Source organism: Kitasatospora sp. NPDC032150 (assembly GCF_055579945.1).
Window position 1 is genome coordinate 1 of sequence record NZ_JBVIMH010000034.1, and the last position, 56,939, is coordinate 56,939.

Below are 56,939 nucleotides of genomic sequence, written 5' to 3' on the forward strand. Positions count from 1 at the left end.
CTGGCGTTGACTTTTGGCACGCTGTTGAGTTCTCAAGGAACGGACGCTTCCTTCAGGCCGCCTTCCAGCGGACCCTCCGGGCGCTTCGTTCTTTCATGCTTCCAGCTTAGCAGATCTGTTTTCCCGGCGTTGACCAGGTGTTTACCGATCCGACTTGCTCCGTTCACCACTGAAGCGCGGCGACCTGAGCAACGATAGCCCCTTCTGGCGCCAGCGCCTAATCGGGACGCGGGCACTGTCACTCGGTCGGACGCGGGGCGCCCGCCCGAGGCGCCGGTCGCCTCGATCGTCGGGGGCTGCCCGCATGCCGTAGAGTGCGGCGCATCGAGCAAGAGGACTAGACCACTTGAGCTCGCGGGGATCATCGCCGTCTGGGCTGCGGGCCGGTCTCATCGGTGTGGGTGCCCTGCCGGCGGCCGGGCGGGACGCTGATGTTTCCACCCGCGGGACTCTTGCGATATGTCCCAACTTCGCATGATTTACGCTTCAATCGATGTCTCCGTCGCTGCCCGCGGCGGCACGATGTGCTCCGTACTTGGGAGGCTCCACCATGACCACTGTGACCTCGCCGCTGGCCGGTCGCGCTGTCGGGCTGGCCAATGTGCCCGACCCCGTTTTCGCCGGCGCCATGGTGGGTCCCGGCACCGCCGTCGACCCGGTCCGGGAGCCCACTGCGGCGGTGGCGCCGGTGGACGGTCTGGTGGTGTCGATGCACCCGCACGCGTTCGTGGTGATGGATGCGGACGGCCACGGTGTGCTGGTCCATCTCGGGATCGACACCGTGCAGTTGAACGGCGAGGGCTTCGAGCTGCTGGTCAGCAAGGGCGACCAGGTGAAGCGTGGTCAGCCGGTCATCAAGTGGGACCCGGCGGCCGTCGAGGCGGCTGGCAAGTCCCCGATCTCGCCGATCGTCGCGCTGGAGGCGTCCGCCGAGCAGCTCGGTGAGGTTGTCGAGGGCGGTGAGGTCGCCATCGGCGGCGAGCTGTTCACCTGGAACTGATTCCGGGTACACGCGCACCGTGCGCCGTCCCTCCAACTCGTGTGGGACGGCGCACCGCACTATCGGGCCGCGGAGCGGCCACCACCCGTAGTGACCCCAGAGACGGACGAGCCCGGTCCGGTCCCGACGAGTGCCAACAGGAGCGGCGCGTGGCCGGATTGCGGGTGAAAGGAACTCAAGAAGATGGAACAGGCACTGCGCGGCGTAGGTGTCAGCCATGGTGTCGCGATCGGCCAGATCCGGCACATGGGTACTGCGGCTCTCGAACCGCCCACCACTCAGATTCCGACCGAGGACGCGCCGCGTGAGCAGGCTCGTGCGCAGGCGGCCGTTGACGCGGTGGCGGCGGATCTGATCGCTCGTGGCAACCTGGCCGGCGGCGAGGCCCAGGCCGTGCTGGAAGCGCAGGCGCTGATGGCGCAGGACCCCGAGCTGATGGCCGACGTCAGCCGGCGGATCACGGTCGGCAGCAGTGCGGAGCGCGCGGTGTACGACGCCTTCGCCGCGTACCGGGCGCTGTTGTCGGCGGCGGGTGACTACCTGGCCGGGCGGGTCGCCGACCTGGACGACGTCCGCAACCGGATCGTCGCCCGGCTGATGGGTGTGCCGATGCCGGGCGTGCCGGACAGCGACGAGCCGTACGTGTTGTTCGCCCGGGACCTCGCGCCGGCCGACACCGCCTTGATGGACCCGACGCTGGTGCTCGGTTTCGTGACCGAGGAGGGTGGGCCGACCAGCCACAGTGCAATTCTGGCGCGGGCCATGGGAGTTCCGGCCGTCGTCGCGCTGCCGGGTGCGACCGGTCTGGCCGAGGGACGGCTGGTGGCGGTGGACGGCAGCACCGGCGAGGTGCTGGTCGACCCGTCCGAGGAGAAGAAGGCTGAGCTGCGGAAGACCGCGTCCGAGCGGAAGGCCGCCCTGGCGGCCTCGTCCGGTCCGGGGCAGACCTCCGACGGGCACAAGGTGCCGCTGCTCGCCAATGTCGGTGGGCCGGCCGACCTGCCGGCCGCGCTGGAAGCGGGCGCGGAGGGTGTCGGACTGTTCCGCACCGAGTTCCTGTTCCTCGACGACTCGGCGAAGGCGCCGAGCGAGGAGGACCAGGTCGAGGCCTACCGCAAGGTGCTGGAGGCCTTCCCGGAGAGCCGGGTCGTGGTGCGGGTGCTGGATGCCGGCGCGGACAAGCCACTGGACTTCCTGACCCCGGCGGACGAGCCGAACCCGGCGCTGGGTGTGCGCGGCCTGCGTACGTTGCTGGACCACCCCGAGGTGCTGCGAGGCCAACTCCGGGCGCTGGCCAAGGCTGCCGAGGGGCTGCCGGTGCACCTTGAGGTGATGGCGCCGATGGTGGCCGACCGGCTGGACGCCAAGGCGTTCGCCGAGGCCTGCCGGGAGGCCGGGCTGGGGGCCAAGTTCGGTGCGATGGTGGAGATTCCGTCGGCTGCGCTGCGGGCCCGCTCGATCCTGCAGGAGGTCGAGTTCCTGTCGCTTGGGACCAACGACCTTTCGCAGTACACCTTCGCGGCCGACCGTCAGGTGGGTGCGTTGGCGCGGCTGCAGGACCCGTGGCAGCCGGCGCTGCTCGACTTGATCGCCGCCGCCGCGGACGCGGGCCGGGCCACCGGCAAGAGCTGCGGTGTCTGCGGTGAGGCCGCGTCCGACCCGCTGCTGGCCTGTGTGCTGACCGGTCTCGGAGTGACCAGCCTGTCGATGGGTGCGGCGTCGATTCCGTATGTGCGCACCGCACTGGCCAAGTACACGCTGGCACAGTGCCGGCGGGCGGCCGAGGCGGCGCGGGCCGCCGACACCGCCGAGGAGGCGCGGGCCGCGGCGCAGCAGGTGTTGTCCGGCGAATGAGGTGAGCGGTGAGAGGGGCGCCCCTGGTGAGGGACGCCCCTCTCGCGTCGCAAGGTGCGGTCAGGCGCGGCGTTCGCGGCCGAGGGTCTCGAAGAAGCGCAGGTGGTCGAGGTTGTCGACGGAGCCGGGGTTGACCGCCTGGTCGAGGGGGGTGCCGGAGAGCAGCCGCTTGACCGGGACCTCGATCCGCTTGCCGGTGAGGGTGTGCGGGAGGCCCTTGACCGCGATGACCTCGTCGGGGACGTGGCGCGGGGAGAGTTGTTCACGCAGGGAGGTGCGGATGCGGGCGCGGAGGGCGTCGTCGAGTTCGGCGCCGGGGGCGAGGACGACGAAGAGCGGCATCCAGTAGCCGCCGCCGGCTTCCTCCAGGCCGATGACCAGGGATTCGGCGATCTCGGGCAGCCGCTCGACGACCTCGTAGATGTCCGAGGAGCCCATCCGGACTCCCTGGCGGTTGAGGGTGGAGTCGGAGCGGCCGTGGATGACGACGGTGCCCCGGGAGGTGGTGGTGATCCAGTCGCCGTGGCGCCAGACGCCCGGGTACATGTCGAAGTAACTGTCTTGGTAGCGGCGGCCGTCGAGGTCGTTCCAGAAGCCGGTGGGCATGGACGGGAGCGGCTTGGTGACGACCAGTTCGCCGACCTGGTCGGTGTGGGGGTGTCCCTGGACGTCCCAGGACGCGACGGCGGCGCCCAGGCAGGGGGCCTGGATCTCGCCGAGGTACACCGGGAGGGTGGGGACGCCGCCGACGAAGCAACTGCAGACATCGGTGCCACCGCTGACGGAAGCGAGCCAGACGTCCTGCTTGACCTCGTCGTAGATCCACTGGAAGCCGTCGGGCGGAAGCGGGGAGCCGGTGGTGCCGATGCAGCGTACCGCGCCGAGGTCAAGGTCGCGGCCGGGGTGAAGTCCCGCCTTGCGGCTGGCGATCACGTAGGCGGCGGAGGTGCCGAGGACGGTGGCGCGGGTGCGGGCGGCGACGGACCAGAGGGCTTCGGTGTCGGGGTGGCCGGGGCTGCCGTCGTAGGTGACGATCGTGGATCCGACCAGGAGACCGGCGACGAGGAAGTTCCACATCATCCAGCCGGTGGAGGTGTACCAGAGGAAGCGGTCCTCGGGGGTGAGGTCGAGGTGCAGGGCGGCCTGCTTGAGGTGTTCGACGAGGATGCCGCCCTGGCTCTGGACGATGGCCTTGGGGAGGCCGGTGGTGCCGGACGAGTAGAGCACCCAGAGCGGGTGGTCGAAGGGGACCTGTTCGAAGACGGGCGCGGTGTCGGCGCCGACCAGGCCGTCCCAGTGGAGGGCGCCTTCGGGGGCCGGGGCGCCGAGCAGCGGGACGTGTACGACGGCTCGCAGGGTGGGGAGTTCACGGCGGAGTTCAGCGACGACCTCCGTGCGGTCGTGGTCCTTGCCGCCGTAGTGGTAGCCGTCGACGGTGAACAGGACCACCGGCTCGATCTGCTGGAGGCGGTCGAGGACGCTGCGGGCGCCGAAGTCGGGGGCGCAGGAAGTCCAGACGGCGCCGACGGCGGCGGTGGCCAGCAGGGCGACCACGGCCTGCGGGATATTGGGCAGGTAGGCGCCGACGCGGTCGCCGGGGCGGACGCCCTGGGCACGGAGGGCCTCGGCGAGGGAGGCGACCTGGCGGCGCAGCTCGGCCCAGCTGAGTTCGGTGGGCTGCTCGGTGGTCTCGTCGAGGTGGAGGATCGCCGGGCGGTCGGCGTGGGCCGGGTCGTCCGCGTAACGGAGGGCGTGCTCGGCGTAGTTGAGGCGGGCGCCGGGGAACCAGCGGGCGCCGGGCATGGATCGGCCGGCGAGGACGGTGTCGGGTGCGGTGGAGAAGCGGACGTCGAACCACTGGGTGACGGCCGTCCAGAAGCGTTCCAGGTCTTCGGTGGACCAGGTGTGCAGGGCAGCGTAGCGGGCGGCGGCCTGGGCGTCGTCGGTGGTCGGGGCGAGGGGCTCGGCCGGGGCGCCGTGGTGCTCTGCGGCCCAGGTCTGGAAGGCCACCAGCTGGGTGGCGGCGGCGCGAGCGGGGTCGGGCCGCCAGAGGGGCTGGTCCTGGGTGGGGGTGCTCACGGTGGTCTCCCGGCCGGGGGTGGGGACGGGGGTGCTTGTGGCGGATCCCGTCCGACTGGCACTGACGGTGCCGACCATGCCATGTGATCGTCGGCTGCGCCAGGGTCTCCTGGGGCGTAGTAGCGGTGCGGGGGCCGGGACGGGCCGGGTCAGAGGTGGGCGTAAGCGCCCTGGAACCAGGCCGTGGAGACTCGGGTGTGGAAGGGGAAGGCGAGTTGGACGGGGGCGGGTATCAGCTGCCAGCCGTCCGTCTCGTCGGTGGGTTCGGAGGGCGGCAGGCCGGCGAGGTCGCGTGCGGGCAGCAGGCCGAAGAGGCAGAGGAAGCCGCCGGCGCGATCGGAGTCGGTGGCGACCAGGGTGATCTGCTCGGCGTCGGCCACGATGCCGGTCTCCTCTCGGAGTTCGCGTACGCAGGCCTGCTGCCAGCTCTCGCCGTAGTCCACGTAGCCGCCGGGGAGGGCGAGTTTGCCGTAGCCGGGCTCGATGGTGCGGCGGATGACGGTCAGGGCCTGGCCGTCGGCGGTGCTGACGGGGAGCAGGGTGACCACGACGGGCAGCGGGTTGCGGTAGCTGATCTCACCGCAGCCCGGGCAGGTGCGGGGCCAGGCGACGGTGCCGGCCGGGTAGGCCGTGCCGCACCAGTGGCAGTGCGTGCCCGGACCGAAGGGCCGGCGCTCGGCGGGATGGTCGGCCTGCTGAGTGGTCATGGGGTGGATGGTAGTGGCCCGGGGTGGCCCGCGGACCCTGGTGCGGCCGGTTCGCCCTCGCGGGTGGGGCGGAGCAGCGGTGGGTGGAGGTACTGGGCGTCGCCGGACCGGTAGCAGCGGGCCCGGGGGCCGCCGCGGGCTCCGCCGCGATCGGCGGTGATGCCGGTGCCCTCGACGAAACCGGGGACGGAGAGGACCTTGCGGTGGAAGTTGCCCGGGTGGAGCTTCTCGTCCCATACCGCCTCGTAGACGGCGCGCAGCTCGGGGATGGTGAAGTCGTGGCCGAGGAAGGCGGTCGCCAGGGGGCTGTACTCGAGTTTGGCGCGGGCGCGGTCCAGGGCGTCGGAGAGGATGCGGGCGTGGTCGAAGGCGAGGGTGACGGCGGTGCGCTCGGCCGGGTCGGTGCCCTGAGGTGCGGTGGTGTCCTCGCCGGCGGTGGGGCCCTCGGTCGTAGCGGTGCCGTCCGTGGCGGCCCGGGCGGTCGTCGGGGTGGTGGAGCGGGCCCCGACCCGTCCGCCGACGCCACCCCCGTGGGCCTCGGCGGACGGGCCGGAGGCCCGGGTGGCAGCGAGGTCGACCGAGTCGACCCGGTGCCATGCGGCGGCTGCCGCGTCGGTGCCGGCCTGGGGGGCCGGCGGGTCAGGGGCGAAGGCCAGGTACGCGACCGAGACGACGTGCATCCGTGGGTCGCGGCCCGGGTCTCCGTAGGTACCGAGCTGTTCCAGGTGGATCCGGCCCAGTGCGGTGCCCGGGTCGGTGCCGAGCCGTAGGCCCGTCTCCTCGGCGAGTTCGCGGACCGCGGCCTGCTCCAGGCTCTCCTCGCCGGCGCGGAGGAAGCCGCCGGGTAGTGCCCAGCAGCCCTGGAAGGGCGGCTCACCGCGTCGGACGAGCAGGACGTGCAGCCTGCCCTGGCTCAAGGTCAGCGCGACGACGTCGACGGTGACGGCGATCGGCGGGTAGGCGGACGGTTGGTAGGCCGCCAGCCACTGCTGCTCCGTTGCCACCGGTGGTGTTGACATGCCGCGCCTCCCCCCGGGGAACCGGTCGTTCTCCGACTGAGCAGAACCTAGCGCACGGCTCTGACAACCGGCCAACGGTTTTCGTTCCGGGGGATGCCGGCCGGCGGTCGGCGGCGGTGGGAGCGGCCCGGGCGCGGCAGGAACCGGAGGGGCGGCGGGGTGGGCGGAGACGGGGGCGGGGTCCCGGTGGGTGGGCTGGTGGGTGGGCTGGTGGGTGGGCTAGTGGGTGGGGCTGACCTGGGGCGTCCTAGAGTGCAGACAGTTGGCACTGTCAGGAGGTCGCCGTGTCCGCCACTCCCCCCGCCGCCCCCTCGGGCAGCTTCGCCGCCGCGCTCGCGGCCGGTCCGCTGGTGCTCGACGGCGGGCTGTCCAACCAGTTGTCGGACGCCGGGTACGACCTGTCGGACGAACTCTGGGCGGCGCGGCTGCTCGCGGACGATCCGGCGGCCCTCACCGGTGCCCACCTGGGGTACTACCGGGCGGGCGCGAGCGTGGCGATCACGGCCAGCTATCAGGCGAGCTTCGAGGGGTTCGCCCGGCACGGGGTCGGCCGGGCGGCGGCCGGGCGGCTGCTGGCACGGAGCGTCGAACTGGCCCGGGAGGCGGCGCGGCAGGCCGAGGTGGGGCGGCCGCTGTGGGTGGCGGCGTCGGTGGGTCCGTACGGTGCGGTGCTGGCGGACGGTTCGGAGTACCGGGGCAGGTACGGGCTGAGCGTGGCGGAGCTGGCGGCGTTCCACCGGCCGAGGCTGGAGGCGCTGGCCGCAGCCGGCCCCGACGTGCTGGCGGTGGAGACGATCCCGGACACCGACGAGGCCGAGGCGGTGCTGGGTCTGCTCGGCGGGCTCGGGGTGCCCGCGTGGCTGTCGTTCAGTATTGAGGGGGAGCGGACCAGGGCCGGACAGCCGCTGGCGGAGGCGTTCGCGCTGGCCGCCGGGGTGCCCGAGGTACTGGCGGTTGGCGTGAACTGCTGCACCCCGCAGGACGCGGACCGGGTGGTGCGGCTCGCCGCCGAGGTGAGCGGCAAGCCGGTGGTGGTGTACCCGAACAGCGGGGAGCGCTGGGCCGACGGCGGCTGGCGGGGCGAGCCGACCTTCCGTCCGGACCGCGTGGCGGGCTGGGTGGCCGACGGCGCGCGGCTGGTCGGCGGCTGCTGCCGGGTGGGCGAGGCGCAGATCTCGGGGCTCGCGCACGCCGTACGCGCCCTGCGGAGGTGATTGCACACCCGGTGAAGCCGACCGCAACTCCGGGGAAACGTGCGCGCCAGGCCATCGGCCTGGCAGACTCATGGCGATACCACTCGGTCGACAATGTCGACCGCCAGTCAGCGGAGGTGAACATGCCCGGCCCGATCCAGTCGCTCTCCCGGGCCGCCGCGATCATGCGCCTGCTGGCCGGCGGTGAGCGTCGGCTCGGCCTGTCCGAGGTGGCCACGGCGCTCGATCTGGCCAAGGGGACAGCGCACGGCATCCTGCGCACGCTGCAGCAGGAGGGTTTCGTCGAGCAGGATCCGGAGAGCGGCAAGTACCAGCTGGGCGCGGAACTGCTGCGGCTGGGCCAGAGCTATCTGGACGTGCACGAGCTGCGCGCCCGCGCCCTGGTCTGGGCCGACGACCTGGCCCGGGCGGCCGGCGAGACGGTCTATCTCGGCGTGCTGCACCAGCAGGGCGTGCTGATCGTCCATCACGTCTTCCGACCCGACGACACCCGCCAGGTGCTTGAGGTCGGCTCGATGCAGCCGCTGCACAGCACCGCGCTGGGCAAGGTGCTGATGGCCTACGACCCGGTGGCGCGCGGGGAGTTGGGCGAGGGCCCGCTGGAGTCGTACACCCTGCGCACCCTGACCGACCCGGCCGACGTGGACGCGGAGTGCGCGCTGATCCGCGAGCGCGGCTGGGCGGACTCGATCGAGGAGACCTGGGAGGGCGTGGCCTCGATCGGTGCACTGATCCAGGACCGGCGGCGCAATCCGGTCGGCGCGGTGTGCATCAGCGGCGCGGTGGAGCGGGTCTGCGAGGACGGGTTCGTCCGGCCCTCGCTGGTCGCCTCCGTGCGCAGCGCCGCACGGGCGATCTCCCGGGACCTGGGCGCCGGTCGCTTCTGACCCCGCGTCCCCATCACTGCGTGTCGAAGCGCGGACAGGCTGGAGCCTGTCCGCGCTTCGTCGTTCTGTCGGGTTTCCGCGTCATTTGCAGCCCGATTTCCGGGGGGTCGGTCGATCACTGCAAGTGATGGATCACAGGAGTATCACCCCGTCTTGACGTAGGGGCGATGGGAGGTGGAAGCTCTTCCGCATGACGGTCGACATTGTCGAACGGCGTCCGTGAGGACCGGAACGCCACCGTCGGGGTGCGGCCCAAGGACGGGACGCACCCATCCCGTTGCGGACTCCCCCACCGCGACGCGCCCTCCCCCACCTGCTCCGGGCAACACGGACGCCATACGGACAAAGGAGTCTCAGTGTCCGCCTTCTCCAACGGCGACATCTTCGTCGGCGAAACCCTCGGCACAGCCGCCCTGATACTGCTCGGCGGCGGCGTCTGCGCCGCCGTCACGCTGAAGAAGTCCAAGGCCCTCAACGCCGGCTGGCTCGCCATCACCTTCGGCTGGGGCTTCGCGGTCATGATCGCCGCCTATATGGTCGCCCCCAAGTCCGGCGCCCACCTCAACCCGGCCGTCACCCTGGCCCTCGCCGTCGACAGCGGCGACTGGAGCAAGGTGCCGGTCTACCTCGGCTCCCAGCTGCTCGGCGCGATGATCGGTGCCGTGCTGGTGTGGCTCACCTACTTCGGCCAGTTCCAGGCCAACGAGGAGCCCACGCTCGGCATCTTCTCGACCGGTCCCGAGATCCGGAACCCGGTCCAGAACCTGCTCACCGAGATCATCGGCACCCTGGTGCTCTGCATGGCGATCCTCACCCAGGGCCTCACCAAGGGCATCGGCCTCTCCGGCATGGGCGTGCTGATCACCTCGTTCACCGTGGTCGGCATCGGCCTCTCGCTCGGCGGCCCGACCGGCTACGCCATCAACCCGGTCCGCGACCTCGGCCCGCGCATCGTGCACTCGCTGCTGCCGATCCCGAACAAGGGCGGCTCGGACTGGTCGTACGCCTGGATCCCGGTGGTCGGTCCGGTCATCGGCGGTCTGCTCGCCGGTGCGCTCTACCACGCCGCGTTCTGACCTCGCCCCCGAACCACGCCGGGTTTGCCCCGCATCCCCTGACGGGGACTGAGACTGCGTCACCCGCACCCGCCCGTCACCCTCCACCCTTCCGAGGGCGCGCTCAGCGCGGCACCCCTCGGACCACATACTCAGCCGAGGATCCCAATGACTGCCAACTACATCGCCGCGATCGACCAGGGCACCACGTCCAGCCGCTGCATCATCTTCGGCGCCGACGGCCGGATCGTCGCCGTCGACCAGCAGGAGCACAGCCAGATCTTCCCGCAGCCGGGCTGGGTCGAGCACGACGCCACCGAGATCTGGACCCGGGTGCAGTCCGTGGTCCGCGGCGCACTGGAGAAGGCCGGTCTCACCAAGGACGACATCCGCGCGATCGGCATCACCAACCAGCGCGAGACCACCGTCCTGTGGGACAAGCACACCGGCGAGCCCGTGCACAACGCACTGGTGTGGCAGGACACCCGCACCGAAGCGCTCTGCCGCGAGCTGGGCCGCAACGTGGGCCAGGACCGCTTCCGCCGCGAGACCGGCCTGCCGCTGGCCAGCTACTTCGCCGGCCCGAAGATCCGCTGGCTGCTGGACAACGTCGAAGGCCTGCGCGAGCGCGCCGAGCGCGGCGAGATCCTCTTCGGCACCATGGACACCTGGGTCATCTGGAACCTCACCGGTGGTGTCAACGGCGGCAAGCACGTCACGGACGTCACCAACGCCAGCCGCACGATGCTGATGAACCTGCACAACCTGGAGTGGGACGAGAAGATCGCCCAGTCCATGGAGGTGCCGATGACCGTCCTGCCGGAGATCCGCTCCTCCGCCGAGGTCTACGGCCACGCGGTCGGCGACCTGGAGGGCGTGCCGGTCGCCTCGGCGCTCGGTGACCAGCAGGCCGCGCTGTTCGGCCAGACCTGCTTCGACGAGGGCGAGGCCAAGTCGACCTACGGCACCGGCACCTTCCTGCTGCTGAACACCGGCGAGAAGATCGTCAACTCCTACCACGGCCTGCTGACCACGGTCGGCTACCGGATCGGCGACCAGAAGCCGGTCTACGCCCTGGAGGGCTCGATCGCCGTCACCGGTTCGCTGGTGCAGTGGCTGCGCGACCAGCTCGGCATCATCTCGACCGCCGCCGAGATCGAGACCCTCGCCAACACCGTCGAGGACAACGGCGGCGCCTACTTCGTCCCCGCCTTCTCCGGCTTGTTCGCCCCGTACTGGCGCTCCGACGCCCGCGGTGTGATCGCCGGTCTGACCCGGTACGTCACCAAGGGCCACCTCGCCCGGGCCGTCCTGGAGGCCACCGCCTGGCAGACCCGTGAGGTCGTCGACGCGATGGAGAAGGACTCCGGCGTCGAGCTCACCGCCCTCAAGGTCGACGGCGGCATGACCTCCAACAACCTGCTCATGCAGAACATCGCCGACGTCCTGAACGCCCCGGTCGAGCGCCCGTACGTGGCCGAGACCACCGCGCTCGGCGCCGCGTACGCGGCCGGCCTCGCGGTCGGCTTCTGGCCGGACCTGGACACCCTGCGGGCCAACTGGCACCGCGCAGCCGAGTGGACGCCGCGCATGGACGACGCCACCCGCGAGCGTGAGTACAAGAAGTGGCTCAAGGCCGTGGAGCGCACCATGGGTTGGGTGGAGGAAGACGAGCAGGACTGAACCGAAGCCGGTCGGGGCGCCACGCCCCGGCCGGCCATCGGTGCTTCGTCGGAAGCCTCGCCCGGGGCCGCCGACGGAGCTTCATCGCAAGGGAACCGGCCGTGACCAGGGCCGGTCCCCCCGGCCTCCCAGCAGAGGCCGCACCGCACACCGAGAGGAGACACGGCGCCGCCCGCACCGCGCGCCGTACACACACCATGGCAACCATTCCGACCCTGGGCGCCGAGCGCACCGCCGGACGCACCGCCTCCCGCGCCGAGACCCGTGAGCTGCTGGGCAAGGCGACCTACGACCTGCTGGTGATCGGCGGCGGCATCCTCGGCACGGCCGTGGCCTGGACCGCCTCGCAGGCGGGTCTCAAGGTCGCCATGGTGGACGCGGGCGACTTCGCCGGTGCCACCTCCAGTGCCTCCTCCAAGCTGGTCCACGGCGGTCTGCGCTACCTGCAGACCGGTGCGGTCAAGCTGGTCGCCGAGAACCACAAGGAGCGCCGGGCGCTGGCCACCGACGTGGCGCCGCACCTGGTCAACCCGCTGACCTTCTTCGTCCCCGTCTACAAGGGCGGCCCGCACGGCGCCACCAAGCTCGGCGCGGGCGTCTTCCTGTACTCCGCGCTGTCCGCCTTCCGTGACGGCATGGGCCGGGTCTCCACCGCCGCGCACGCCGCCCAGCAGGTGCCCGCGCTGCGCACCGAGGGCCTGCGCTCGGTCGCGGTCTACGGCGACCACCAGATGAACGACTCGCGGGTCGCCGTGATGACGGTCCGCGCCGCCGTGGACGCGGGCGCCGTGGTGCTCAACCACGCCGAGGTGACCGGTCTGCGCTTCACCGGCGGCCGGGTGACCGGTGCCGAGGTCCGCGACCGCCTGGACGGCAGCGAGTTCGGTGTGAACGCCCGCCTGGTGCTGAACGCGACCGGCCCGTGGGTCGACCACCTGCGCAAGATGGAGGACGCGGGCGCCGCGCCCAGCATCCGCCTGTCCAAGGGTGCGCACGTGGTGGTCAAGCGCCGCAGCCCGTGGCGTGCCGCGCTGACCATCCCGATCGACAAGTACCGCGTCTCCTTCGCCATCCCGTGGGAGGATCACGTCCTGCTGGGCACCACGGACGAGGAGTACACCGGCGACCCGCGCGACGTGCGCGCCACCGACGCGGACATCGACCAGATCATGGGCGAGGCCTCGCACGCGATCCGCGACGAGCACCTCGACCGCGACCTGATCACCTACTCCTTCGCCGGTCTGCGTGTGCTCCCCGGTGGCCCGGGCGACACCGCCGCCGCCAAGCGCGAGACGGTCGTCACCGAGGGACGCGGCGGCATGCTGTCGGTCGCCGGCGGCAAGTGGACCACCTACCGGCACATCGGCCGCACCGTGCTGGAGAAGCTGGCGCACGTCTCCGGCACCGGCCTGGCGGACGACATGTCTCCGATCGCCCGCACCGTTCCGCTGCCGGGTGTCGGCACCCCGAACGCCGTCGCGCACCGCCTGCTGATCGACCGCGAGCCGGGCTCGCGGATGGACCCGCTGGTCGCCAAGCACCTGGCCAGCCACTACGGCACGCTCTCCTTCGAGATCGCGCGCCTGATCGCCGAGAACCCCGAACTGGGCGAGCCGATCCACGAGGACGGCCCGGACGTCTGGGCGCAGGTTGCCTACGCCGCCGACAGCGAGTGGGCGTACACCGCCGACGACGTGCTGCGCCGCCGCACCACCATGACGGTGCGCGGCCTGGACACCCCGGAGATCCGGGACCAGGTCGAGGCCTTCCTGTCGAAGCGCCGACAGGGCTGAACTCGGCAGGGCCGTATGCCCAGGGGCTCGGGCCCGGTGCTCTGAGCCACCGGTCGAAGGGCGGGTACCCGGAGGTGGGTACCCGCCCTTCGGCGCGCCCGGGACGTTGTCGGATCGACACACGGTCACATGTCAGATGAGCTGACTGTGCGACGTCGGATGGGCGGATGCTCCGATGTCGGATGAGTGGACCGTCCGACATCGGATCAACTGACCGTCCGTCTTCAGATGAGTGGACCGTCCGACATCGGATGAACAGCCGCTCGGCCTCGCCGGCCGAGCGGCGCAGGTCACGACGGTCTGCTGCGATTGCCGCGCGGGACGGTCGGTTCGAGCAGCCGGGGCGGCACGGCGCGAAGGTCCACTCCACCGACCCGGCCAGGTGGGCCCACGGCGCGGCGACCTGTATGAGCCCGGGAATGTCGCGGCCTCGGCGTGCTCCTGAGCGAGCACGCCGAGGCGATCGAAGCGGATCTGCTTCGCGAATCCCTGAGTTGGGGCTGCCGGACCACCCAGCGGAGTTCGATGCCGGTCCACTCACCGGGCCGGCCCTGCGGCCCCGTCGGGACGCCTCCGGCAGCGAGGTGCTAGACGACCAGGCCGAGCGGGAGGATCAGGGCGATGGCGACCACCGAGATCACCGTCTCCATGATCGACCAGGACTTCAGCGTCTGGCCGACGCTCATCCCGAAGTACTCCTTCACCAGCCAGAATCCGGCGTCGTTGACGTGCGACAGGAAGAGCGAGCCGGCGCCGATCGCGAGCACCAGCAGGGCCGCGTGGGTGCTCGACATGTCGGCGGCCAGCGGCGCGACGATGCCGGCCGCGGTGATGGTGGCGACGGTGGCCGAGCCGGTGGCGAGGCGGATCAGTACGGCGATCAGCCAGCCGAGCAGCAGCGCCGAGATGTGCCACTTGCCGGACCAGGTGCTGACCGCGTTGCCGACGCCGACGTCGATCAGGGTCTGCTTGAAGCCACCGCCCGCGCCGACGATGAAGACGATGCCGGCGATCGGACCGAGCGACTTCTCGACGGCGCCCGCGATCCGGGCCTTGTCGAAGCCGGCGGCCTTGCCGAGGGTCAGCATGCCCAGCAGTACGGCTGCGAGCAGGGCGATCAGCGGGGAGCCGACGAAGTCGACGAAGCGCTGGATGCCGGCCTTGGGGTCGTCGACCACCACGTCGGCGAGGGCCTTGCCGAGCATCAGCACGACGGGCAGCAGGATGGTGGCGAGCACCGCGCCGAACCGCGGAGTGGGCTCGGGGCGCTCGTTCTCCTGCGGGGTGGTCCCGGCCGGGAGGCTCAGCGGGCCGACCCAGCGCTCGGCGAGGCGGGAGAACAGCGGACCGGCGACGATCAGGGTCGGCACGGCGATCAGCAGGCCGAGGGCGAGGGTCACCCCGAGGTCGGCCTTGAGTGCGTCGACGGCGACCAGCGGGCCCGGGTGCGGCGGCACCAGGCCGTGCAGCACGGAGAGTCCGGCCAGCGCCGGGATGCCGATCCGGATCACCGGGACGCTCGCCCCGTACGTGAGCGGCGCCCGCCGGGCGACCAGCAGCACGATCGGGACCAGCAGCACCACACCGACCTCGAAGAACAGCGGCAGCCCCAGCACGGCCGCGATCAGCGCCATCGCCCAGGGCAGCAGCCGCTTGCCGGAGCGGGCCAACACGGTGTCGGCGATGATGTTCGCCCCGCCGGAGTCCGCGAGCAGCTTGCCCAGCATCGCGCCCAGGCCGATCAGCAGGCCGACGCTGCTCACGGTGGCGCCGAAGCCGGTGACGAAGCTGCTGGTCAGCTTATCGAAGGGTGCTCCGGCGACGGCGGCGAGCAACCCGGAGCCGAGCGTCAGCGCGAGGAAGGGGTGCAGCTTCAGCTTGGTGATCAGCAGCACGATCACACCGATGCTGAGCAGCACGGCTGCCAGGAGTTGGCCATCACTGCCGGTGTGCGGCAGGGCCGGTGGGGCGGCCGCGAGGAGAGTGGGGGTCACGCGAGGTCTCCATTGACGGGCTCCCGCCGCCCGGGCCCGGGGCGTGCCACCGCTCGGAGCGGCGGACGACCGGGAACGAGGGGTGCGGGAGCGGAAGGCGTGCGAAGCGGGTCAAGAACGCCCGGGGGCGGGCGGGCGAGTCACAGCAGTTCCTCGGCCATCTCGACGAGTTGTGCGGGCGTGTGGGTGACGTCCAGTACCGCGCCGCGCTCGTCCGGCTGCAGCGGTTCGAGGGTGGCGTACTGGGAGTCGAGCAGCGAGGACGGCATGAAGTGGCCGGTGCGGTGGGCGAGCCGGTCCTCGATCAGGCCGTGGCCGCCGCTGAGGTGCAGGAAGAAGGCGTCCGGGCAGTCGGTGCGCAGGATGTCGCGGTACTGCCGCTTGAGCGCCGAGCAGGTGACCACACCGCCGGTTCCCGCCTTGGCGCGCTCGCCGAGCCAGTCGGCCAGCGCGTGCAGCCAGGGCCCGCGGTCCTCGTCGTCCAGCGGGATGCCCGCCGTCATCTTGGCGATGTTGGCGGGCGGGTGGAAGTCGTCGGCCTCGGCGTAGGGAAGGCCGAGCCGCTCGGCCAGCAGCCGGGCGACGGTGGTCTTCCCGACGCCGGAGACACCCATGACGACCACGATGGGCCGGGGGGCGGTCCGGTGCTGGTTCTCGACGCTGAGAGCCATGGGGTAGTGCTCCTGTTCTGCCTGCTCGGGTGCAACCATCACGCAAAGATATGACTTATTCAAGAGGTCTAAACGCAATCGTCATACTTTCTATGCCTGACGATCTACCGCCGGGGCTGCGCCCTCTACCCTGGACGGATGGAAATCCAGGGCCTGCCCGGCCGACTCCTCGCAGACCTCGGACCAGCCATCGCCTCCGGTGAGATCCCGGCCGGCACGGTGCTGCGCAGCGAGGAGCTGGAGGCCAGGTACGGCGTCTCCCGCACGGTGGTTCGCGAGGCGGTGCGGATCCTGGAGTCGATGCGGATGGTCGCGCCCAAGCGCCGGGTGGGCATCACCGTCCAGCCGAAGTCGGGCTGGGACGTGTTCGACCCGATGGTGATCCGCTGGCGGCTCGCCGGGGCGGACCGCTCGGCCCAGTTGCGTTCGCTCGGCTCGCTGCGGGTGGCGGTCGAGCCGGCCGCCGCCGGACTGGCGGCCCGTCACGCCACCGACAACCAGCGGCGCGAGCTGAGTGCGCTGGCCGTCGAGCTGACCGTCACCGCCCGCGCAGCCGATCTGAAGACCTTCTTGAAGCACGATATCGCCTTCCACGCGACCATCCTGAAGGCATCCGGGAACGAGATGTTCGCGCATCTCGGCGACACCGTCGGCGCTGTGCTGACCGGCCGGACGGAGCACCAGCTGATGCCGCATCAGCCGAGGCCGTACGCGGTTCGGCTGCATCGGGAGGTGGCGGACGCGATCTGCGCGGGCGACGCGGAGCTGGCCGAGCAGTCGATGCGCACGATCGTGGTGGGGGCGCTCGAAGAGCTGGACGCCACCCTGGGCTGACCGTATCCGCCTGGTCGTCTGCCCGTTCTTGCCATGGTCCGGCGGTTTACGGGCATGATCGGTGCGGAACGGGGCAAGGTGTCGCTCGGGTGGCGCACTGTGCGCCGTCGACAGGACGGCGCGTCATCCGCACCGGCGGCGTGTCCGCCCCCGCCGGGGGTGCGCCATTCTTGCTAGCGGCGCATCGCGTGCACGAGGGGCGCATCGTGGCGAGGAGTGCGCCGGCTCGGTTCTCGGTCGCCGTTCGTCCGCGCCTTGGGGGTCTGGATGTCCGCTGCACGCCGTCGCCTGCCGGACGAAGTACGGTCGGCCGCCGTTCGGGCCTGGATGAGTCTCTCGTGCACCCTGGTCACGCTGATGGTGGCGACGCTGGCCTCGTACGCGGGGAGTTGGCTGCTGGCGCCGGCGCTGCTGGCCAGCGCAGTGGGTGTGTTCGCCACCGCTTGGTGCCTGTTGGAGATCTTCATCTCGCGTCAGATCGCGGCGCAGCGGATGAGCAGGCCCGACTCGGCCTCGCCGATGTCCGGGAGCCGCTATGCGAAGCGGCGCCCGGACGGGAGCCGGGCGCCGCTGCAGTACTGATCCCGGCGTCGGCCATGGATCGTGCCGGGGGCGCGGGGAACGGTCCGTTCGGTCCGGGGAGTTGGCCGTACGGATCCCCGGATCGACCGGACAACCTGCCGGCGCGCTCACCGAAGTGCGCTGCGGCGGTGGATGGTTGACCGCCGCACCCACCACCCGCCTCGCCGCAGGAGCAGCGCTGGACCTGGATCGTTTAACTGGGGTTCAGCCACCGGCGGTTGGCCCCCTCGGCCGCTCAGCGCTTCAGCACGTAGCCGTACTGGACCGGCCAGTCGGGGGTGACGCCGAGCCGCTGGGCCGCGTGGAGCGGCCAGTAGGGGTTGCGGAGGAGTTCGCGGCCGAGGGTGATCACGTCGGCCTTGCCGCTGGTGAGGATCTCCTCGGCCTGGACGGGGTCGGTGATCAGGCCGACCGCGCTGGTGGCCAGGCCGGTGGCCGCGCGCACCTGATCGGCGAACGGCACCTGGTAGCCGGGGCCGACCGGGATCCTGGCGTCGGGGACGAGCCCGCCGGAGGAGGCGTCGAGCAGGTCCACGCCGGCCGCCTGGAGTTCCTTGGCCAGCAGGACGGTCTCCTCGGGCGTCCAGCTCGGCCGGCCGTCGACCCAGTCCGTGGCGGAGACCCGGAAGACCACCGGCAGCTCCTCGGGCCAGACGGCGCGGATCGCCGCGACGACCTCCAGCGCGAACCGGGCGCGCCCGGCGAAGTCGCCGCCGTAGCCGTCGGTGCGGTGGTTGCTGAGCGGGGAGAGGAACTCGTGGATCAGGTAGCCGTGGGCGCCGTGGATCTCGGCCACCTGGAAGCCCGCCGCCAGCGCCCGCTTGGCGGCGTCGGCGAAGGCCTGGACCAGCTCCTGGATCTCGTCGACCGTCAGCTCGTGCGGCACCGGCCCGCCGGCGGTGAAGCCGATCGCGGACGGGGCGACCGTCTGCCAGCCGAGCCCGTCCGCCGGGAGCGGCGCACCGCCGAGCCAGGGCCTGTCGTGCGAGGCCTTGCGCCCGGCGTGCGCCAGCTGGATGGCGGGCACCGAGCCGTGCTGCTTGACGAGTGCGGCGACCCGGGCGAGCTGCTCCTGCTGCCGGTCGTTCCACAGGCCCAGGTCGTACGGTGTGATCCGCCCGTCGGGGCGCACTGCGGTGGCCTCGACCATCACCAGTCCGACCCCGCCGGCCGCGCGGGTGGCCAGGTGCGCGAGGTGGAAGTCGGTGGCGACACCGGTCTCGGGCCCCTCGGGGGCGGCCGAGTACATGCACAGCGGTGCCAGCCAGATCCGGTTGGGGATGGTCAGCGATCGAAGGGTGATCGGCTCGAAGAGTGCGCTCACGGCTGCTCCTGGGACGGACGTGCAGGGGTTTGTGGAGACACTCGTACGATATCTCTCGTAGTACGACGTCTGTCAAACTACGATTCCTCTCGTACTATCGAGGGGTGACCGAGACCATCGCAGCCACCGGAGACCAGGCCGTACTGCCGGAGCCCACCTGCGGGGAGATCCGCCTGGAGGCGGTGCTGCACGCCCTCGCGGACCCGGTACGGCTGCAGATCGCCACCGAACTGGCGGTCAACCGACACGAGATGGCCTGCCAGGCGTTCGGCCTGCCGGTGAGCAAATCGACCACCACCCACCACTTCAAGGTGCTGCGCGAGGCGGGCGTGATCCGCCAGTTCCGCAGGGGGACGGCCCGGATGAGCATGCTGCGCACGGAGGATCTGGAACTGCTCTTCCCCGGCCTGCTGGACGGCGTGCTGAACGCCGCGCTGGCCCAGCGGGCCCGCGTGGAGCAGTGTCCGGACGGCGGGGCGGTCTGAACGGTCCCGGCGAAGCGGGGACGGCCCGGCGGGGCGGTCCGAACGGTCCCCGTGGCGGGGCTGAGGGCGTCAGCGCTTGCCGAGCGTGAAGAGCAGGATCATGAAGCCCGCCCAGATGTGGGTCGCCGCGATGTAGATCAGCGCCCTGGTCAGCATCGCCTTGCGGCGGCTCTTCTCCTCCGTCTTGGCGTCCGCCATCGGTGGGCTCCCTGGGGTTCGGCGGCCGCGCCGCCGCGCAGCTGGGCGAGCGGTGCGCCCTGGTCGGCGAGCAGGGTGGTGAGGATTCGGCGTGCGGCACTGTGCAGCTCGGCCACATCGGGGGTGCTCAGCTCGTACACCACGGTGTTGCCCTCGCGGGTCGCAGTGACCAGCTGGGTGCGGCGCAGCACGGCGAGCTGCTGGGAGAGGCTGGATGCCTCGACGTCGATCTCGGTGAGGAGTTCGCGGACCGGCCGCGGGCCGTCCTGGAGGAGTTCGAGAACGCGGATCCGGACCGGGTGACCGAGGGTGCGGAAGAACTCCGCCTTGGCCCGGTACAGCGGTACCGGCATGCTCAGTCCTCGTCCCCTACGTCGTCGTCCGGCTCGTGCGGAACCGTGATGCTGTGGCGGGCGGCGATGCGGAGCAGCCCGGTGATCCGGCCCCGGTACGCGTCGATCCCGTCCTCGTCCCCGGCCTCGCGGGCTGCCGCGAGGTCCAGCCTCGCCTGGGCGAGCTGGTCGCGCAGTTCCTCGGCGAACACGTCGGTCACGCGTACAGGATCTATGAATGTGAAGAATTCTTCAAGCCGATCACCGGCCTCCTGACCGCCGGTCCGGACACGGCTTCCCGGACACCGGAGCGGCGGCGCCGGAGTCCCGCCCGAGCCGCGCAGCAGCAGGGGCATGGAACGCCGTGAACGGCTCTCCATGCCCCTGTCACTGCAACTCCTCACCGCTGGAGGGTCGTTCAGACGGCCGCCGGCTCCGCGGGCCGCTTGAACATCCGGGTCGCGGTGATCTCACCGTGGATGGTGGGGCCCTGCGGGTCCTGGGGGGCCGGGAGGCCGGGGCGGAGGTGCTCCTCGACGGAGATGTACTTGAGGCCGGCCCGCAGGTCGGCGTCGTTGCGCAGGCGGATGACCAGCGGGAACTCGGCCAGCGCCGTGGTGTCGAACAGACCGGTGGTGTAGATCAGCTGGACGCCCAGGGCGTCGGCCACCGCGCGCTGGAGCTCCAGCAGGTAGGTGGCGTTGGCGCGGCCGATCGGGTTGTCCAGGAAGAGCGTTCCGGCGTGCCGGAGCTGGGACTGGCCGCGGTCGTTGGCGCGCAGCGCGGCCATCGTGCAGTAGAGCGCGATGGCGGCGGTGAGCAGCTGGCCGCCGGAGAACACGTCGGACATCTGGCCGACGCCGACGCGTTCGGCGCGCAGCACCGCATCCGGCTTGAGGATCTCGACGCTGACGCCCTTCGGACCGATGGCGGCGGCGACTCCGCGCAGCAGCAGGGACATTCCGTCCCGGCGCAGGTCGGAGTTCTTCTTGACGGCGGCGCGGGTTGCCTCGTCGATGACCTCGCCGAGGCGTTCGACCAGCACGGCGTGGTCCGGGTCCTCGAAGCGGATCCGCAGGAACTCCTGTCCGGACCACTCCCCCAGGCCGTCGGGCAGCCGGGACAGGCGCTGGGCTGCGCGCAGGGTGGCCAGCGAGCTCTCCACCAGGCCGCGCAGGCGGTCCACGATGGAGCCCCGGTTGCGTTCCAGCTGCGCCAACTCGTCGCTGAGGACGCGCAGTCGGGGCGCGAAGGCGGCGGCCCAGGCGGCCGCGTGGTCGGGCAGCGTGGCGGCCGGGAGTTCGCGGATCTGCTGGCGGGCGGGGGTGCGCACGGCCTCGTAGCGGGCGGCGTTGGCGTGCCGGATCAGGGCGTCGGCCGCGTCGCGGACGGCGAGTTCGGCGGCGCTCAGCTCGGTGGCGGCGGCGCGCAGGCTGCGGCGGGTCTCGGTGGCGGCGCTGCGGGCCTCGGCGAGGCCGCCGAGGTACGGGTCCGAACTCTGCTCCGCCTCCTCGGGGTTGTCGCGCAGGCCGTCGCGGAGCCCGGCCGCGGCCTCGTCGAAGTCGGCGGCGGCGCTCTGGGCGGCGTCCAGGGTGCGCTGGAGGTCGGCGTACTCGAGGCGGGCCGTCTCCACCTGCTCGCGGCGCTCGGCCAGCAGCGAGGTGGCGGTGCGCAGCAGGGTCTGGGCGTGCTCGGGGTCGGTGGGGACCAGGTCCTCGGGCAGTTCGGTGTGGCACTCGGCGCCGTCGGCGGGGGCGGAGCGCTCGACCTCGCCGCGCAGGCGGCCGAGTTGCTCACTGGCGGTGGCGGAGCGGGACTCGATGGTGGCGACCAGCTCCTCGGCCCGCGCGGCGGCGGCCTGGCGGGCGGGGCCGTCGGCGCCGTCGGGGCTGGAGAGCAGTTCCTCGGCGCGGGTGCGGACCTTGTTGGTGAGGCGGTCGAGCTCGGCGGCGGCTGCCGCCTCGTCGCCTTCGGCGCGGGCCTGTTCGGCACGTAGGTCGGCGCCGACACCGACCTTCTCGTAGAGCTGGGAGGCGGCTCGGTAGGCCTCGCGCAGGGCGGGCAGCGAGGCGGGGGCTTCGTCGGGTTCGATGATCTCGGTGCCGGCGGAGATCTCGGCGCGTTCGGCGCGCAGGGTGCGGGCGGTGCGGCGGGCGTCGTCGGCGGCGCGCTGGGCGGCGCGGCGGTCCTCGTCGCAGGTGCGGGCGCGCTCGGCGCAGCCGGCCTGGCGGCGGTCGCACTCGGCTGCGTCCTCGGTGAGTTCGCGGCGGCGGCGGGCCCAGTTGGCGCGTTCGCGCAGCCGGAAGGCGAGTCCGGCCAGGGCGTCGGCGCGGCGGCGGGCGCGCTGTGCACTCTCCCGGTGGTCCTCGTGGATGGCGGCGGCCGCAGCGTGGTCGGTCTCGGCCTCGGCGTGCTCGGCACGCAGGGTGGTGAGTTCGGCGGCGGCGCTCTCGGCGGCGAGGGCAGCGGTCTGGACGGCTTCGGCGAGTTCGGCGAGGGTGCCGGGCGGGCAGCTGGTGTGCCAGGAGGCGAGGCGGGCGGCGAGGGCGCGGTCGTGGCCGAGCCGGGCGGCGAGTTCGCGGATGTGCTCCTCGCGGGCCATGGCGCGGGCGCGCAGTTCGCGGCGCTCGCCGTCGGCGGCGTTCTCGTCGTGCATGGCCGGGTTCGGCGGCACGACGAAGAAGGGGTGGAAGGCGGGCCCATCGGTGTTCGTGATCGGGGCGATCAGCGAGGCGGCGGTGCCGACGGCGACGGTGGAACGCGGCAACAGGGCGGCGCTGCCCAGGGCCTCGCGGGCGCGGTCGAGCGAGCTGGGGTCGGTGACGACCACGCCGTCGACCAGTTCCGGCCGGGCGGCGAGGATCGCCTCGTGGTCGGCCGGGTCGACGGACTGGGCCAGGTAGCGCCAGCCGGGCAGCGCGGGGATGCCGTGCTCACCGAGGTACTCCACGGTGGCGAGCACGTCGGGGCCCGGCGGCAGCAGCCCGCCGTCGCCGAGCGCGGCCAGGATGCGGGAGTCCTCGGCGGCGGCCGTGCGGAGGTCGAAGAGGGTCCGCTCGGCGGTGGCGATGGCCTGGTCGAGCTGCTCGCGCAGGTCGTCGGCGTTGACGTCGAGGACGGCGGGGGTGAGGAAGCCCTCGCCCTCCTCGGCGCCCTCCTGGTACGGAGTCAGCGAGAGCAGGCCGGCGAGGCGCTCCTCGGTGGCGAGCAGCGCGGCGGTGCGCTGCTCGGCGCCCAGGGCGTGGCGGGCGGCGGTGTGTGCGTCGGCGGCGCGGGCGGCGGCGAGTTCGGCCTTGGCGGCCAGGGCCGAGGTCTCCCGGACCCGGGCGGCGGTCTGCTCGGCGGCGACGCGGGCCTGCTCCAGTGCGCTGGTGGCGGCCTTCTCGGCGTCGGCGGCGAACAGGGCGGCGCGGGCCGGGTCCGGCTCGTCGGAGTCTGCGTCGATCCAGCCGGCCTCGACGGCGGCCTGGGTCTCCTGCTCGACCTCGGCGAGGCGCTGGCGCAGGTGCTCGTCCTCGCTGCGGGCCTTCTGGGCGGCGGTGGCTGCGGCGGTGGCCTCGGCCTGCGCGGCGGCGCCGTCGGACTGCAGCTCCCCGGCGCGCAGCTCCTCCTGGTCGGCGCGGGTCTCGGCGGCGACGGCGGCGCTCTCCAGTGCCCGGGCCAGTGCACCGGCGGCCTTGGCGCGGGCGGCGAGCGCCGGGGCGGCGTCCAGCTCGGCCTCGCGGATCGCGGCGGCGACCCGGGCCACCCGGTCGGCGGCCGCGCGGTGGCGCAGCACCGCCTCGGCGGCTTGCCAGGCGGAGTGCAGCGTACGGGCGTCGGTCAGCTCGCGGCGCAGCGCGGCGGCCTCGGCGGTCGCGGCGGCCAGCCCGAGGGTGGCGTGGCGGTGGGTCAGCTCCGCGACGATAAGGGAGTGCCGGGTGCGGTCGGTCTCAGCGGCTGTGACGGCGCTCGCGGCGGCAGCGACCTCGATGGCGAGGTCCTGGGCACGGTCGCGTTCGGCGGCGGCGCGGGTGGCGAGGGCGTGGGCGAGCCGGCGGGTGCGGCGCTCGGCGGTGCGGTGCGTCTCGCGGACGCTCTCCCGGGCGGTGGTGCAGTCGACGATCCGCTGCAGCAGGTCGAGCGAGCCGGCGGTGAAGTCGCGTTCGGCGGTGAGTTCGGCGCGGCGGCCGAGCTTGGCGGCGAAGCCGTGGACCAGGTCGGCGAGGCCGTCGGTGTCGCGGGTGTCGGTGACGGCGCGCAGCAGCAGGTCGGTGAAGTCGGAGTCGTGCTTGACGGCGAAGAGGCCGGCCGCCTCACCCTCGTCGGCGTTCATCTCGCGCTGGTAGCGGAAGAGTTCGGGGTCGAGGCCGAGTTCGCCGAGGTGCTCGGTCCAGCGGTCGTGGCCGTCCTCGAAGGTGAGGTCGAGGTACGGGTGCGCCTTGCCGGTCTCGGTGAGGGCGTCGCGGAAGCCCTTCATGGTGCGGCGGCGGCCACGGGCCTTCTGGTCGGCCAGGTTGATCCGCTCGGCGACCGGGAGCGAGTCCAGGGTCAGGCCGGGGCCGGGGCGGAAGGAGTACCAGAGCTCGGCGAACTTGCGCGGGTCGGAGGAGACCTGGCGGCCGCGCCACTCGCTGACCTTGCCGACCACGATCAGCTCACCGGTGACGGTGTGCTGCCACTCCAGGGCGACGTGCCCGCAGTCGTCGGCGAGCAGGAACTTGCGCAGCACGCCGGAGCTGGCGCCGCCCAGGGTGTTTCGGTGGCCGGGCAGCATCACCGAGAAGATCAGCTTGAGCAGGACGGACTTACCGCCACCGTTCTCCAGGAACAGCACGCCGGCCGGGGCGGGGCGGCGCTGCGGGCCCTCTGGGTCCGCACCGAACAGACCGATCTGCTGCGGCACGGGCTCGGGCACCGGTTCGCCGACGCCGCGCAGGTCGAGCACCGTGTCGGCGTAGCGGGCGCCGGCCGGTCCGATCGAGTAGAGGCGGACCCGGTTGAGCTCGTACATGTGCGGCGGTTCTCCAGTGACGGGGGGGTCGGGGTGGTCAGGGGTCGGCGGTGGCGGTGGATCAGAGGGAGTGGAAGGGCAGGCCGGCGTCGGCGACCAGTTCCTCGCTGTCGTCCGCGGGCAGCAGGCTGGCGGTGCCGTCGCTGACGGCGACCACGCCGAGTTCCAGCAGTTCGGCCATCGCGGCGCTGCCCGCCAGGTCGCGGACCTGGAGCTGGTAGCGCGCGGTGGTGCGGTAGGTGCCGCCGGAGTCGTCCGAGACCTTCTGCAGGAAGCCGGAGTCGACCAGGAACAGCACCGCCTTGGAGACGATGCCGATGGTGGAGCCGGCCAGGCGGCGGGCGTCCTTGGTGGCACCCGTGGCGCTGCGGCGGGCCCAAACCCGCCAGGCGGACTCCAGGCCCGGTGCGTCGCTGGCCGGGTCGGTGTTGGCGCCCGCGGCCTCGGCCTGCTGTTCGAGCCGTCGGCAGGCCTGGCGGACGAAGGCGTCCACGCCGTTGACGCTGACCCGGCCGAGGTAGCCGTCGTCGGCCAGGTCCTCCGGGCGCGGGAAGGCCATCGCGGCGATGGCCAGGTGGGCCAGGCCGTGCAGGAAGCGGTCGGTGGACTCGGCGGCGGCGCGGCGGGAGTAGTCGCCCATCCGGACCGCGAAGACGGACTCCTCGGCGGCGGCGACGGCCATGCCCGCACGCGGGGACACCTCCAGCACCACCAGGCCCATGCCGGTGGCGACGGCGTCGGCGAGCCGGGCGAACGGCGGATCCTCCCGGTGCCGGCGGATCAGTTCGGCGTACTCCGCGTCCCGGGCCGGGAGCAGCTTCGCCTGCAGTCCGAAGGAGACCAGCCGCGCGGCATCGGCCACGTCGGCGGGCGTGATCGGCGCCGGGGCGGGCTCGGGGTCGGGCGCCCAGGTCGCGTCCGGGTGAGTGATCACGGATGGTGCTCCTTGCGGATGGTACGGGGGAGGACGGGACGGCTTGCGGGGTTCTTTTGGCGCGCGGCCGGCCGGGGTACCGCCGGCGGAGGCTGACGGTGCGCCGACGGCTGACGGCGAGCCATCAGCTCGCGTCCTTGCGGTCGGCCGCCATGCCGGCGGCGTCCAGCAGGGCGCTGCCGACGATCAGGTCGGCGCCGCCGAACTCCGGGTCGTCCAGCCGGGTGCCGTCGTCGACCGCGAAGAGCAGGCGTTCCTCGCCCTGCCGGTAGGCCGTACCGACCGGCGGGCTGGCCGCGTGCACGGCCAACAGGGCGACCAGGTAGGGGAGTTCCGGATCCTGGCGACGAGCCTCGGCGAGCAGGCCGGAGAGCCGGCGGGGGGCGTCGGCCGGGAGGTCGAGCAGCTCCAGCGCGGCCTCCAGCTGGGCCTCGGAGAAGCGGCTGTCGTCGGGGGTGGCGATCAGGTCGGGGTCGGGCAGCTCGGCACCGAGGTGCTCGCGCTCGACGGGCGGGGTGAGCAGCAGGTCGACCAGGTCGGTGACGCGTACCGAGACCGGGGTGCGCAGGCCGATGCCGCGGGTGAAGAAGGCGTCCGTCGGCCGGGTGGCTTCGGCTATCGGCAGGCCGAGCAGCGGGGCGAACAGCTGGCCGTAGAGGTCGATGCCGCTGCCGGCGCTGGGCGCGGCGAAGGCCTGGCGGTCCTGCTCGGCACGGAACAGCGGGCCGGCCTCCAGCAGGCGGGTCTGCAGCTGGGTGTGGCGGCGGATGCAGTCCTTGACGATGTCGACCAGCTCGGCGGCGCGGCGCTTGTGCTCCGGCCCCTCGGCCTCGTCGCGGGCCTTGCGGATGTTGGTGAGGATCGCGTTCTCGTGCCGGTAGCGGTCGGCGATGTGGTCCAGGGCCTCGTCGATCAGGTCGGGAATGGCCTGCATCCAGTCCACCGCGCGGACGTTGCGCCGGGTGGCCTCCAGGGCACGGCGCAGCGTCTCGGCGTACTGGACGGTGCGGTAGCGGGCTTGCTCGGCAGCGAGCTGGGCGTCGGCGAGGCGGCCGCGCCGGATCAGCACCTCCAGCTTGACCTCGGCGGCGATCTGAGCGGACGTCACGTCGGTGTCGAGCGCGCCGACCAGGACGTTGACCGCCTCGTCCGTGGTGCGCAGGTAGACGCCACCGTCGGGGCCGGGCACTTCCTCGATCAGCTTGAAGTCGTAGTCGCGCCTGACGTACTCGCCGTCGGCGGCGAAGGTGCCGTAGACCATGCGGAAGCCGCGGTCGACGCTGCCGACGTTGATCAGCGACTCCAGCACCCAGCGGGCGACCCGCTCGTGCTCGGCGGTGGCGCGGGCGGGGTTCTGTGCGGCGACCCGGGGCAGCAGGCGGGCGAGCACGGTGTCGCGGTCGGCGCCGGTGTCGAAGTCCATGTTCAGCGTGACCAGGTCGATCACGGCCAGGCCGATCTCGGCCATGGTGTACGAGCCGTACTCGCCGGCAAGGTTGACCTTGCGGCTGTCGAGGTCGTGCAGCGGGGCCGTGCAGGCCAGTGCCTTGAGCCGACGGGCGAGCCCTTCGTCGGCGGCCGGGCCCGGGGCGGGCCGGGCGGCTGCGGCGGGCGGCCGGAGCTCGGTCCCGGCGCTCTGATCTGCGATGGCGGTCACGGGGGACAAGATTAGAGGTTCGCACCGGCAAGGTCCGAAACGAGCCCGGCCATCCTGGCCGCCGGGGACGCGAAAGACGTCCACGGCGAAGTTGAACGCGTTCAATTCCAGGTCTACAGTCGACCGCGGAGCGGCCGGACGGTGTTCTCCGGCCGCCGTTGGGACAGGTTCGGACAGGTGGGGGCTTGGCATGGGAAACCTGGATGGCGCCGGGACGGCCGGCGAGCGGGCATTGCGCGGGGACGGCGCAGCCGACGGCGGGGACGGCGCAGCCGACGGCGGGGACGGCGCAGCCGCGGGCAGCGCGGCCGGAGCCGGTGAGCTGCGCCGGATCAGGACCTGGCTGTGGATCTTCGTGGTCTGCCTGGTACTGAGCGGGCTGACCGCCTTCCCGCTGCAGACCGAGTCACGCTGGCTGGCCGAGTTGATCGGCGGCTCACCGGTCGGCCATACCTTCCCGGCGGCGACCGCCTGGGCGGAGCGGATCCGCGACGGGCTGGCCGACACCAATGCCCGCTATCCCTTCCTCGCCTACGGCACCGACTGGCTCGCCTTCGCGCACCTGGTGATCGCGGCGGCCTTCTGGGGACCGATCCAGAACCCGGTGCGCAACGTCTGGGTGGTCAGGTGGGCGGTGATCGCCTGCGCCGGGATCATTCCGCTGGCACTGATCTGCGGCCCACTGCGCGACATCCCGCTGGCATGGAGATTTGTCGATATGTCTTTCGGCGTGGTCGGCGTGGTGCCGCTGCTGATCGTGCTGCGCGCGATCCGGCGACTCGAACGGGCCACCACGGCGCCGGGTGTCCCACTGTCAGCCTGACCGCGCCCAGCCGGCGGCCCGGCCCCCGGGGAGCGGACCGTCGACGGGTCGCGGGGGGCGTGGGGGCGTGTCCGCCGACGGACGGCAGGTGGCGCGGTGGTGATCCGATGGGCCGCCGTCGTACCGGGGTTCCGCACAGCGGAGCGTCCTGCGCCCCGGGCGGCTATCCACCGATTGGGGGAGCGTGCGAGGGCCCGTCGCACGCTCCGTCGCCGGGTCACACTCACCCCTGCCACCGGCCAGGCCCTACGATCAACCCGAACAGCGGGCGTGGGCAGACGCGGCAGCATGACGCGGGAGGCGGGCGTGGCGTGGCCGATGCGGTGATCGATCTCAATGCGGATCTCGGCGAGGGGTTCGGACGCTGGGACCTGACCGACGACGAGGCCCTGCTCTCCGTAGTCACCAGCGCCAACGTGGCCTGCGGTTTCCACGCCGGCGACCCCTCGATCATGCGCCGGGTCTGCGCGCTGGCCGCCGAACGCGGGGTACGCATCGGCGCCCAGGTCTCCTATCGCGACCTCGCGGGTTTCGGCCGCCGGGCGATGGACGTACCGCCGGAGGAACTGGCCGACGAGATCGCCTACCAGATCGGCGCTCTCCAGGTCTTCGCCCGGGCGGCCGGTTCCCGGGTCTCGTACGTGAAGCCGCACGGCGCGCTCTACAACAAAGTGGTGGGCGATTCCGAGCAGGCCGAGGCGGTGGTGGCCGGGGTGCTGCGGGCGGGAGCGGTGTGCGACGGGCCGCTGCCCGTGCTCGGCCTGCCCGGGTCCCGGCTGCTGGCGGTGGCCGAGGGCGTCGGACTGCCGGTGGTCGCCGAGGCGTTCGCCGACCGGGCGTACACCTGGGCGGGCACCCTGGTCCCGCGCCGCGACCCGGACGCCGTGGTGCACGACCCGGAGGCAGTGATCGCGCGCGCCGTCGGCATCGCCAGGGACGGCCTGGTCACCGCCGTCGGCGGGGAACCCGTCGCCGTCGAGGCCCGTTCGCTCTGCGTGCACGGCGACACCCCGGGCGCGGCCCAGCTCGCCTGGCGGGTACGCGGAGCGCTGGCGTCCGCCGGCGTACGGGTCGAACCGTTCGCCTGACACGCCCCGGCACGGGCAACGGCCCGGACTGACAGGCGGACAGGCGGATGAGCAGGGGTGGGCGACCGGTCCGGGCGCGGACACGGTACGGGCACGGGCACGGGCACGGGCACGGGCACGGCCAGGAAGCGGCGGTTGGCGGCTATGGCGGGGAATGGCGGAACATGGCAGATGGTTTGATGTTGCGTCAGGTCGGCGAGGACGCACTGCTCGTGGAGGCCGACCGGATCGAGCGGGTGACCGCCCTGTACGTCGAGCTGCTGGCCCGGCGGGACGAACTCCCGGAGATAGCCGAGATCGTGCCCGCCGCGCGCACCGTCCTGCTGGACGGCGTCACCGACCGCCCGCTGCTGCTACGGAAGTTGGCCGAGTGGACGGTTCCGCTGCACCTGCCCGCCGAGGGCCCGCTGGTCGAGGTGCCGACGGTCTACGACGGCGCCGATCTGCCCGAGGTCGCGGCGCGTTGGGGCGTCTCGTCCGAGGCGGCGGTGCGGATCCACAGCGAACCGGAGTACCGGGTGGCGTTCTGCGGCTTCGCCCCGGGCTTCGGCTATCTGACCGGTCTACCCGAATGCTATGAACTGCCCCGCCGCGAGACCCCGCGCAGCTCCGTGCCGGCCGGATCGGTCGCGCTGGCAGGCTCGTTCACCGGGGTCTACCCGCACTCCTCCCCCGGCGGCTGGCAGCTCCTCGGCCGCACCACGCTGACGCTCTGGGACGTCCGGCACGACCCGCCCGCCCTACTCGCCCCGGGCGTCCGGGTACGGTTCGTCCCGGTTCCGGACACCCTGAGCGGCAGTCGGCTCCCACCGGCGGGCAGCCGGGCAACGGACCACCGTTGACTTCCTCTCCCTCGTGAACGAGGGGGAATCCAACCCTCGCGGTTCGGGCTTTCCGCTCCACAGCCGGCAGCTGTCCTGGAACTACCGGCGGAGGGGCGGTGCACCGCCCATCGGTCTCGCATCAGCTCCACGGACCTGACTTCCCGCCAGCCCTGCGGTAGGCCCGGCAAGCTTGGCTACCGCTTACCGGGCACCATGGTCCGCCCTGCCGGCGAAACGCCGCTTCCTGACCTGCTCCGCAGGAAGTCCGATTCCCCCCGGCTGAGGCCAGGGGATCTCCTGGAGGTATCAATGAACGGCCTGCTCGTCGTGCGCCCCGGCCCGCTGACAACGGTCCAGGACCTCGGGCGGCGCGGTGTGGCACACCTCGGCGTACCGCGCGGCGGCGCACTGGACGAGCCCGCTCTGCGGACGGCGAACCGGCTGGTCGGCAACCCGCCGGGCACCGCGGCTCTGGAGACCACCGTGGGCGGCGTCGCGGTGAAGGCCCTCTCCCCGCTGCTCGTCGCGGTTGCCGGCGCGCCCGCACCCGTGCGGGTGGACGGGCGTCCGGCCGCGTGGGGTGCGCCGGTCGTGGTACCGGCGGGGGCGGTGGTCGAGGTCGGGCCCGCCACGTACGGCGTGCGCAGCTATCTGGCGGTGGCCGGCGGGCTCGCGGTGTCCGAGGTGTTCGGCAGCCGCTCGACCGATCTGCTGTCCGGGCTCGGTCCCGCACCGCTGACGGCCGGCCAGGTACTGCCGGTCGGACCGGCGGTCGGGCCGTACCCCGCGGTGGACTTGGCCCCACTGCCCGCTCCCCCGGTAGAACTGATGCTGCGCCTGCGCCCCGGCCCGAGGGCCGACTGGTTCACCGCCGAGGCGCTCGCGGGTCTGGCGCGCGCCCGTTACCGGGTGTCGACGGACAGCAACCGGATCGCGCTGCGCACGGAGGGACCGGCGCTGGCCAGGGCCCGCGAGGACGAACTCCCCAGCGAGGGAGTGATGCTGGGGTCGGTCCAGGTGCCACCGGACGGCCTCCCGGTGATCTTCCTCGCCGACCACCCGACCACCGGAGGCTACCCGGTGATCGGCGTCGTCCCGGCCGCCGACCTCGCCGCCGCTGCCCAGGCCCGCCCCGGTACCCCGCTGCGTTTCTCCCTGCTGCACGGTCCCCGGGACCGGTCCGGCAGCTGAGACGGAGGGCGGGCAAGGGCCAGGGCCGGCACGAGAGCAGCACCACGGTCTCCTGTCAGCGGCCGAAACGGTTCAGCAGCCTGCCGCCATGCGGTGAGGCGCTGCCCGGGGGGATGCCCGGTGGGCCGCACGCTGTCACCGGCGCATGCGGCCGGGCCGACCGGAGACCGCGGGCCACCGTCGCCGGGACGTCCGAGCCGGGCTCGGCGGCCGGGTTACTCCCCCAACTCGGAGAGCCGACGCTCCAGTTCGGTCCGCTCGACCGCGTTGCCGGTCAGCGACAGTGCGCGCCGGTAGGCCCGGGCCGCGCCCTCGCGGTCTCCGACCTGCCGCAGCAGCTCGGCGTGGGCCGCGTGCAGCGGCTGGTAGCGCGCCAGCCGGGAGTCGTCGAGCAGCGGTGCGAGCACCTCCAGACCGACCGAGGGGCCGACCGCCCGGGCGAGCGCGACCGCGCGATTGACCTCGATCACCGGTGAGGGCGACAGGCGGCCGAGTGCCAGGTAGAGTCCGGCGATCCGCGCCCAGTCGGTCTGCTCGGCGCCGGGTGCTTCGACGTGCAGCGCGGCGATCGCGGCCTGCAACTGGTACGGGCCCGGGCGGCGCAGCCCCATCGCGGCGTCGAGCGCGCCGAGCCCCTCCCGGATCCGGTCCCGGTCCCATCGGGAGCGGTCCTGCCGGTCCAGCGGGACGTAGCGGCCGTCGGCGTCGAGCCTGGCGTCGCGGCGGGCGTCGTGCAGCAGCATCAGCGCCAACAGACCGCGCACCTCGGCGTCCTCGGGCATCAGGGCAACGAGCAGCCGCCCCAGCCGGATCGCCTCACCGCACAACTCGCCCCGGACCAGCCGGTCGCCCTCCGCCGCGCCGTAACCCTCGTTGAATATCAGGTACACCGCGGACAGCACGCCCTCCAGCCTCCCGGGCAGCGCCGCACCGCCCGGCACCCGGTACGGGATGCCGGCTTCGGCGATCTTGCGCTTGGCCCGTACCAGTCGCTGGGCCATCGTGGTCTCGGAGACCAGGAAGGCCCGGGCGATCTCCCCGGTGCTGAGGCCGCCGAGCGTCTTCAGTGTCAGCGCCACCCGGGCGGGCATCGCGAGGGCTGGGTGGCAGCAGGTGAAGATCAACCGCAGCCGGTCGTCGACGACCTCACCGCCCTCGTCGGCTCCGTGTTCCGGGCGGTGCTCCTGGGCGTCGAGGCGCGCGAGTTCGGCCAGCCGTGCGGCGCGGTCGGCGATGGCCCGTTCGCGCCGCAGCCGGTCAATCGCCTTGCGGCGTGCGGTCACGGTGATCCACGCTCCCGGATTGGCCGGGACGCCGTCCTCGGACCAGGCGGCGAGCGCGGCCGCGAACGCGTCCTGAACGGCGTCCTCGGCGAGCTGGAAGTCGCCGAGGTGCCGGATCAACGTGGCCAGCACCGCACCCTGTTCGGCGCGGAAGGTGCGTTCGACGGCGGCGGCCGGACCAGCCGGTGCCGCAGGCTCAGCGGCCGGCCGCCACGCGTCGTTCGAGCTCACGCCCTATCCCACTCCTGTCCCGCCCCGGCCGCCTAGGCCTGGCCCCAGACCGGCCGCACCTCGACCGAACCATAGCTGCTGCTCGGCATCCGCGCGGCCCATTCCAGTGCGACGTCGAGATCGGGCGCCTCGATCAGGAAGTAGCCGGCCAGGTACTCCTTGGTCTCCGCGAACGGCCCGTCGGTCAGCTGGGTCTCACCGCCCCGCACCCGGACGGTCGTCGCCGCGTCCGGTCCGGCGAGCCCGTCGTTGGCGAGGAACAGTCCGGCCTCCTTGAGGTCCTGGTCGTACCGCATCCACCGGGCGTGCTGCTCGCGCATCTCCTCGGGCGCGGGGCCGCCCTTGGTCGGCAGATAGTTCAGCAGCATGTACTTGGGCATCGTGACTCCTCGGTCGGTATCGGCCTGGTCGGTATCGGCCGCTCGTTCGGCGGCCTCATCCAGGACGACGCCGCAGGTCCGCCGGATTCGACACCCCCTGAGAAGTTTTTTCGGATTCTCGGAAATCCGATGAACTTCAGGCGCCGATCCTGCGACCGGGGCCGCTCCGGCTCCGGTCATCGGGCAAGCCGGTGGCCGGGCCGACCGCGACGGCACCGAGGTCGGACGACACGGCCGCACGCTACCGAGTCCACTCGCCGGGCCGCGCTCCGACAGGCCGTGCGTCGGTCCGGCGCCACCCGATCGCGCCGCGCGCCGACCTCTGGCGGTCATCCGGGACCAGGGGTCCTCGCCACCGTCGTGGCGGCTCCCGTCGAACCGTTCCGGCACCCGCGGATCGCCTCGGTCCGCGGCATCGAGTCAGCGCGGTCCGGCCCTTCCAGCGGGCACCACCTCCACCGGGAGCCGGTCAGTTCCTCCGGAGCGCCGCGAGGAACGCGTCAGGCATTTCGAGACTCAGGCGCAACTCCCGCAGCCGCACCGGGAAATGGACCGCGTATCCGCGTACCGCGGGGTCGATTCCCAGCCGGACCAGCCCCCTCGACGAGCCGTTGACCAGCCAGTGACCGGCGAAACCGTGCACGCCCCAGCCGGTGACCCAGCCGCTGTCCGGTCCGGCGGAGCGGATCGCGTCCAACGGGATCCGCACGCGGAAGGCCCAGCCCATCCGCACCGTGACCGCGCCGTCCCCGACCCGGGCACCCGCCCGGCGCCGCCCGAGACCGACCACGGTGGCCAACGGGAGGAACCAACTGTCGTAGCGCAGTGGGAACTCGGAGATCGTCACCCTGCCAGCCTCGCACAGCACCGGGCCGCAGAACGGCAGTTCGAGCCGTCCTGACGCTCTGTTGATGCGCGCGACCGCCTCAACGCCTCCCGGCAGGCGCGATCCGGGCCGGACTCGCGGCCCGGGGTGCCCGGCCCGGCCCTACGTCGCTCTGCGGCGCACCCGGCTTGCCGCGCGCCTCAGTTCCCGGCAGCGCGGCGGCGCCACCAGACCATGCCGCCGACGGCCGCGGCCAGCACCACCACGACCGTGATGACCACGGGAACACTGCCGGAGGACGAGCCGCTGCCGGATGCCTTCGCCGTGGCCGAGGCGGGCGCCGCAGCGGACGCGGACGCGGAAGGCGAGGCGGACGCGCCGGTCGAGGCACCCACCGAACCGGCGGTGGCGGTCGGCGTGGCGGGCGCAGCCGACGGGTCGGCCGGCAGCGGGGTGGCTCCGGGGGCTGCGGCCGCCAACTTGAGTACGGGCGCCGGGTGTTCCGGGGCGGCCCCGCCCTGCGGGAGTTCGATCCAGCGGTCGACGTGGCCGTCCGTGTAGGTCACCAGCGACTTGAACACCAACTCCTTGGCGTCCGGCAGCTGCCGCACCTTGATCTTGTAGCCGGCGGCCTTCGACGGCGCCAGCGCGGGGCCGGCGACGGTGTAGCCGTCGGCGGAGGGCGTGAGCATCCACCCCTGCGGTCCGTCGGTGAGCGTCACGTCCGCGGGCGCGATGCCCGTCGGCAGTGCGACGCGGATCTGGTTGATGCCCGCCGTGTCCGACTCGCCCTCCGCGTTGAACAAGACGACCGCGCCGACGGCCAGCGCCTGTGCCCCGTCCGACTCGACCTCGACATGCGCCGACGCGGGGCCCGTCAAGGCGAGCACACCGGTCAGGGCGACGATCGGCGTGACGGCACGGGCCAGGACACGGGAACGGGAACGGGAACGGTTCATGAGGACAGCTGCTCCAGGGGGCACGGGGCTGGGGTACGGGACGGAGCCCATGGACGGCCGCGGACGGATCGGCCGGACAGCCCCGCCATCATGCCCCACCCGGTGCCGTGCCGGGTACAGGGCCTCCGCGCGCCGTCGGCGCTCCCGAACCACCGCCGATCTAGCCTCCGGACGCCCGCGCACTCCCCGGTGTGCCTCGGTGCGCCCACCGCGCGCTGCCGCACGCCCCCGGTGTACGCCTCCGTACGATCCCGTCAGGTACGGTCCCGCGCGGTCAGCCGCCCGCGGACCGCGGCGTGGACCTCGGCCTCCTCGGCCGGGTCGGCGGCGAGGCGGCGCAGGCGCTCCAGCACCCGGACGTCACCGGTGGTGGTGACGTGACGGGCGGCGAGTTCGCGGGTGGACTCCTCGCAGTCCCAGAGGCACTCGACGGCGATACCCCGGGCGAAGTGCGGGTCGGTCACGGCGAGGGCCCGGGCCGCGCGGCCGCGCAGCTCGGAGGAGGCCGCCTCACCGTAGATGTGGCGCAGGGCGGGTACGGCGTGCGCGGCGGCCAGCCGTCCCGCTCCGTCGACCAGGGTGCCGAGCCCGGCACCGGCCACCCCGCGGACCGAGAGCCAGCGGCGCAGCGCGGCGACCACCAGCGGGCCGTCGCAGGGTTCCCCGGTGTCGGCCAGCAGTTGCACGGCCGCCTCGCCGAGGGCGCTGTCGGCGCCGCCGTTGTCCGGATCCGCCCAGCGGCGGGCGTGGCCCAGGACCTCGGGGCCGCGCATCCGCTTGACCAGTTCCAGTGCGGCGCAGACGATCCGCTCGTCGATGTCGGCGGCGGCGGTCTCGATCAGGGCGGCCGCCTCGGGATCCTGCTGGTCGACCAGGTACCGCAGGGCGGCGATCCGAGCACCGGGGGCACCGTCGAGGGCGGCCTCCAGCACGGCCTCGTGGTCCTCCGGGCGGCGGACCACGGCGGCCAGGCAGCGGGCGGCCGCCGCGGCCCGGCGCGCCAGCGCTCCGCCCTCCGGAGGTTCGCCGGTCACCGCGGCCGCGCCCGGCTCCGACCGGTCGGCCCAGGCGAGCACGTCGGCGGTGCTCCAGCCCGGCGTGACACCGCTGCGGTTGAGCTGGCGCTGCCAGAGGTCGAACGGGGACTGCTCGCTCGCAGCGGCCACCCTCGGGTAGTGGGCGGCCCACAGCCGCCACGGCCTCGGTTCGTACGCGGAGCGGATCGCGGCGCGCAGCTCGGCCTCGCCGCGCTCGCCCTCCGGGAAGCGGGCCAGGACGGCGGGTGCGAGCGAGAGCAGCGAGCGGTCGTCGTCGCGCAGCGCCAGCTCGTCCAGGGCCCAGGCCCAGTTGGCGCCGACGGCGGTGTAGCCGCGCAGCAGGTCGAGGGCGTCGCGGCGTCCGTAGGCAGCGAGGTGGCCGAGCACCGCGAGGGCGAGGCCGGTGCGACCCTCGTCCTGGTCGAAGACGTCGGCGGGGTCGTGCAGATGCTGCTCGAGGCCGGTGAGCGGAGCCTCCAGCTCCATGTACAGCCGGGCGTAGTAGAGGGAGCGGTTCTCGACCTGCCAGTCGGCACGCGGGTCGCAGGTGACGCATTCCTCAAGGGCGGCAAGTGCCTCGGCGCGGTCGGCTGCCAGCGCATGCAGCTGCCCGTCACCGCGACCCCTCTGGAGGAGGCCGAGGAGGCTGGCGCTGGGCGCTATCACTGGCTCGAACATGAGGTCAGCATCCGTTGCGGCGGTCGTCGTGGGCAACGGGATTTCCGTCGCCGGGGGTTAACTGGTCGGTCGTGCAAGGGCGCCCCGGGCGCCGGAATCACCGAAGGTTACCGCCTGGGCGCTCCTTACGCACACAGGACCGAGCTGGACTACCCGCGGTCCGACATCGGGACACCGGGAGCGGTCCATCCGTACCGATCCCACCCGGAACAGTACCGAAATCTCCCGACAACGCACCCTGCTCGCACACAACTACAGATGCGGAAGCGGCACGGCAGCGACTGGATCAAGCCACTACCACGCCGCTCCGCGCCGCCGCCGGAATGCCGCCCGCGGACCCTGTCAGATCGCGCGGGGCTTCGGCGGCATCACCGAATGGATCTCGTCCCGCAGCTCCGCCACCGCCGGGATGCCCTGGTACTTCGCCGACAGCCGGTACATCTCGCGCAGCCGGTCCCAGGTCCGCATCGAGGAGGTCTGGTTGATCGCCGCCAGCGCCATCTTGGCCTGCACCTGGGCCTCGTCCGGCTCGCCGGAGATCCAGTAGACCGAGGCGAGGGTGATCCGGTCCATCAGGGCGGAGCGCTCCCGGCCGCTCATGGCCCGCTTCTCGATCGCTCGGCGCGCGTGCAGCTCGGCCAGCTTGGCCGCGCCCGGGTCGTGCTCGGCGAGCGTCCGGTAGACCAGGGCCTGCATGCCGTGCAGCTCGGCCTCGTCGAAGAGCAGCATCCAGCTCGGTGCCGGGTCGTCGGCCGGCTGGACGAAGAGCTTCTCGGCCTCGCCCAGCACCCTCCTGGTGGCCTCCGAGCGGCCGAGCGAGGCCTGCGCCCAGGCCTCGATGGTGTACAGCATCGCCCTGGTCTGCGGCAGGGCGCGGTCACCGCTGCTGGCCTGGGCGAGCTGCATCAGCTCCAGGGCGTCGTCGGCCCGGCCGAGGTGCAGCATCTGGCGGGCCGCGCGGGAGACCGCCTCGCCTGCCCGGGGGCGGTCGCCGGCCTCCCGGGCGGCCTGGGCGGCGATCACGAAGTACCGCTGCGCAGTGGGTTCGAGGCCCACGTCGTGCGACATCCAGCCGGCCAGCACCGAGAGGTTGGCCGCGACCGTCCACAGCCGCTGCTTCACCCCGGGGTTCAGCTCGTGCGTCAGCAGGCCGCCCACCTCGTTCAGCTGGCCGACCACCGCCTTGCGTTGGAGGCCACCGCCGCGGGAGGCGTCCCAGGCCCGGAACACCTCGACCGAGTGCTCGAGCGCAGCCACCTCGTCGGCGCCGACCGGACCGGGTTCATAGACGTTCACCACAGGGTTGGAGCCGCCCTGGGCGATCACTTTCCGAGGCCCGGGACGTTCCGCCGCGTACGCCACGTCGGGGCCGCTGAGCCAGTCGTACAGATTGTCGGCGATGACGGCACCGGCCGTGAGCGCGGCTGACGCCCCCACAAATCCGCGTCGGTTGAGCATGAGGTCCATTCCCGTGAACTCGGTGAGGACCGCGGCCGTCCGATCCGACTCCCAGGGTTCTGCCGACGGCGTCGTTCCGGACCTGGTTCGCCGGTGTCGTTCCAGACCGAGGTCCTCAGTGGTGACGACACGGCCGAGCCGCTCCGTGAACACGGCAGCCAGCAGTCTCGGCACGGGATCGCGTGGGATCTCCCCCTGCTCGATCCAGCGCCGGACCCGCGAGGTGTCGGTGGACAGCTGCTGCTGGCCCATGGCCGCACCGCGCCGGTTGACCAGCCTGGCCAATTCGCCCTTGGACCAGCCGGTCAGGGCGAAGAGGTCGGCGAGTCTGGCGTTCGGCTCCTTGCTCACGTGAAGCCCCCAGGTTCCTCGGCTGACCTCGACACTAGTAGCCGTGTCATGTGCCACGCGACCATTCGCCATGCTTCGCCAGGGTCCGCCACATGGTGTACCAGTGGCGATCGGGTGTCAGGTAGGAGTGCGCCACCTCGACTCCGGGTCGGGACGGCCGAGGCCCGGTCAGCACACCAGCTGACCGGTCGTCGGCGACCTCTCCCGTGGCCTCGTCGGAAGGGGTGGCGCGGCCGGGTGGCGCGCAGGCGCCGGGCACGGCCACGGCGGCTGCGGCCTCCGCACTTCCCCAGGGTGCGGGCGGCCCGCCACCGCCGCCGCGGGCTCCCACAGCCGTACCGTCCGTGCCCGGCGCCTGCGTTCCACCCCCGGAAGACCGGCCGGCAGTCGGGTGCACGGACGCCACGCGTCCGACTGCCGGCCGGTCGGAGCCCTGACGGTGCGCCAGGACCCGCGCCACCGGGGCAGTCCGTACACGTCAGGGCGTCAGCTCTCACCGGCAGGGGCCACCGATCGGCCAGGAAGGGACTCTCACCACCCCATGTACTCCTCAGCCACCAGCGGCACCACCCAGACCCGCACCGCGCTGCGTCCCCCCAACGCAGCGGCCGGCGGCCGGCCCGCGCAGGGCCCGGTTCCGCGTGGTGCCGAACTCCGCGACCCGCGCGTACTGGCGGGCCGCGGTCCGGTCGGACAGGTCCCGCTCCGGCCGGCCGACCAGCTGGCCGGGCGCCCCGGGGCCGACCGGCTGCTGCGCGGCCGGCATCTGGACCCTTCGGTGGACCGGGTCGACCCGGCTGCCCTGCAGACGCCGGCCGTGCGGGCGGTGCTGGCCAACATCTCGCGGATATGTCCCGCCTTCCTCCCCCGCCAGGTGCTCCGGGAGGGCAGCCAGCACATCCTGATCGCCGGCACCATCGGCCGGGCCCCCGTAGTCGCCAAGTGCCTGTCTCCGCAGGCCCTGCGCGGTGAGCAGCACGTCCAGCTGATCGAGCGCTTCCACCACGAGGTGGCGGTCTACCGGGCCTTCGTCCGGCACCGTCCGCCGGTCCGGCTGCCGCGGCTGGTCGCGGCCGACCACGACCGCTGCGTCCTGGTGCTGGAGCGGGTCCCGGGCCGTCCGGCCTCGCGCGAGCGGCACCCGGTCAACGCGCCGACCCCCGGCGAGGTGCGCGCCGTGCTCGGCGCGGTCCGGACGCTCAACCTGTGGCGCCCGCCGACGGACGTCTTCGGCAAGCCGCTCGACTACCAGCTGGAGGTCGCCAGGTTCCACTCGGTCGGGCAACTGACCGACCGCGACGCGGGAGACCTGCGCCAGCTGCTGCACGGGGTCCAGCACACCTCCTGGCAGCTCTGCCACGGCGACGCGCTCCTCGGCAACATCCTGCTGGCGCCGTCGGGGCCGGTCCTGCTCGACTGGGAACAGGCCGGCTGGTACCTGCCCGGGTACGACCTCGCGGTGCTGTGGAGCGTCCTCTCCGGGGACACCGCCGCCCGCCGCCAGATCAGCCAACTCGCCCAGTCCGGCGGGACGGTGGCGCGGGACGCGTTCCTGGTGAACCTGGTGCTGGTGCTGATGCGGGAGATCCGGCTGCACGACGTGCCGGGCGCGGGCGAGGAGCAGCGCATCATGATCCGGCGACTGTACGACGACGCCGCGCTCGCCCGTCGGGCGGTCCGTGCGGCGGTCGGTACTCGCTGAACCTCCCTCCCGGGTGTACCGGGAGGGCAGGCACTCGGGGCGCGCAGGGAAGGCAACCGCCCCTTCAAGCGAGTGGGGTTGCCGTCCGGGGGCGCGGGGCTCTGCTCGGTCAGCCTCGCGCTCCCGGGCGGCGCGACCGGCTTCGGGACTGCTTCGGCTTGCGACCTTCGGCTCTGCGCCGGGTCCTGCGCCCCTGGCGGGATCGCCCTTCTGCGCGCCCCCGGAAAGCAACTTCGCGCCCTGGAGGGTCTGCGCGCCCCTCGGATGCCTCAGTACGCCCGGCGTGTGCCGCGTTCCAGAGCGGCGCACCCGAGCGCGTCGAGCACCGCGTCCTCGGCCGGGAAGTAGACCCGGCCGCTGAGGATGTCGCGCAGATGGCGCTCCAGCGGGTGGCGGCGGCTGAGTCCGGGATTCCCGGCGAGCGTGACGGCCTGCTGAACGGCTGTGGTGGCGGTGCGGTTGACGGTCAGCTGGGCCGCGGCGGCGCGGGTCACGGCCGTCGGCTCGCCCCGGTCGACCCCGGCGGCCAGACCGGTCACCAGTTCCTCGGCGGCAATCAGCGAGCTCTCCATCTCGCCGAGCGCGGTCCGGTAGCGGGGCAGGTTCGCGAGGAGGTGCCCTCCCCCCGGCCTCCGAGGCCCGGAATCCGGGGGAAGCTCCGTCAGGTCGGCGGGAGCCTTCCGGTCGAGGAAGCGGACCAGCCAATCCTGCGCCGCGCGCGCCACGCCCAGGAGGACGGCGGACAGCGCGAGGTCGCGCCAGGCCAGGTCGAGCCGCTCGGCCGCGAGAACGTCCTCCGAACGCGGTCCGTTCGCCTCGGCCAGCCCGACGGCGGCCTCGGCCGGCACCCGCACCCCGGCGAACAGCACGTCGTGCCCGGCGCTGGCACGCAGCCCGAGCTGGTCCCAGACCGGGTCGATCTCGATGCCCTCGGCATCACCGCGGACCAGGAACAGACCGGTCCGCGGAGCCGGTTCGTCAGTCCTGGCCCATATCGCCATCCAGGCCAGTGCCTCGGACCCGGCGCAGTACGTCTTCCGGCCGTGCAGCACCCAGCTCCCGTCGGCCGCCCGCCGGGCCACCGTGGCGGGCAGACCGGATCCGCCGCCGGGCTCGGTGCGCAGGGTGTCGACCAGCGCGGGCCCGCGCCGGGACTCAGCCAGCAGCTTGCGGTAGACCTGGGCAGGCCAGCGGGGTGCTCTGGCCTGCTCGGCGTGCTGGAGCAGGGTGAAGGCGGCGAGCACCGCCACCGAGGCGTCGCCGCGCCCGAGTTGGCCCAGCACTCGGACGGTGTCGGCGAGCGTTCCGCCCCGGCCGCCGTACCGCGGGGCCATCGTCAGGGTGAGCAGCCCGGCCTCGTGCAGGGCTTCGACGCCCTGGTACGGGAAGGTGGCGTCCCGGTCGTGCTCCTCGGCGCGGGCGGCGAGCAGGTCGACCACCCGGGGCAGCCGGGCGAGGGCCTCGGCGACAGCTGACGGGCCGTCGGTCGGAAGATCGGCGGAGCGGGTGGTCATGGTGCTGTGGCCTCCGGGCGGCAGCGTGAACCTCGGCGGACTTCGGTGGCACAACGGACGGCGTGCGGTTTCGGACGCGGCGCCCCGAAACACGGCAGCCCGGCCGATCGGTTCGGCCGGGCACGCGCCGCCTGCGGAACGGAAGGTTCCCCCCTCAGCGGCTTCGACACGCCGCGCTCGCGGTTCGCCGCAGGTCGAGATAGCTGCGACGGGTCAGCGGCGGGCGGCGACACGACATGCTGGTGACTGTACGAAGCGTTGATCGAAGCCGTCAAGCACACCCGGGAGGCGGCGGAGTGCCCGCCCCGGCCGACCCCCGCCGCAGCGGTGGCGAGGGCGGATCAGCCCTGCTGGAACATCTCCGCGGGCAGCGGCTTCAGCAGCTGGTAGAGATCGTCCGAAATCGGCCGGTCCCAGGAGGCGATGGTGACCTGGACGCCGTCGCTGCGCCCGAACTGGGCGCAGAACACCCGCTCCTCGCTGACCTTGACCTTCTTCACGATCAGTAGGTCATCCCCGAGCATGACGGGGAAGTCCTCGGCCGAGACGAACTCGACCGGCTCGTCGTTCTCCAGCGCCTCGAGCAGCTGGTGGACCTCGAACGGGACTCCGTCGGCCGCGTCCCTGGCCGGAGAGCCCTCCGGCAGGTTGCCGATGAACATCGCCGGACCGCGACCGCCGAACAGGTCGTACCGCAGGAAGATGCCCTGGCAGGAGCCGTCGGGGGCGCTCATCATCATGGCGCCGAAGTGGCCGGGCCAGTCTCCCGGGTCCATCGCGAGCACGTCGAAGTCCGGTCCTGCGGGCGAGCCGGAGCGACGGCGGAGAAATGACATGACACCCATCGTACGTGCCTGTCAGCTGCCACTTCACGGGGTGGGTGGGGGCGCGGCCGAGATCCACGCTCAGAGACCAATGTTGACTCTGAGCAACCACCCGGGCTACGTTCGGTTCTGCACGGCAGCCGCTGTGGAGTCGATCCACCGGGGGGCGGCATGTCGCGGCGCGCCCGCGTGCGCGTTCCCTCACTGCGCACATGCCGTACGACACACACCAGAACCGCCGGATCACTTCCAGCTGTCCACAGACCACCAACAGCAACTCACAACACCAGAAGCCAGGTTCGCGGGGCCCCAGGCCCGTCGCACTCGCGGACCTGCCCGGGACACCGCCGCGTGGGGGCGTGCGGATCCCGGGCACCGGTTCCACCGCCCGAGTCGCTCTTGGGCTACTGGAGCCACGCCTCCCGGCGACTGCCGGCCTCTTCGGAGGCCGGGACCGGCCGACGCACCCGGGTGCGTTCGGGGATTCACCTACGGGAGGTGCTCGGCACTCGTGCCGGGCTGTACAGCAGGCGCCGTGTTCGGCCGCGTGGGGGCGGCCGTCACGGCGTCTGTTGTCTTTTCCTACTGTGGGCCGTTGCTTGTCCAGCAGTCAACGAGTTTTCGGCCGCCAGATTTATTCTCAGCCTCCGGCGGGCGGTCGGCGATTCCCCCGCGGGTGCATCCCGGCCCGGTCGACCCGATCCCTCCAACTCGGATGGGACAGAGCGGACCTGACATCGTCTCAGTCGACTTTCCAATCCGGCCGACGGCCCCGGCCGAATCAGATCCTGAGCGGAACGCCCCGGTTCCGATCGGATCAGCTCGATCCTCACCGGGACCGGAGCGTTCCGGACCGGTTGGTCCTGATCAGGTGAGGTCGAACTCGCCGTCCCTGGCTCCGAGCACGAAGGCGCGCCACTCCGCCGGCGTGAAGACGAGCACTGGCCCTTCCGGCTGCCGGCCGTCCCGCATCGCGATGTACCCCTCGACGAAGGCGATCTGCACATCGCCCACACCCTGGCTGCTCGAGAGCCACTCGGCGTCGGTGAGATCCAACTTCGGCTTCCGGCTGCCCTCCAGGGTCCCCGTGCCGCCGTTCTCCACGCTCGTCCCGCTAGTGGCCACCGTTGTGCTCCTCCCGACAAGTTCCGAAGCCCCAGGGTAGCCACGCCCGGCCCGCGCGGAAGACCTTGCGCCCAGGTCTCCTCCGACCGGGGCCAGTCGACCGGTTCCAGCCGTGGCGGGGCGGGGACTGTGCTATCGGATGACACGGCCCCGGTTCGCCCCGGCGGACGCGCCGGGCTGCGAGAGTGTTGGTCGCACGCCCCCATCACCCTGCCCTCGATCCACCACCCTTAGTCCCCCGCTCACCGGCCCTACCAGGCCCGCCCACCACTCCTGCCGGCCCACCCGCCGACCCATTGGCGAGCCGCACTACCCAAGCCCGCCGGCCCCTAGCCCCGCCAACCCCTTCTCGCCCGCCAACCCCTTCTCGCCCGCCGATCCCGCCAGCACCGCCCACCCGCCCTGACCCGCCCACCAGCCGGGCCCATTCCACGCCCCCAGGCCGACAGGAGCAGCCGATGGACCGCCGGGACGCCCCCCAGGCCGACGTCATCCCGATCTCTTCCGCGCCGTCCGCGCCGCACGCCGAGGCCCCGGCCGCGCGGCCGGGTCGGCCGACGGGACACGGCCGGGTCGGTGTGGTGCTGGTGTCGCACAGCGCCGAACTCGCCGCCGCCGCCGGCGCGCTGGCGGTGGCCCTGGCGCACAGCGAGGACCCGGCCCCGGTCGCCACCACCGGCGGTAGCCTGGGTGACGGCCCCGGCACCAGCGCGGTCCTGATCGCCGCGGCCGCCCGCCGGGTCGACCAGGGCCACGGGGTCGCCGTCCTCTCCGATCTGGGCAGTGCGGTCACCACCGTCCTGGCCGTACTGGCCGAGGCGGACGAGCACGGGCTGCCCTTCCCGGTCCGCTTCGCCGACGCCCCGTTCGTCGAGGGCGCGGTCGCCGCGGTGGCCACCGCCACGGCCGGCGGCGACCTCTCGGCGGTTCTGGACGCGGCCGAGGAGATGTACCGCCAGCACAAGCTCTGAGCACCCCGCCGACGGCCACCGCCCGGAGCAACCGCTGGGCGTCCTGGAACCTCAGCAACCGCTGGGCGTCCCGGAACCGGAGCAGCCGCTAGGCGCCCGCGAAACTGAAGGCGGTCGCGCCGTCGAAGGCCAGGGCGATGTCGATCCTGCGCCGGGTGTACTCGTCGAGCTCGGGCAGGGCCTCCAGCCGGAACCAGCCGACCTCGAAGGACTCGTCGTCGTTCACCCGCGCCTCGCCCGACACGGGACGGCAGCGGAAGGTCAGGTCCAGGTACTGGGCCTGGTCCCCGTTCGGGTACTGCTGCAGCTCGGAGACCGTCACCGAGGTGAGCGCCTCCGGCAGCACCCTCACTCCGGTCTCCTCGAGGCACTCCCGCACCATCGCGTCGGCGGGCTCCTCCCCCGGGTCGATGATGCCGCCGATCAGCGCCCAGCGGCCGGTGTCTGACCTGAGGTTGAGCAGCAGCCGGTCCTGCTCGTCGACGACCACCGCGGTGACGGCGGAGAGCCAGAGCGGCCGGGTCCCGACGAAGGAACGGAGATCGGCGAGGAATGGAGGGATGGCCATGGGCAGACCTTACGCGCCGGGCACTTCCCCGGACTCACCGAGAGCCCGCTGACGCCCCATCCGCCTCCTGCGCAACAGGCGCCTCCCACAATCACGGGACGGCCCGGACGCACGGTCAGGGCCCGGTGCTCCGGAACAGGGCCAGCGCCACCCGGGTGAGCAGCAGCACGCCTGCCGCCAGGCAACCGGCCACCGCCATCGCCCAGGCCGGTCCGTCGCTCTCGGGGACCACCACCGCCACCACGATCCCGGCAGCGACGCAGACCACGCCGACCGCACTGATCAGCAGTTGGTGCCGCTCCACGGCGCAGCCGCCGAACAGCCGCGCGAGACGGCCGCCCGGCTGCTCACGTTGGGTCTCTCCCATGGCACCCACGGTATACCCGAGCGGCTCGGCCCACCCGGTCCGTTCGGCCCGGCAGCGCGCCCATGCCGGCGCCCGGCGCGGTCCGGCCCCAGCCTTGCCGGAGCTCGGTGCGGTCCAGTCCAGCGCGGCCGCGAGTGCCGCCACGCGCCCCCGTGTGAGCCCCGACGAGCTGCAGCGCGCCCCTTGAGCGTCCCTCGCACCGCCGTAAAAATCCATTGGCCGCCGTACAACCATCCGCGGGCCCGAGTGGTCTCCATTACATCGACCGAGCCACACCACCGATCCGACCCACCCGCCCGCTTCAACCGCGTCAGCCAGACCACTGCATCAGCTGGACCATCCAGGACCGTCCCCGGCGAGGGTTGGGAGTCCCCCCGTCGCGGGCCGGAGATCTCGGGTGCGGAGCCGCCGCGCCCTGGTGCCGGAGGCCTTGTGACGGCGCTCCGGCGGCGCCACCACGCCGCATCGGCGACCGAGGGGGACCTGTGCCGTATCCCGAATCCACCACCGTCAGCACCCGCCCCGGCGGCCCGTCACCGGCCGTCCTCCCCGCCGCTCCCCAACCCGAGCGGGACCGGGGTGGCTGGCTGCGCTTCTCCCCCGTCCAGCCGTTCTTCCGGGCCCGCGCGGCGCAGCGCCTGGCCGTGCTCGCGTACCACGGGGTGACCGATCCGCGTTCCTTCGGCGCCCAGCTGGACCGGCTGCGCCGGCTCGCGACGCCGGTCTCGCTGCAGGCCGTGGAGCGGGCGATCTCCGAGGGCCAGCCACTGCCGCCGCGCAGTGTGCTGATCACCTTCGACGACGCCGACCGTACGGTGCTGACGCACGCGCTGCCCGCACTCGCGGCGCGGCGGATCCCGGCGGCGGCCTTCGTGATCGCCGAGCTGATCGGCACCGACCGCCCGTTCTGGTGGCACGAGGCCGCGTTCCTGGCCCAGCACGGCGGTCAGGCGCGTTCGCTGTCGACCAGCGGCCGTCCCGACCAGTTGCTGGCGCGGCTGAAGGCGCTGCCCGACCCGGACCGCCGGCGGACGCTGCACGAGCTGCGGGTCAGTGCCAGCCGCCGTCCGCCCGGTCAGGAGCAGCTCGCTCCGGAGGATCTGCGGGCGCTGCGGGCGGCGAAGGTCGCGATCGGCAACCACACCATGGGCCACCCGTGTCTGAGCCGGTGCGACGACGCGACGGTCGCCGCCGAGATCGTGGGCGCGCACCGGTCGCTCACCCAGTGGCTGGGCGAGCCTCCGACGGCCTTCGCCTACCCCAACGGAGGGTACGAGCCCCGGGCGGATTCGGTACTGCGCGGGCTCGGCTACCGGTTGGGTTTCCTCTCCGACCACCGGCTCGGCCCCCGGCTGCCGGTCCACCCGCTGCGGATCAGCCGGCTGCAGGTGGACTCGACGACCTCGACCCGCCGGTTCGACACCATCCTCTCGGGGCTCGAACCGGCGGTGCAGCGCTGGCGCAGGCACCCCGACGGGGAGTGACCTGGGGCCCCGCAGCCGGGACGCACCGGACGCGGCCGGCCGGGGGCAAGGCTCGGCCGAGCATGGGACGGATGCTCAGCCCGCGGCCGGGACGGGGGCGACCAGCGCCCGGCCCTGGGCGTAGTTCGAGGCGGCGGCGGGCAGCTCGGTGACGCGGCCGCCATGCAGGACGGTGAGGGTGCCACCGCCGGTGGTGGACGCGGCGGCGCCGATCCGCCGCAGGGCCTGGGCGGCGACCGCGGCGGCGGAGCCGAAGCAGACCGGTCCCGGGGCGCCCTGGCCGACGGCGGCGCGGATCCGGTCCTCGACCAGTTCGTAGTGGGTGCAGCCGAGCACGATGGTGTCGGTGCTGGCAGGGGTGCGCGCGGCGGCATTCGCGATGGCGGCGTCGATGGCGGCGTCATCCCCGTGCTCGATGGCATCGGCCAGCCCGGGGCAGGCGATCTCGGTGATCTCCTCGGCGGCTCCGCCGAACTCCTCGATCAACCGGCGCTGGTACGGGCTGCCGGTGGTGGAGGGAGTGGCCCAGATCGCGACCCGGCCGCCACCCGCGGCGGCCGGCTTGATCGCCGGTACGGTGCCGATCACCGGCAGGTCCGGCTCCAATTCGACCCGCAGTGCCTCCAGGGCGCGCACCGAGGCGGTGTTGCACGCGACCACCAGGGCGTCCGGGCGCTGCGCGGCAGCGGCCCTCGCACAGGCGAGGGCGTGCGCCGTGACGCCCTCCGGCGTGAGCGGTCCCCAGGGCATGGTGTCGGGGGCGGAGGAGAGCACCAGGTCCGCGTCGGGTCGCAGGTGTCGCACGGCTGCCGCGGCGGCGAGCAGGCCGATTCCGGAGTCCATCAGTGCGATCTTCACAGGGCACGACTCTACTGGACTCCGCGCCGCGGCTTCGGGGAACGCCTCTGACCCACCATCCGTCCCCGGCGGGCCGGGCCTTCGGCAGGCCGACGCCGGCGCGGAACGTGACTGCATCGGGCCCGGGACACCCGGGGTGCGCGCCACACCGAGAACGCGCTCGCCGGTTGGGGTGGGCGGGCGCCACCCGTGGGGCAGACTGCCGGGGTGACCGTACTGCGCTGGCTGTCGGTGGTGTCCCTGCTCGGCTGGCTCTATCTGGCCGCCGGCCACGGCATGTTCTGGCGGACGGATCAGCGGCTGCCACCGCGCCGGCCGCCCGGCCGCCGGCCCGAGGTGGCGATCGTCGTCCCGGCGCGCGACGAGGCGGAGGTGCTGCCGCTGAGCCTGCCGAGTCTGCTGGCGCAGAAGTACCCGGGCCGGGCGCGGGTGGTCCTGGTGGACGACCACAGCGGCGACGGCACCGGCGCGCTCGCCCGGCACCTCGCGGAGACCGGCGGACTGCCGCTGACCGTCACCACGCCTCCCCCGGTGCCGTCCGGTTGGACCGGCAAGCTCTGGGCACTGCGGCACGGCGTCGAACTCGCCGGTCAGGTCGACTACCTCCTGCTCACCGACGCGGACATCGCCCACGGTCCGGACTCGGTCGCCGACCTGGTCGCCGCCGCCGAGAGCAACGGGCTGGACCTGGTCTCGCAGATGGCCAGGCTGCGGGTCGCCACCGGCTGGGAGCGGCTGATCGTGCCGGCGTTCGTGTACTTCTTCGCGCAGTTGTACCCGTTCCGGTGGAGCAACCGTCCCGGGGCCCGGACGGCAGCGGCGGCGGGCGGCTGTTCGCTGGTCCGGCGGGAGGCGCTGGAGCGGGCGGGCGGGGTCGCGGCGATCCGGGGCGCCGTGATCGACGACGTGTCGCTGGCCCGCGCGGTGAAGTCCACCGGCGGCCGCACCTGGCTGGGGCTGGCCGAACAGGTGGACAGCGTCCGCCCGTACCCGCGACTGGCCCAGCTGTGGCGGATGGTCTCGCGCAGCGCGTACACCCAGCTGCGGCACTCGCCCCCGCTGCTGGCCGGCACGGTGGCCGGGCTCGGGCTGGTCTATCTGCTGCCGCCGGCGGCGCTGCTGACCGGCCTGTCCACCGGGCGGGCCGGCCTCGCCGCGACCGGCGGGGCGGCCTGGGGGCTGATGGCGGGCACCTTCCTGCCGATGCTGCGCTACTACCGGCAGCCCGCCTGGTCCGCGCTGCTGCTCCCGTTCACGGCCCTGCTCTACCTGCTGATGACGGTGGACTCGGCGGTCCAGCACTGGCGCGGTCGGGGCGCGGCGTGGAAGGGCCGGACGTACCGGTGAGAGCGGTGCCGACGACGGGCTGCGTCGCTCCGGGAGCCGGGCGGAACGCGGTTCGACGAAACTCGGTTCACAACCGGGCCGTCTCGGCGCAGACTTTCCCGATGGACCGTCATCTGATCTCCCGTATCGCGCACGCCGAACACCCCGTCGCGGCGCCGCTCTCCGACGAGTCGGTGCGAGGGCTGCTGGACCGCGCCCTCGGTGCCGGTGCCCGACGCATGCTGGATCTCGGCTGCGGGGAGGGCGCCTGGCTGCTGCGCGCCCTGGCGGCGCGGCCGGAGCTGCACGCGGTCGGCGTGGACCTGGACGCCCGAGGCCTGGCTCAGGCCCAGCAGGCGGCCGCGGTGCTCGGGGTGTCGCAGCGGATCGGGCTGCACCACCAGGACGCCCGCGAGTTCAACCATCCGGAGCTCTTCGACGCGGTGCTGTGCGTGGGTTCGACGCACGCCTTCGGCGGTCTGCTGCCGACGCTCACGGCGATCGGCCGGCATCTGGCGCCGGGCGGTGTGGCGCTGGTCGGCGAGGGGTTCTGGGAGCGGGAGCCGACCGGGGCCGCGCTGGCGGGCCTGGGCGGAGCGTCCGCCGCGGACTACGACGATCTGGCGACCACCGTCGACCGGGTCACGGCCGCCGGGTGGACGCCGGTGTACGGGCATGTCAGCAGCCGGTCCGAGTGGGACGACTACGAGTTCTGCTGGACCGGCTCGCTCGCGGCCTGGGCGCTGGACCACCCCGAGGACCCGGACAGCGCGGAGGCGGCGGCGGTGGCCGCCGAGCACCGCGCGGAGTGGCTCGGCGGCTACCGGGGCACGTTCGGGTTCGTCACCCTGGCGCTGCGGCGGACGGCCGACCCGGGCACGGGCGGCACCGGCACCGCCCGCTAGCCGGGGGCGCGGCACTCAGGACCGGGCGATCAGGTCGTCCAGGACCTCGGGCATCCGCTCCACGCCGCCCGCGCGGCTCGGCGAGGTACGCAAACGGCCGCCCTGCACCACGACGGTCGGCACCTCCTTCACCTCGTACCTGACCAGCAGGTCGGACGCGCCCCTGGCGGCCCGGTCGACCTCCGGCGAGCGGTAGGCCTCGCGGAACGCCCGGGCGTCGAGGCCCTGACGCCGCGCCCAGTCGGCGGCCTGCTCCTCACCGGTCAGGTCCTCGCCCTGATCCCGCACGGCGCGGAAGGCGGCGAGCTGCAGGCGGTCCACCTCGCCGAGCTTCTCCAGGGTGTAGTACAGCCGGGCGTGCGCCAGCTGGACCTGCTCGTCGGGCCCGCCGGGCCAGACCGCGGGGACCCTGCGCAGCGTCACGTCCCCGTGGTGCCGGTCGGCCCACTGCTCCAGTGGCTGCTCCAGCTGATGGGAGTGCGGGCAGCCGTACCAGAAGAACTCGACGGCCTCCTGGCGCTCCGCGGTCCGGACCGGTCGCGGGTGGTCGAGGTGGGCGAACTGGGCACCGTCGTGCGGGACTTCGGGGACGGCGGCGGCGGAGGGGCCGGTGAGCAGTCCACCGGCGAGGACGAGCAGGGCGGCAGTGCGCAGCAGAGGGTTCATGGGCGCCACCCTGCCAGTCACGGAGAGCGACCGGCCAGTCACCGATCGGGGCGTTGAGGGCCATTCACCCGACCAGAGCAGTTTGAAAGCGCTTCGGCTCGCACGTCCGTCCAGCTCCGCACGGCGGTCCCCCGGCAGCGCCCGCTTCCGGGGCCGTGGCGGCAGTGCGGCACCTGACACTCTCACGCCCGCGGTGCGGCCTCCGGACGCACACCCGGTCGCCCCCGGGGACCGGGACTCTCGTTCGAAGCCGGGACAGAGCTGCGACGGTTAGCCAGTTCAGGTGAACTCGGCTGGACCACAAGGGCGTTGGATCGGCAGGATCGTCGGCCGGGCCCGTCGGCCCCGCTCCCATGCCTGCCCCCGAGTTTGGAGTTCCCGGTGTTCAAGGGATTCCGCAGCTTCCTGCTGCGCGGCAACGTCGTCGACCTGGCCGTCGGCATCGTCATCGGTGCAGCCTTCACCGCCGTCGTCACCGGGTTCGTCACGGCTTTCCTCACCCCGCTGGTCGGAGTCGCGGCCGGTGCCGTGGGCGACTTCAGCCAGAACCACTTCACGGTCGCGGGGACCACCTTCCCGTACGGCGCCTTCCTGAACGCGCTGATCACCTTTGTGCTGATCGCCGCCGTGATCTACTTCTTCGTGGTGGTGCCGGTCGGCCGGCTGCAGGACCGCTTCTACCCGGTGAAGGACGTCCCGGTCACCAAGACCGACTGTCCCGCGTGTCTGAGCTCGGTCCCGGTCGCCGCCACCCGCTGTGCGTACTGCACCTCGGAGCTCGCCGGTCAGCCCGGAGTGCCGGCCCAGACGACGCAGAACCGCTGACCTCGGCGCATGCCCGTTGACGGGCGCTCAGCCCCCGGCGCCCTCGCCCTGTGACCAGGGTACGGGCGCCGGGGGCTTGCCGACGACCTCCGCGCGCCCTCGGTTCGCGACCAGCACACCGGATTACGTCCGGAAGGTGGCGTTCGTCCGCTGTTCGACTGTCCATCAGACGACGGATTGGCCGAATCTGAACCAGCAAAATGTCGGATCTAAGCAAGTTCGAGCGGTTTGTGCGAGCGAAGACTCTGTAAACACTCGAACTCCTGGGCCTTCCAGTCTCCTCAGCAGGCACAGTTGGGCTTACGGTATGCCCCATGACCTCGCCCCGCTCCTACGACGGAGTCGGCTACCCCTCTCCGTCTTTTTCCTCCGGCACGCCCATCTACGACAGCCTTGTCGCGGAGCGCGGGGTGCCGCAGATCGCCCCGATCAACGTGCCGGCGGCGCTGCCGCCCGCCCTCCCGTCCGGCTACGCCTCGACGTCCGGCTACGGTGCGTCCGGCTACGGCCCGGGCACGCAGGGCCTCGGCACCCCTGGCCTGCCCGCCCCGGCGATCCCGACTCCCGGCCTCCCGGCTCCGGGCTTCGGCACCCAGGGCCTTGACGGCCCGACGGGCAACCTGCCCGCACTGCCTCCGGCCCGCCTCGCGCTCGGCCCGGGCTCCGGTGGCAGCGGGCCCGCCACCGCGTACCTGCCCGCGCAGGCGGCCCCGGTCCCGGCCGGGTACGCGGCCGCACCGCAGCCGCCCGCACCCGGCTACGGCGGTGTGCAGCCGGTCCTGCCGTCGCAGCGTCCGGTGGCTCCCGTCCCCGCCCAGTCGTTCCAGCCTCAGGCCGGTCAGAGTCTCGGCGGGCAGAACAGCTTCGCGTCGGCGCCGCAGGGCTTCGGCGGGCAACCGTCCGGCGGCCTGCCGGGCCAGGGCGGGCCGAACGGCCAGAGCTTCGGCGGGCAGGGCTTCGGCGGCCAGCAGTTCGGCGGCCAGGCCTTCGGCGCCCAGGGCATGGGCGGCCAGCCGCAGCAGGGTTTCGCCGACCAGAGCCTCGGCGGGAACCAGTTCCGCGCCGCCGCGCCGGTCGCGCCCGTGCGGCCGGTCCAGCCGCAACGTCCGGCGCAGTACGGCGAGCAGCAGTACCAGCAGGGCCTGGGCCAACAGTTCGCCAACCCGCAGGGCGGTCTGCAGGCCAACGCCTTCTGACCGGCCGCGCGCCCACTGAGTAACACCCCGAGAACCACAGGACCCGGCGAACGAGGGCGCCGGGCCCGGCAGGGCAAGGGTCGTCCGCGAGGGCCGTCCCGATCGCAGCATGCCTGCGGTGGGGACGGCCCTCGCACATATGCGCTACTGATGCTGGCAGGATGTCGACATGCCACAGCTCACCGCACTTCACATCCACCCGTTGAAGTCCGCCTACCGACTGAGCCCCGGGAGCGCCCGGGTCGAACCCTGGGGCCTGGCGGGCGACCGCCGGTGGATGCTGGTCGACGAACGGGGCAAGGCGTACACCCAGCGCGAGAACCCGGCCGTCGGCCGGTTCAAGGTGCTGCCCGGCGAGGACGGCTCGCTGGCCGTGACCGGTCCGGACGGTGCCCGCCTGGTGGTGGCCGCGCCGTCGGGTGCCGCGGGCGCCGAGCGGGTCAAGGCGGACATCTTCGGCTCGGTCTTCGAGGCGGCGCCGGCGGGCGAGGAGGCACAGCGGTGGTTCGGCGAGCGGCTTCCGGGTGTGCGGCTGCTGCACCTGGACGATCCACGCAGCCGCGCGGTGAGCCCGAAGTACTCCGAGCCGGGCGAGACCGTGTCGATGGCCGACGGCTTCCCGCTGCTGCTCACCACCACGGCCTCGCTCGCCGCGCTGAACGAGCTGATCGCCGCCGAACACCCGGGGGACGAGGTCAAGGGTGCGGCGCTCCCGATGGAACGGTTCCGCCCCAACCTGGTGGTCTCCGGCACCGGGGCATGGGCCGAGGACGGCTGGCGCCGGATCCGGGTCGGCGAGCTGACGTTCCGGGTGGTCAAGCCCTGCGGCCGGTGCGTGATCACCACCACCGACCAGGAGACCGGCGAGCGTTTCCAGGAGCCGCTGCGGACGCTGGCCAAGTACCGCCGCTTCGGGAAGAGGCTGGTGTTCGGCCAGAACCTGATCCCGGACCGCCCGGAGGGTGTGTCGGGCGACCTGCTCGGCACCGTCCGGCTCGGTGACGAGGTCACCGTGCTGGAGGAGGGTCCGCGCCCTGAGCCGGACCGCCGCTGACCGGGGCTGACCGGAAGTGACCGGCGCTGACCGTGGCAGGCTGAGGCATCGGCACCCGGCGTCCGCTCGCTCGTTGTCCTCGGTGAGCGTCCAAGGGCCCGGGCCGGGCACGCTACCGTGGGCACGGGGCGGGCAGGTTCGATGAAGGTGGGATGACGGTTCGTCATGGGTGAGCACAGGGTCCGGGTCACGCAGGACAGCGCCTCTCGGTGGCGGCGGCGCGCCGGGGATTACCAGACGCTGGGCGAGGCGCTCGCGGCGGCCGAACCCGGGGACACCCTGACGATCCGTCCCGGCACCTTCCGGGAGGGCCTGGTGGTCGACAAGCCGGTCACCCTGGTCGCCGCCGAGGGCCCGGGCACCGTCCGGATCGATCCGCCCGGCGGGGTCGCGCTGCTGATCACGGCCGCCGTCACGGTGCGCGAGCTGGTGGTCGAGGGCAGCGAACTGTCCGCCCCCGCCGTACTGGTGACCGGTCCGGAGGCTGCCGCCGAACTGGTCGGATGCCGGGTGACGGCGCGCTCCTCGGCCGGTGTCGAGGTCGCCGACCGGGCCCGCGCCGCCCTGCGCGGCTGCACCGTGCACAATCCCTCGGGCCTCGGCATGCGGGTGCGCGCGCAGGCCGCCGCCGTGATCGAGGACAGCGAGCTCGCCGAGGCCGGACAGGCCGCGCTCGCCGTCCTCGGCGGCTCGACCGCCACGCTGGACCGCTGCCGGCTGCACCACGCGAGCGGCGCCGGGCTGCTCCTCGCCGACCCGGGCAGCAGCGCCGAGCTGACCGGCTGTGAGGTCTACGAGATCCGGGGCAGCGGTGTGCAGGCGGAGGGCCAGGCGGTCGGCCGGCTCACCGACTGCACCGTCCGCCGGGTCTCCGGCAACGGCCTCACCCTGGACACCGATGCCGAGCTCACCCTCACCGGCTGCCGGGTGCACGATCTGCCGGAGAACGCCGCCGACCTGCGCGGCCGCTCCCGGCTGGTGCTGGAGCACAGCACCGTCCGGGACTTCGGACGGGGCGCGCTGTCCATCTGGGACCAGGGCACCCGTGCCGAGGCGCTCGCCACCGAGATCCACAGCAGTGACGGCGACTACCCCGCCGTCTGGGTCAGCGACGGCGCCGGGCTCACCCTGGTGGACTGCTCGCTGCACGACCTCCCCGACGCCCTGTTCGTGCTGGACCGGGACTCGAGTGCGAGCGCCAAGGACTGCTCGTTCACCCGGATCCGCAGTTCGGCCGTCTCGGTAAGCAGCGGCGCGACCGTCGACCTCTCCGACTGCCGGATCCAGGACGCCGGTACCGGCCTGTGGTTCCGCGACCACGGCAGCGGCGGGCGGCTGACCGGCTGCGAGATCTCCGAGGTGGCCACCGGTGTGATCGTCACCAAGGGCGCCGACCCCGAGCTGCGCGAGTGCACCGTGCGGGAGAGCGCGGACGCCGCCGTGTACGTCTCGGCGCAGGGGCGCGGTGTCTTCGAGGACTGCCGGGTCTCGCACGGCGGGGGCTTCGGCTTCCACATCATCGACGGCTGCCGCACCGTGCTGACCCGCTGCCGGGCGGAGCAGAACGGCCGGGCGGGCTTCGAGTTCTCCGAACCCGGGCCGGTCGCCGAGGGGTGCGTCTCGGACGACGTGCCTTCGACGGCGGACGTCCCGGCGCCGCGCAGCGTACCCCCGGCCGGGGCCGTCGTCCGGGCCGTGGCGCAGGCCGCCCCCGTGCCGCTGGCGTCGGCCGCCTCGGCCGCGCGGATCGCGCCGATCCCCGACTGCCGCCCGGCCGGAGAGGCACTGGCGGAACTCGACACGCTGGTGGGCCTGGCCACCGTGAAGCAGGAGGTCCGCACGCTGATCGACCTGATCTCGGTCGGCCGGCGGCGTCAGCAGGCCGGGCTGAAGGCGCCCTCGCTCCGCCGCCACCTGGTCTTCACCGGCTCCCCCGGCACCGGGAAGACCACCGTGGCCCGGCTCTACGGCGAGATCCTGGCCTCACTCGGGGTGCTGCAGCGCGGCCACCTGGTCGAGGTGGCCCGGGTCGACCTGGTCGGCGAGCACATCGGCTCCACCGCGATCCGCACCCAGGCCGCCTTCGACCGGGCGAGGGGCGGGGTGCTCTTCATCGACGAGGCCTACTCGCTGGCGCCCGAGGACGGCGCCAGGGACTTCGGCCGGGAGGCGATCGACACCCTGGTCAAGCTGATGGAGGACCACCGGGACGAGGTGGTGGTGATCGTGGCCGGCTACACCGCCGAGATGGAGCGCTTCCTGTCCGCCAACCCCGGTGTTTCCTCCCGGTTCTCCCGCACCATCACCTTCCCCGACTACTCGGCGGACGAGCTGCTGCAGATCGCCCGGGCCCAGTGCGCCGAGCACGAGTACGCCCTGACCGAGGCCGCCGAGGCCGCCCTGCTGGACCACTTCGGCTCGCTGGAGCGCGGTCCCGGCTTCGGCAACGGCCGCACCGCCCGGCTGGTCTTCGAGACCATGGTCGAGCGCCATGCGATGCGGGTCGCCCAGCTCCCCGACCCGTCCACCGAGGAGCTCCAACTGCTGGTCCCGACGGACCTGCCCGGCTGATGGTCGGCCGGGCAGCCGGGCTGATCCTCTCCTCCCTCGATCTGCCGACCCACCGGCCTGTGGTTCGCACCCGACCCGGTGGACCCGCCGACCGGCCGACGGGCTGTCCGGGACGTCTGCGAGGATGGCACCGGACGAGCCAACGGGAGGTGTGGGCACGTGGCCGACAACGGCAATCTACTGGCGGAGCAGCGGCGCGCGCTGATCCTCGACGAGGTCCGGCGGCGCGGCGGCGTCCGGGTCAACGAGCTGACCCGGCAGCTGAACGTCTCCGACATGACGATCCGTCGGGACCTGGACGCGCTGGCCCGGAGCGGCGTGATCGAGAAGGTGCACGGCGGCGCCGTGATGGCCGAGGAGGCCCGCACCCACGAGCCCGGCTTCGAGGCCAAGTCGGTCCTCGAACTCTCCGCCAAGGAGCAGATCGCCCAGGCCGCCGCCGAGTTGGTCACCCCCGGCAGCGCCATCGCGCTCTCCGGCGGCACCACCACCTATGCGCTGGCCCAGCACCTCACCGAGATCGAGCAGTTGACGGTGGTCACCAACTCGGTCCGGGTCG

At 73.0% G+C, this 56,939-nt stretch carries 49 protein-coding genes (1 of these 49 running past the window's edge); 24 read left to right on the forward strand and 25 right to left on the reverse strand.

All coding sequences use genetic code 11. The annotated features are described in order from the left end of the window. Positions 1-550: 550 nt before the first annotated feature. Complete coding sequence (locus ACZ5ON_RS29245; protein ID WP_465598995.1) at positions 551-1,000, forward strand: PTS sugar transporter subunit IIA; 450 nt, start codon at positions 551-553, stop codon at positions 998-1,000. A 183-nt stretch (positions 1,001-1,183) separates the two neighbouring features. Next, a complete protein-coding gene (ptsP, locus tag ACZ5ON_RS29250) occupies positions 1,184-2,854 on the forward strand; it encodes a phosphoenolpyruvate--protein phosphotransferase (RefSeq protein WP_465598997.1) in 1,671 nt (556 codons plus the stop codon). Between the two features lie 60 nt (positions 2,855-2,914). Here the strand turns inward: ptsP and ACZ5ON_RS29255 are convergent, their stop codons facing one another. The 3 genes from ACZ5ON_RS29255 to ACZ5ON_RS29265 all read right to left on the reverse strand — a co-directional run bounded on the left by ACZ5ON_RS29255 (position 2,915) and on the right by ACZ5ON_RS29265 (position 6,659). Then, positions 2,915-4,933, reverse strand: a complete 2,019-nt coding sequence (locus ACZ5ON_RS29255) for an acetoacetate--CoA ligase (RefSeq protein ID WP_465598999.1) — start codon at positions 4,931-4,933, stop codon at positions 2,915-2,917. 149 nt (positions 4,934-5,082) lie between these two features. Continuing rightward, a complete protein-coding gene (locus tag ACZ5ON_RS29260) occupies positions 5,083-5,640 on the reverse strand; it encodes an NUDIX domain-containing protein (RefSeq protein WP_465599001.1) in 558 nt (185 codons plus the stop codon). After that, positions 5,637-6,659 carry an NUDIX hydrolase gene (locus tag ACZ5ON_RS29265; protein ID WP_465599003.1) on the reverse strand — a complete coding sequence of 341 codons (1,023 nt, stop codon included), beginning with the start codon at positions 6,657-6,659 and terminating at the stop codon, positions 5,637-5,639. The genes ACZ5ON_RS29260 and ACZ5ON_RS29265 overlap by 4 nt, the downstream gene beginning before the upstream one ends. 284 nt (positions 6,660-6,943) lie before the next feature. Between ACZ5ON_RS29265 and mmuM the strand changes: the two genes are divergently transcribed. From mmuM to ACZ5ON_RS29290, 5 genes are all read left to right on the forward strand, one after another. Next, complete coding sequence (gene mmuM, locus ACZ5ON_RS29270) at positions 6,944-7,873, forward strand: homocysteine S-methyltransferase (protein WP_465599005.1); 930 nt, start codon at positions 6,944-6,946, stop codon at positions 7,871-7,873. Between the two features lie 122 nt (positions 7,874-7,995). Then, positions 7,996-8,760 (forward strand): IclR family transcriptional regulator, encoded by a 765-nt coding sequence (locus ACZ5ON_RS29275; RefSeq protein ID WP_465599007.1) that lies wholly within the window; start codon positions 7,996-7,998, stop codon positions 8,758-8,760. A 356-nt stretch (positions 8,761-9,116) separates the two neighbouring features. Further along, positions 9,117-9,836 carry an MIP/aquaporin family protein gene (locus tag ACZ5ON_RS29280; protein WP_465599009.1) on the forward strand — a complete coding sequence of 240 codons (720 nt, stop codon included), beginning with the start codon at positions 9,117-9,119 and terminating at the stop codon, positions 9,834-9,836. 147 nt (positions 9,837-9,983) lie between these two features. Beyond that, positions 9,984-11,498 (forward strand): glycerol kinase GlpK, encoded by a 1,515-nt coding sequence (gene glpK / locus ACZ5ON_RS29285; RefSeq protein ID WP_465599011.1) that lies wholly within the window; start codon positions 9,984-9,986, stop codon positions 11,496-11,498. A gap of 197 nt (positions 11,499-11,695) precedes the next feature. Next, positions 11,696-13,291 carry a glycerol-3-phosphate dehydrogenase/oxidase gene (locus ACZ5ON_RS29290; RefSeq protein WP_465599013.1) on the forward strand — a complete coding sequence of 532 codons (1,596 nt, stop codon included), beginning with the start codon at positions 11,696-11,698 and terminating at the stop codon, positions 13,289-13,291. A gap of 587 nt (positions 13,292-13,878) precedes the next feature. Here the strand turns inward: ACZ5ON_RS29290 and ACZ5ON_RS29295 are convergent. Then, a complete protein-coding gene (locus ACZ5ON_RS29295) occupies positions 13,879-15,285 on the reverse strand; it encodes a GntT/GntP/DsdX family permease (RefSeq protein ID WP_465599015.1) in 1,407 nt (468 codons plus the stop codon). Between the two features lie 140 nt (positions 15,286-15,425). Further along, positions 15,426-15,956 (reverse strand): gluconokinase, encoded by a 531-nt coding sequence (locus ACZ5ON_RS29300; protein WP_465599017.1) that lies wholly within the window; start codon positions 15,954-15,956, stop codon positions 15,426-15,428. A 138-nt stretch (positions 15,957-16,094) separates the two neighbouring features. Here ACZ5ON_RS29300 and ACZ5ON_RS29305 point away from each other — a divergent pair, with 138 nt between their 5' ends. Both ACZ5ON_RS29305 and ACZ5ON_RS29310 read left to right on the forward strand, forming a co-directional pair. Further along, positions 16,095-16,790 carry a FadR/GntR family transcriptional regulator gene (locus tag ACZ5ON_RS29305; RefSeq protein WP_465599019.1) on the forward strand — a complete coding sequence of 232 codons (696 nt, stop codon included), beginning with the start codon at positions 16,095-16,097 and terminating at the stop codon, positions 16,788-16,790. A 267-nt stretch (positions 16,791-17,057) separates the two neighbouring features. Further along, positions 17,058-17,372, forward strand: a complete 315-nt coding sequence (locus ACZ5ON_RS29310) for a hypothetical protein (protein ID WP_465599021.1) — start codon at positions 17,058-17,060, stop codon at positions 17,370-17,372. 235 nt (positions 17,373-17,607) lie between these two features. Here the strand turns inward: ACZ5ON_RS29310 and ACZ5ON_RS29315 are convergent, their stop codons facing one another. Beyond that, entirely contained in the window at positions 17,608-18,696 is a 1,089-nt protein-coding gene (locus ACZ5ON_RS29315; protein WP_465599023.1) for an NADH:flavin oxidoreductase/NADH oxidase, read from the reverse strand. 104 nt (positions 18,697-18,800) lie between these two features. Between ACZ5ON_RS29315 and ACZ5ON_RS29320 the strand changes: the two genes are divergently transcribed. Beyond that, on the forward strand, positions 18,801-19,181 hold the full coding sequence (locus ACZ5ON_RS29320; protein ID WP_465599025.1) for an ArsR/SmtB family transcription factor: 381 nt from the start codon (positions 18,801-18,803) through the stop codon (positions 19,179-19,181). A gap of 69 nt (positions 19,182-19,250) precedes the next feature. On the opposite strand, the gene ACZ5ON_RS29325 is transcribed toward ACZ5ON_RS29320, so the two are convergent. From ACZ5ON_RS29325 to ACZ5ON_RS29350, 6 genes are all read right to left on the reverse strand, one after another. Then, entirely contained in the window at positions 19,251-19,379 is a 129-nt protein-coding gene (locus ACZ5ON_RS29325) for a DUF6126 family protein (protein ID WP_465599027.1), read from the reverse strand. Next, the gene (locus ACZ5ON_RS29330; RefSeq protein WP_465599029.1) at positions 19,331-19,732 is read right to left on the reverse strand and encodes an ArsR/SmtB family transcription factor; all 402 of its coding nucleotides are present in this window, start codon (positions 19,730-19,732) and stop codon (positions 19,331-19,333) included. The genes ACZ5ON_RS29325 and ACZ5ON_RS29330 overlap by 49 nt, the downstream gene beginning before the upstream one ends. A 2-nt stretch (positions 19,733-19,734) precedes the next feature. Next, positions 19,735-19,932: a hypothetical protein gene (locus ACZ5ON_RS29335; RefSeq protein WP_344640042.1), complete on the reverse strand. Its 198-nt coding sequence runs from the start codon at positions 19,930-19,932 to the stop codon at positions 19,735-19,737. 197 nt (positions 19,933-20,129) lie between these two features. Beyond that, positions 20,130-24,704 (reverse strand): hypothetical protein, encoded by a 4,575-nt coding sequence (locus ACZ5ON_RS29340; protein WP_465599031.1) that lies wholly within the window; start codon positions 24,702-24,704, stop codon positions 20,130-20,132. Positions 24,705-24,765: 61 nt separating this feature from the next. Beyond that, positions 24,766-25,638, reverse strand: a complete 873-nt coding sequence (locus ACZ5ON_RS29345) for a hypothetical protein (protein WP_465599033.1) — start codon at positions 25,636-25,638, stop codon at positions 24,766-24,768. A gap of 124 nt (positions 25,639-25,762) precedes the next feature. After that, positions 25,763-27,295: a hypothetical protein gene (locus ACZ5ON_RS29350; protein WP_465599035.1), complete on the reverse strand. Its 1,533-nt coding sequence runs from the start codon at positions 27,293-27,295 to the stop codon at positions 25,763-25,765. Positions 27,296-27,485: 190 nt separating this feature from the next. Here ACZ5ON_RS29350 and ACZ5ON_RS29355 point away from each other — a divergent pair, with 190 nt between their 5' ends. From ACZ5ON_RS29355 to ACZ5ON_RS29370, 4 genes are all read left to right on the forward strand, one after another. Continuing rightward, positions 27,486-28,118 (forward strand): hypothetical protein, encoded by a 633-nt coding sequence (locus tag ACZ5ON_RS29355; protein WP_465599037.1) that lies wholly within the window; start codon positions 27,486-27,488, stop codon positions 28,116-28,118. Positions 28,119-28,429: 311 nt separating this feature from the next. Then, entirely contained in the window at positions 28,430-29,206 is a 777-nt protein-coding gene (locus ACZ5ON_RS29360) for a LamB/YcsF family protein (RefSeq protein WP_465599039.1), read from the forward strand. A gap of 164 nt (positions 29,207-29,370) precedes the next feature. Beyond that, entirely contained in the window at positions 29,371-30,048 is a 678-nt protein-coding gene (gene pxpB, locus ACZ5ON_RS29365; RefSeq protein ID WP_465599041.1) for a 5-oxoprolinase subunit PxpB, read from the forward strand. A gap of 291 nt (positions 30,049-30,339) precedes the next feature. Next, the gene (locus ACZ5ON_RS29370) at positions 30,340-31,221 is read left to right on the forward strand and encodes a 5-oxoprolinase subunit C family protein (RefSeq protein WP_465599043.1); all 882 of its coding nucleotides are present in this window, start codon (positions 30,340-30,342) and stop codon (positions 31,219-31,221) included. 215 nt (positions 31,222-31,436) lie between these two features. Here the strand turns inward: ACZ5ON_RS29370 and ACZ5ON_RS29375 are convergent, their stop codons facing one another. From ACZ5ON_RS29375 to ACZ5ON_RS29400, 6 genes are all read right to left on the reverse strand, one after another. Next, positions 31,437-32,735, reverse strand: coding sequence for an RNA polymerase sigma factor (locus ACZ5ON_RS29375; protein WP_465599045.1), 1,299 nt, complete (start codon positions 32,733-32,735; stop codon positions 31,437-31,439). Positions 32,736-32,767: 32 nt separating this feature from the next. After that, positions 32,768-33,115 (reverse strand): YciI family protein, encoded by a 348-nt coding sequence (locus tag ACZ5ON_RS29380; RefSeq protein WP_344640051.1) that lies wholly within the window; start codon positions 33,113-33,115, stop codon positions 32,768-32,770. A gap of 469 nt (positions 33,116-33,584) precedes the next feature. Continuing rightward, positions 33,585-33,962: a hypothetical protein gene (locus ACZ5ON_RS29385; protein WP_465599047.1), complete on the reverse strand. Its 378-nt coding sequence runs from the start codon at positions 33,960-33,962 to the stop codon at positions 33,585-33,587. 179 nt (positions 33,963-34,141) lie between these two features. After that, positions 34,142-34,900 carry a DUF1775 domain-containing protein gene (locus ACZ5ON_RS29390; RefSeq protein ID WP_465599049.1) on the reverse strand — a complete coding sequence of 253 codons (759 nt, stop codon included), beginning with the start codon at positions 34,898-34,900 and terminating at the stop codon, positions 34,142-34,144. Between the two features lie 254 nt (positions 34,901-35,154). Next, the gene (locus tag ACZ5ON_RS29395) at positions 35,155-36,615 is read right to left on the reverse strand and encodes a HEAT repeat domain-containing protein (protein ID WP_465599051.1); all 1,461 of its coding nucleotides are present in this window, start codon (positions 36,613-36,615) and stop codon (positions 35,155-35,157) included. Between the two features lie 342 nt (positions 36,616-36,957). After that, positions 36,958-38,424, reverse strand: coding sequence for a DNA-binding protein NsdB (locus ACZ5ON_RS29400; protein ID WP_465599053.1), 1,467 nt, complete (start codon positions 38,422-38,424; stop codon positions 36,958-36,960). A gap of 541 nt (positions 38,425-38,965) precedes the next feature. Between ACZ5ON_RS29400 and ACZ5ON_RS29405 the strand changes: the two genes are divergently transcribed. Further along, positions 38,966-40,126: an aminoglycoside phosphotransferase family protein gene (locus ACZ5ON_RS29405; protein WP_465599055.1), complete on the forward strand. Its 1,161-nt coding sequence runs from the start codon at positions 38,966-38,968 to the stop codon at positions 40,124-40,126. 269 nt (positions 40,127-40,395) lie between these two features. Here the strand turns inward: ACZ5ON_RS29405 and ACZ5ON_RS29410 are convergent, their stop codons facing one another. The 3 genes from ACZ5ON_RS29410 to ACZ5ON_RS29420 all read right to left on the reverse strand — a co-directional run bounded on the left by ACZ5ON_RS29410 (position 40,396) and on the right by ACZ5ON_RS29420 (position 43,589). After that, entirely contained in the window at positions 40,396-41,640 is a 1,245-nt protein-coding gene (locus tag ACZ5ON_RS29410) for an acyl-CoA dehydrogenase family protein (protein ID WP_465599057.1), read from the reverse strand. Positions 41,641-41,981: 341 nt separating this feature from the next. Then, the gene (locus tag ACZ5ON_RS29415; protein WP_344640058.1) at positions 41,982-42,476 is read right to left on the reverse strand and encodes a hypothetical protein; all 495 of its coding nucleotides are present in this window, start codon (positions 42,474-42,476) and stop codon (positions 41,982-41,984) included. Between the two features lie 855 nt (positions 42,477-43,331). After that, complete coding sequence (locus ACZ5ON_RS29420) at positions 43,332-43,589, reverse strand: DUF397 domain-containing protein (protein WP_465599059.1); 258 nt, start codon at positions 43,587-43,589, stop codon at positions 43,332-43,334. 458 nt (positions 43,590-44,047) lie between these two features. Between ACZ5ON_RS29420 and ACZ5ON_RS29425 the strand changes: the two genes are divergently transcribed. Then, positions 44,048-44,560, forward strand: coding sequence for a PTS-dependent dihydroxyacetone kinase phosphotransferase subunit DhaM (locus tag ACZ5ON_RS29425; protein ID WP_465599061.1), 513 nt, complete (start codon positions 44,048-44,050; stop codon positions 44,558-44,560). 88 nt (positions 44,561-44,648) lie between these two features. Here ACZ5ON_RS29425 and ACZ5ON_RS29430 read toward each other — a convergent pair whose 3' ends face one another. Together ACZ5ON_RS29430 and ACZ5ON_RS29435 are read right to left on the reverse strand one after the other, a co-directional pair. After that, complete coding sequence (locus tag ACZ5ON_RS29430; RefSeq protein ID WP_465599063.1) at positions 44,649-45,128, reverse strand: NUDIX hydrolase; 480 nt, start codon at positions 45,126-45,128, stop codon at positions 44,649-44,651. Between the two features lie 115 nt (positions 45,129-45,243). Next, positions 45,244-45,495, reverse strand: a complete 252-nt coding sequence (locus ACZ5ON_RS29435; protein WP_465599065.1) for a hypothetical protein — start codon at positions 45,493-45,495, stop codon at positions 45,244-45,246. 485 nt (positions 45,496-45,980) lie between these two features. Between ACZ5ON_RS29435 and ACZ5ON_RS29440 the strand changes: the two genes are divergently transcribed. Beyond that, positions 45,981-46,979: a polysaccharide deacetylase family protein gene (locus ACZ5ON_RS29440; protein ID WP_465599067.1), complete on the forward strand. Its 999-nt coding sequence runs from the start codon at positions 45,981-45,983 to the stop codon at positions 46,977-46,979. A gap of 75 nt (positions 46,980-47,054) precedes the next feature. On the opposite strand, the gene ACZ5ON_RS29445 is transcribed toward ACZ5ON_RS29440, so the two are convergent. Next, positions 47,055-47,837, reverse strand: a complete 783-nt coding sequence (locus ACZ5ON_RS29445; RefSeq protein WP_465599069.1) for a glutamate racemase — start codon at positions 47,835-47,837, stop codon at positions 47,055-47,057. Positions 47,838-48,044: 207 nt separating this feature from the next. Between ACZ5ON_RS29445 and ACZ5ON_RS29450 the strand changes: the two genes are divergently transcribed. Both ACZ5ON_RS29450 and ACZ5ON_RS29455 read left to right on the forward strand, forming a co-directional pair. Continuing rightward, positions 48,045-49,184: a glycosyltransferase gene (locus ACZ5ON_RS29450; protein WP_465599071.1), complete on the forward strand. Its 1,140-nt coding sequence runs from the start codon at positions 48,045-48,047 to the stop codon at positions 49,182-49,184. A 101-nt stretch (positions 49,185-49,285) separates the two neighbouring features. Next, positions 49,286-50,068 carry an SAM-dependent methyltransferase gene (locus ACZ5ON_RS29455; protein ID WP_465599073.1) on the forward strand — a complete coding sequence of 261 codons (783 nt, stop codon included), beginning with the start codon at positions 49,286-49,288 and terminating at the stop codon, positions 50,066-50,068. A gap of 15 nt (positions 50,069-50,083) precedes the next feature. Here ACZ5ON_RS29455 and ACZ5ON_RS29460 read toward each other — a convergent pair whose 3' ends face one another. Beyond that, positions 50,084-50,734, reverse strand: a complete 651-nt coding sequence (locus ACZ5ON_RS29460) for a thiol:disulfide interchange protein DsbA/DsbL (protein ID WP_465599075.1) — start codon at positions 50,732-50,734, stop codon at positions 50,084-50,086. Between the two features lie 381 nt (positions 50,735-51,115). On the opposite strand from ACZ5ON_RS29460, the gene mscL reads away from it, so the two are divergent. From mscL to ACZ5ON_RS29485, 5 genes are all read left to right on the forward strand, one after another. Next, a complete protein-coding gene (gene mscL / locus ACZ5ON_RS29465; RefSeq protein ID WP_465599077.1) occupies positions 51,116-51,559 on the forward strand; it encodes a large conductance mechanosensitive channel protein MscL in 444 nt (147 codons plus the stop codon). A 314-nt stretch (positions 51,560-51,873) separates the two neighbouring features. Then, a complete protein-coding gene (locus ACZ5ON_RS29470) occupies positions 51,874-52,755 on the forward strand; it encodes a DUF6643 family protein (RefSeq protein WP_465599079.1) in 882 nt (293 codons plus the stop codon). A gap of 169 nt (positions 52,756-52,924) precedes the next feature. Then, a complete protein-coding gene (locus tag ACZ5ON_RS29475) occupies positions 52,925-53,809 on the forward strand; it encodes an MOSC domain-containing protein (protein WP_465599081.1) in 885 nt (294 codons plus the stop codon). 165 nt (positions 53,810-53,974) lie between these two features. Further along, positions 53,975-56,380, forward strand: coding sequence for a right-handed parallel beta-helix repeat-containing protein (locus tag ACZ5ON_RS29480; RefSeq protein ID WP_465599083.1), 2,406 nt, complete (start codon positions 53,975-53,977; stop codon positions 56,378-56,380). A gap of 159 nt (positions 56,381-56,539) precedes the next feature. Beyond that, a protein-coding gene (locus tag ACZ5ON_RS29485) for a DeoR/GlpR family DNA-binding transcription regulator (RefSeq protein WP_465599085.1) crosses the window boundary here: on the forward strand, positions 56,540-56,939 show its 5' end (the start). 401 nt of this gene lie beyond the right edge of the window; only the first 400 of its 801 coding nucleotides appear in the window; the start codon lies at positions 56,540-56,542; the stop codon falls past the right edge of the window.

Coding starts and splice junctions, on each gene's coding strand:
- ACZ5ON_RS29245 (WP_465598995.1), top strand. CDS start 551: ATGACCACTGTGACCTCGCCGCTGGCCGGTCGCGCTGTCGGGCTGGCC.
- ptsP (WP_465598997.1), top strand. CDS start 1,184: ATGGAACAGGCACTGCGCGGCGTAGGTGTCAGCCATGGTGTCGCGATC.
- ACZ5ON_RS29260 (WP_465599001.1), bottom strand. CDS start 5,640: ATGACCACTCAGCAGGCCGACCATCCCGCCGAGCGCCGGCCCTTCGGT.
- ACZ5ON_RS29265 (WP_465599003.1), bottom strand. CDS start 6,659: ATGTCAACACCACCGGTGGCAACGGAGCAGCAGTGGCTGGCGGCCTAC.
- ACZ5ON_RS29275 (WP_465599007.1), top strand. CDS start 7,996: ATGCCCGGCCCGATCCAGTCGCTCTCCCGGGCCGCCGCGATCATGCGC.
- glpK (WP_465599011.1), top strand. CDS start 9,984: ATGACTGCCAACTACATCGCCGCGATCGACCAGGGCACCACGTCCAGC.
- ACZ5ON_RS29290 (WP_465599013.1), top strand. CDS start 11,696: ATGGCAACCATTCCGACCCTGGGCGCCGAGCGCACCGCCGGACGCACC.
- ACZ5ON_RS29300 (WP_465599017.1), bottom strand. CDS start 15,956: ATGGCTCTCAGCGTCGAGAACCAGCACCGGACCGCCCCCCGGCCCATC.
- ACZ5ON_RS29305 (WP_465599019.1), top strand. CDS start 16,095: ATGGAAATCCAGGGCCTGCCCGGCCGACTCCTCGCAGACCTCGGACCA.
- ACZ5ON_RS29310 (WP_465599021.1), top strand. CDS start 17,058: ATGTCCGCTGCACGCCGTCGCCTGCCGGACGAAGTACGGTCGGCCGCC.
- ACZ5ON_RS29325 (WP_465599027.1), bottom strand. CDS start 19,379: ATGGCGGACGCCAAGACGGAGGAGAAGAGCCGCCGCAAGGCGATGCTG.
- ACZ5ON_RS29330 (WP_465599029.1), bottom strand. CDS start 19,732: ATGCCGGTACCGCTGTACCGGGCCAAGGCGGAGTTCTTCCGCACCCTC.
- ACZ5ON_RS29340 (WP_465599031.1), bottom strand. CDS start 24,704: ATGTACGAGCTCAACCGGGTCCGCCTCTACTCGATCGGACCGGCCGGC.
- ACZ5ON_RS29355 (WP_465599037.1), top strand. CDS start 27,486: ATGGGAAACCTGGATGGCGCCGGGACGGCCGGCGAGCGGGCATTGCGC.
- pxpB (WP_465599041.1), top strand. CDS start 29,371: ATGGCAGATGGTTTGATGTTGCGTCAGGTCGGCGAGGACGCACTGCTC.
- ACZ5ON_RS29370 (WP_465599043.1), top strand. CDS start 30,340: ATGAACGGCCTGCTCGTCGTGCGCCCCGGCCCGCTGACAACGGTCCAG.
- ACZ5ON_RS29380 (WP_344640051.1), bottom strand. CDS start 33,115: ATGCCCAAGTACATGCTGCTGAACTATCTGCCGACCAAGGGCGGCCCC.
- ACZ5ON_RS29390 (WP_465599049.1), bottom strand. CDS start 34,900: ATGAACCGTTCCCGTTCCCGTTCCCGTGTCCTGGCCCGTGCCGTCACG.
- ACZ5ON_RS29395 (WP_465599051.1), bottom strand. CDS start 36,615: ATGTTCGAGCCAGTGATAGCGCCCAGCGCCAGCCTCCTCGGCCTCCTC.
- ACZ5ON_RS29405 (WP_465599055.1), top strand. CDS start 38,966: ATGTACTCCTCAGCCACCAGCGGCACCACCCAGACCCGCACCGCGCTG.
- ACZ5ON_RS29410 (WP_465599057.1), bottom strand. CDS start 41,640: ATGACCACCCGCTCCGCCGATCTTCCGACCGACGGCCCGTCAGCTGTC.
- ACZ5ON_RS29415 (WP_344640058.1), bottom strand. CDS start 42,476: ATGTCATTTCTCCGCCGTCGCTCCGGCTCGCCCGCAGGACCGGACTTC.
- ACZ5ON_RS29425 (WP_465599061.1), top strand. CDS start 44,048: ATGGACCGCCGGGACGCCCCCCAGGCCGACGTCATCCCGATCTCTTCC.
- ACZ5ON_RS29430 (WP_465599063.1), bottom strand. CDS start 45,128: ATGGCCATCCCTCCATTCCTCGCCGATCTCCGTTCCTTCGTCGGGACC.
- ACZ5ON_RS29435 (WP_465599065.1), bottom strand. CDS start 45,495: ATGGGAGAGACCCAACGTGAGCAGCCGGGCGGCCGTCTCGCGCGGCTG.
- ACZ5ON_RS29455 (WP_465599073.1), top strand. CDS start 49,286: ATGGACCGTCATCTGATCTCCCGTATCGCGCACGCCGAACACCCCGTC.
- ACZ5ON_RS29460 (WP_465599075.1), bottom strand. CDS start 50,734: ATGAACCCTCTGCTGCGCACTGCCGCCCTGCTCGTCCTCGCCGGTGGA.
- ACZ5ON_RS29470 (WP_465599079.1), top strand. CDS start 51,874: ATGACCTCGCCCCGCTCCTACGACGGAGTCGGCTACCCCTCTCCGTCT.
- ACZ5ON_RS29475 (WP_465599081.1), top strand. CDS start 52,925: ATGCCACAGCTCACCGCACTTCACATCCACCCGTTGAAGTCCGCCTAC.
- ACZ5ON_RS29480 (WP_465599083.1), top strand. CDS start 53,975: ATGGGTGAGCACAGGGTCCGGGTCACGCAGGACAGCGCCTCTCGGTGG.